The 51,065-nt window shown below is 67.7% G+C and carries 56 protein-coding genes, 1 tRNA gene and 2 pseudogenes; 51 read left to right on the forward strand and 8 right to left on the reverse strand.

Going from position 1 to position 51,065, the window contains the following annotated elements:
- Positions 1 to 62: 62 nt before the first annotated feature.
- Both ACWGKQ_RS40985 and ACWGKQ_RS40990 read left to right on the forward strand, forming a co-directional pair.
- On the forward strand, positions 63 to 1,118 hold the full coding sequence (locus ACWGKQ_RS40985) for a UDP-N-acetylmuramate dehydrogenase (RefSeq protein ID WP_453297179.1): 1,056 nt from the start codon (positions 63 to 65) through the stop codon (positions 1,116 to 1,118).
- 110 nt (positions 1,119 to 1,228) lie between these two features.
- Complete coding sequence (locus tag ACWGKQ_RS40990) at positions 1,229 to 1,903, forward strand: hypothetical protein (protein ID WP_453297158.1); 675 nt, start codon at positions 1,229 to 1,231, stop codon at positions 1,901 to 1,903.
- Here the strand turns inward: ACWGKQ_RS40990 and ACWGKQ_RS40995 are convergent.
- The gene (locus ACWGKQ_RS40995; RefSeq protein ID WP_453297159.1) at positions 1,884 to 2,924 is read right to left on the reverse strand and encodes an adenosine deaminase; all 1,041 of its coding nucleotides are present in this window, start codon (positions 2,922 to 2,924) and stop codon (positions 1,884 to 1,886) included. The genes ACWGKQ_RS40990 and ACWGKQ_RS40995 overlap by 20 nt on opposite strands.
- Before the next feature lie 186 nt (positions 2,925 to 3,110).
- The gene (locus ACWGKQ_RS41000) at positions 3,111 to 4,337 is read right to left on the reverse strand and encodes a pyridoxal phosphate-dependent aminotransferase (RefSeq protein ID WP_453297160.1); all 1,227 of its coding nucleotides are present in this window, start codon (positions 4,335 to 4,337) and stop codon (positions 3,111 to 3,113) included.
- A 261-nt stretch (positions 4,338 to 4,598) separates the two neighbouring features.
- On the opposite strand from ACWGKQ_RS41000, the gene ACWGKQ_RS41005 reads away from it, so the two are divergent.
- From ACWGKQ_RS41005 to ACWGKQ_RS41050, 10 genes are all read left to right on the forward strand, one after another.
- Positions 4,599 to 4,671 (forward strand) — tRNA-Trp (locus ACWGKQ_RS41005).
- Positions 4,672 to 4,780: 109 nt separating this feature from the next.
- A complete protein-coding gene (secE, locus tag ACWGKQ_RS41010) occupies positions 4,781 to 5,065 on the forward strand; it encodes a preprotein translocase subunit SecE (protein ID WP_089099479.1) in 285 nt (94 codons plus the stop codon).
- A gap of 80 nt (positions 5,066 to 5,145) precedes the next feature.
- On the forward strand, positions 5,146 to 6,012 hold the full coding sequence (gene nusG / locus ACWGKQ_RS41015) for a transcription termination/antitermination protein NusG (protein ID WP_453297161.1): 867 nt from the start codon (positions 5,146 to 5,148) through the stop codon (positions 6,010 to 6,012).
- Between the two features lie 237 nt (positions 6,013 to 6,249).
- Entirely contained in the window at positions 6,250 to 6,684 is a 435-nt protein-coding gene (rplK, locus tag ACWGKQ_RS41020; protein ID WP_037858373.1) for a 50S ribosomal protein L11, read from the forward strand.
- 81 nt (positions 6,685 to 6,765) lie between these two features.
- Positions 6,766 to 7,491 carry a 50S ribosomal protein L1 gene (rplA, locus tag ACWGKQ_RS41025; RefSeq protein ID WP_046731102.1) on the forward strand — a complete coding sequence of 242 codons (726 nt, stop codon included), beginning with the start codon at positions 6,766 to 6,768 and terminating at the stop codon, positions 7,489 to 7,491.
- 166 nt (positions 7,492 to 7,657) lie between these two features.
- On the forward strand, positions 7,658 to 8,587 hold the full coding sequence (locus ACWGKQ_RS41030) for a hypothetical protein (protein WP_453297162.1): 930 nt from the start codon (positions 7,658 to 7,660) through the stop codon (positions 8,585 to 8,587).
- A gap of 345 nt (positions 8,588 to 8,932) precedes the next feature.
- A complete protein-coding gene (gene rplJ, locus ACWGKQ_RS41035; protein ID WP_009330729.1) occupies positions 8,933 to 9,463 on the forward strand; it encodes a 50S ribosomal protein L10 in 531 nt (176 codons plus the stop codon).
- Between the two features lie 122 nt (positions 9,464 to 9,585).
- Positions 9,586 to 9,969, forward strand: coding sequence for a 50S ribosomal protein L7/L12 (gene rplL / locus ACWGKQ_RS41040; protein WP_403434237.1), 384 nt, complete (start codon positions 9,586 to 9,588; stop codon positions 9,967 to 9,969).
- Between the two features lie 557 nt (positions 9,970 to 10,526).
- A complete protein-coding gene (gene rpoB, locus ACWGKQ_RS41045) occupies positions 10,527 to 14,012 on the forward strand; it encodes a DNA-directed RNA polymerase subunit beta (protein WP_453297163.1) in 3,486 nt (1,161 codons plus the stop codon).
- Positions 14,013 to 14,109: 97 nt separating this feature from the next.
- Positions 14,110 to 18,009 (forward strand): DNA-directed RNA polymerase subunit beta', encoded by a 3,900-nt coding sequence (locus tag ACWGKQ_RS41050; RefSeq protein ID WP_362719895.1) that lies wholly within the window; start codon positions 14,110 to 14,112, stop codon positions 18,007 to 18,009.
- Positions 18,010 to 18,087: 78 nt separating this feature from the next.
- Here the strand turns inward: ACWGKQ_RS41050 and ACWGKQ_RS41055 are convergent, their stop codons facing one another.
- Positions 18,088 to 19,347, reverse strand: coding sequence for a hypothetical protein (locus tag ACWGKQ_RS41055; RefSeq protein WP_453297164.1), 1,260 nt, complete (start codon positions 19,345 to 19,347; stop codon positions 18,088 to 18,090).
- 493 nt (positions 19,348 to 19,840) lie between these two features.
- On the opposite strand from ACWGKQ_RS41055, the gene rpsL reads away from it, so the two are divergent.
- The 5 genes from rpsL (at position 19,841) to ACWGKQ_RS41080 (ending at position 27,441) form a co-directional block, all read left to right on the forward strand.
- Entirely contained in the window at positions 19,841 to 20,212 is a 372-nt protein-coding gene (gene rpsL / locus ACWGKQ_RS41060; RefSeq protein WP_003948652.1) for a 30S ribosomal protein S12, read from the forward strand.
- 2 nt (positions 20,213 to 20,214) lie between these two features.
- Positions 20,215 to 20,685 carry a 30S ribosomal protein S7 gene (rpsG, locus tag ACWGKQ_RS41065; RefSeq protein WP_005481264.1) on the forward strand — a complete coding sequence of 157 codons (471 nt, stop codon included), beginning with the start codon at positions 20,215 to 20,217 and terminating at the stop codon, positions 20,683 to 20,685.
- A 39-nt stretch (positions 20,686 to 20,724) separates the two neighbouring features.
- On the forward strand, positions 20,725 to 22,851 hold the full coding sequence (gene fusA, locus ACWGKQ_RS41070; protein ID WP_189268824.1) for an elongation factor G: 2,127 nt from the start codon (positions 20,725 to 20,727) through the stop codon (positions 22,849 to 22,851).
- A 170-nt stretch (positions 22,852 to 23,021) separates the two neighbouring features.
- Positions 23,022 to 24,215, forward strand: coding sequence for an elongation factor Tu (gene tuf / locus ACWGKQ_RS41075; protein WP_453297165.1), 1,194 nt, complete (start codon positions 23,022 to 23,024; stop codon positions 24,213 to 24,215).
- A 205-nt stretch (positions 24,216 to 24,420) separates the two neighbouring features.
- Entirely contained in the window at positions 24,421 to 27,441 is a 3,021-nt protein-coding gene (locus tag ACWGKQ_RS41080) for a glycosyl hydrolase 115 family protein (protein ID WP_453297166.1), read from the forward strand.
- Positions 27,442 to 27,454: 13 nt separating this feature from the next.
- On the opposite strand, the gene ACWGKQ_RS41085 is transcribed toward ACWGKQ_RS41080, so the two are convergent.
- From ACWGKQ_RS41085 to ACWGKQ_RS41100, 4 genes are all read right to left on the reverse strand, one after another.
- A complete protein-coding gene (locus ACWGKQ_RS41085) occupies positions 27,455 to 28,834 on the reverse strand; it encodes a S41 family peptidase (RefSeq protein ID WP_453297167.1) in 1,380 nt (459 codons plus the stop codon).
- Positions 28,835 to 28,958: 124 nt separating this feature from the next.
- Entirely contained in the window at positions 28,959 to 29,804 is an 846-nt protein-coding gene (locus ACWGKQ_RS41090) for an FkbM family methyltransferase (protein ID WP_453297168.1), read from the reverse strand.
- 160 nt (positions 29,805 to 29,964) lie between these two features.
- Positions 29,965 to 30,507 (reverse strand): isochorismatase family protein, encoded by a 543-nt coding sequence (locus ACWGKQ_RS41095; RefSeq protein ID WP_453297169.1) that lies wholly within the window; start codon positions 30,505 to 30,507, stop codon positions 29,965 to 29,967.
- 29 nt (positions 30,508 to 30,536) lie between these two features.
- A complete protein-coding gene (locus tag ACWGKQ_RS41100; RefSeq protein WP_453297170.1) occupies positions 30,537 to 30,887 on the reverse strand; it encodes a hypothetical protein in 351 nt (116 codons plus the stop codon).
- A gap of 85 nt (positions 30,888 to 30,972) precedes the next feature.
- On the opposite strand from ACWGKQ_RS41100, the gene ACWGKQ_RS41105 reads away from it, so the two are divergent.
- The 3 genes and pseudogenes from ACWGKQ_RS41105 to ACWGKQ_RS41115 form a co-directional block, all read left to right on the forward strand.
- On the forward strand, positions 30,973 to 31,620 hold the full coding sequence (locus tag ACWGKQ_RS41105) for a hypothetical protein (RefSeq protein WP_453297171.1): 648 nt from the start codon (positions 30,973 to 30,975) through the stop codon (positions 31,618 to 31,620).
- Positions 31,621 to 31,633: 13 nt separating this feature from the next.
- Complete coding sequence (locus tag ACWGKQ_RS41110) at positions 31,634 to 32,110, forward strand: hypothetical protein (protein ID WP_453297172.1); 477 nt, start codon at positions 31,634 to 31,636, stop codon at positions 32,108 to 32,110.
- A gap of 302 nt (positions 32,111 to 32,412) precedes the next feature.
- A pseudogene (locus ACWGKQ_RS41115) lies at positions 32,413 to 33,261 on the forward strand (putative T7SS-secreted protein); the annotation flags it as partial.
- A 225-nt stretch (positions 33,262 to 33,486) separates the two neighbouring features.
- On the opposite strand, the gene ACWGKQ_RS41120 reads toward ACWGKQ_RS41115, so the two are convergent.
- On the reverse strand, positions 33,487 to 33,690 hold the full coding sequence (locus tag ACWGKQ_RS41120) for a hypothetical protein (protein WP_453297173.1): 204 nt from the start codon (positions 33,688 to 33,690) through the stop codon (positions 33,487 to 33,489).
- Positions 33,691 to 34,133: 443 nt separating this feature from the next.
- Between ACWGKQ_RS41120 and rpsJ the strand changes: the two genes are divergently transcribed.
- The 31 genes and pseudogenes from rpsJ to ACWGKQ_RS41275 all read left to right on the forward strand — a co-directional run.
- Entirely contained in the window at positions 34,134 to 34,442 is a 309-nt protein-coding gene (gene rpsJ / locus ACWGKQ_RS41125) for a 30S ribosomal protein S10 (RefSeq protein ID WP_003948644.1), read from the forward strand.
- Between the two features lie 17 nt (positions 34,443 to 34,459).
- Positions 34,460 to 35,104, forward strand: coding sequence for a 50S ribosomal protein L3 (gene rplC, locus ACWGKQ_RS41130; protein WP_062706771.1), 645 nt, complete (start codon positions 34,460 to 34,462; stop codon positions 35,102 to 35,104).
- A gap of 8 nt (positions 35,105 to 35,112) precedes the next feature.
- Entirely contained in the window at positions 35,113 to 35,769 is a 657-nt protein-coding gene (gene rplD, locus ACWGKQ_RS41135) for a 50S ribosomal protein L4 (protein ID WP_123974799.1), read from the forward strand.
- The gene (gene rplW, locus ACWGKQ_RS41140) at positions 35,769 to 36,188 is read left to right on the forward strand and encodes a 50S ribosomal protein L23 (protein ID WP_383712990.1); all 420 of its coding nucleotides are present in this window, start codon (positions 35,769 to 35,771) and stop codon (positions 36,186 to 36,188) included. Before rplD ends, rplW begins: the two co-directional genes overlap by 1 nt.
- 38 nt (positions 36,189 to 36,226) lie before the next feature.
- Positions 36,227 to 37,063, forward strand: coding sequence for a 50S ribosomal protein L2 (rplB, locus tag ACWGKQ_RS41145; RefSeq protein ID WP_093499642.1), 837 nt, complete (start codon positions 36,227 to 36,229; stop codon positions 37,061 to 37,063).
- Between the two features lie 12 nt (positions 37,064 to 37,075).
- On the forward strand, positions 37,076 to 37,357 hold the full coding sequence (gene rpsS, locus ACWGKQ_RS41150) for a 30S ribosomal protein S19 (RefSeq protein WP_003992359.1): 282 nt from the start codon (positions 37,076 to 37,078) through the stop codon (positions 37,355 to 37,357).
- Between the two features lie 44 nt (positions 37,358 to 37,401).
- Positions 37,402 to 37,749 carry a 50S ribosomal protein L22 gene (gene rplV, locus ACWGKQ_RS41155; protein ID WP_003974262.1) on the forward strand — a complete coding sequence of 116 codons (348 nt, stop codon included), beginning with the start codon at positions 37,402 to 37,404 and terminating at the stop codon, positions 37,747 to 37,749.
- The gene (rpsC, locus tag ACWGKQ_RS41160; RefSeq protein WP_217549193.1) at positions 37,749 to 38,576 is read left to right on the forward strand and encodes a 30S ribosomal protein S3; all 828 of its coding nucleotides are present in this window, start codon (positions 37,749 to 37,751) and stop codon (positions 38,574 to 38,576) included. The genes rplV and rpsC overlap by 1 nt, the downstream gene beginning before the upstream one ends.
- A 5-nt stretch (positions 38,577 to 38,581) precedes the next feature.
- Positions 38,582 to 39,001 (forward strand): 50S ribosomal protein L16, encoded by a 420-nt coding sequence (gene rplP, locus ACWGKQ_RS41165; protein WP_189268842.1) that lies wholly within the window; start codon positions 38,582 to 38,584, stop codon positions 38,999 to 39,001.
- A complete protein-coding gene (gene rpmC, locus ACWGKQ_RS41170; protein ID WP_030174543.1) occupies positions 39,001 to 39,225 on the forward strand; it encodes a 50S ribosomal protein L29 in 225 nt (74 codons plus the stop codon). The genes rplP and rpmC overlap by 1 nt, the downstream gene beginning before the upstream one ends.
- Positions 39,225 to 39,512 carry a 30S ribosomal protein S17 gene (rpsQ, locus tag ACWGKQ_RS41175; protein WP_189268843.1) on the forward strand — a complete coding sequence of 96 codons (288 nt, stop codon included), beginning with the start codon at positions 39,225 to 39,227 and terminating at the stop codon, positions 39,510 to 39,512. Before rpmC ends, rpsQ begins: the two co-directional genes overlap by 1 nt.
- Positions 39,513 to 39,621: 109 nt before the next feature.
- The gene (rplN, locus tag ACWGKQ_RS41180; protein WP_003992364.1) at positions 39,622 to 39,990 is read left to right on the forward strand and encodes a 50S ribosomal protein L14; all 369 of its coding nucleotides are present in this window, start codon (positions 39,622 to 39,624) and stop codon (positions 39,988 to 39,990) included.
- Positions 39,991 to 39,992: 2 nt separating this feature from the next.
- Positions 39,993 to 40,316, forward strand: a complete 324-nt coding sequence (gene rplX / locus ACWGKQ_RS41185) for a 50S ribosomal protein L24 (protein WP_030967306.1) — start codon at positions 39,993 to 39,995, stop codon at positions 40,314 to 40,316.
- On the forward strand, positions 40,316 to 40,873 hold the full coding sequence (rplE, locus tag ACWGKQ_RS41190) for a 50S ribosomal protein L5 (protein ID WP_093499638.1): 558 nt from the start codon (positions 40,316 to 40,318) through the stop codon (positions 40,871 to 40,873). Before rplX ends, rplE begins: the two co-directional genes overlap by 1 nt.
- 5 nt (positions 40,874 to 40,878) lie before the next feature.
- Complete coding sequence (locus ACWGKQ_RS41195) at positions 40,879 to 41,064, forward strand: type Z 30S ribosomal protein S14 (protein WP_003948630.1); 186 nt, start codon at positions 40,879 to 40,881, stop codon at positions 41,062 to 41,064.
- Positions 41,065 to 41,278: 214 nt separating this feature from the next.
- A complete protein-coding gene (gene rpsH / locus ACWGKQ_RS41200) occupies positions 41,279 to 41,677 on the forward strand; it encodes a 30S ribosomal protein S8 (protein ID WP_089099428.1) in 399 nt (132 codons plus the stop codon).
- Between the two features lie 24 nt (positions 41,678 to 41,701).
- A complete protein-coding gene (gene rplF / locus ACWGKQ_RS41205; RefSeq protein WP_046732374.1) occupies positions 41,702 to 42,241 on the forward strand; it encodes a 50S ribosomal protein L6 in 540 nt (179 codons plus the stop codon).
- A 3-nt stretch (positions 42,242 to 42,244) separates the two neighbouring features.
- Positions 42,245 to 42,628 (forward strand): 50S ribosomal protein L18, encoded by a 384-nt coding sequence (gene rplR / locus ACWGKQ_RS41210; RefSeq protein WP_089099426.1) that lies wholly within the window; start codon positions 42,245 to 42,247, stop codon positions 42,626 to 42,628.
- 36 nt (positions 42,629 to 42,664) lie between these two features.
- Positions 42,665 to 43,270, forward strand: a complete 606-nt coding sequence (gene rpsE / locus ACWGKQ_RS41215; protein WP_009190144.1) for a 30S ribosomal protein S5 — start codon at positions 42,665 to 42,667, stop codon at positions 43,268 to 43,270.
- Positions 43,270 to 43,452, forward strand: coding sequence for a 50S ribosomal protein L30 (gene rpmD, locus ACWGKQ_RS41220; protein WP_006376032.1), 183 nt, complete (start codon positions 43,270 to 43,272; stop codon positions 43,450 to 43,452). Before rpsE ends, rpmD begins: the two co-directional genes overlap by 1 nt.
- Positions 43,453 to 43,454: 2 nt before the next feature.
- Positions 43,455 to 43,910, forward strand: coding sequence for a 50S ribosomal protein L15 (gene rplO / locus ACWGKQ_RS41225; RefSeq protein ID WP_007443991.1), 456 nt, complete (start codon positions 43,455 to 43,457; stop codon positions 43,908 to 43,910).
- Positions 43,911 to 44,098: 188 nt separating this feature from the next.
- A complete protein-coding gene (gene secY, locus ACWGKQ_RS41230; RefSeq protein WP_453297174.1) occupies positions 44,099 to 45,412 on the forward strand; it encodes a preprotein translocase subunit SecY in 1,314 nt (437 codons plus the stop codon).
- The gene (locus ACWGKQ_RS41235; RefSeq protein WP_453297175.1) at positions 45,412 to 46,077 is read left to right on the forward strand and encodes an adenylate kinase; all 666 of its coding nucleotides are present in this window, start codon (positions 45,412 to 45,414) and stop codon (positions 46,075 to 46,077) included. Before secY ends, ACWGKQ_RS41235 begins: the two co-directional genes overlap by 1 nt.
- Positions 46,078 to 46,329: 252 nt before the next feature.
- Positions 46,330 to 46,680 carry a hypothetical protein gene (locus ACWGKQ_RS41240; RefSeq protein ID WP_453297176.1) on the forward strand — a complete coding sequence of 117 codons (351 nt, stop codon included), beginning with the start codon at positions 46,330 to 46,332 and terminating at the stop codon, positions 46,678 to 46,680.
- Between the two features lie 197 nt (positions 46,681 to 46,877).
- Complete coding sequence (locus tag ACWGKQ_RS41245) at positions 46,878 to 48,092, forward strand: hypothetical protein (RefSeq protein WP_453297177.1); 1,215 nt, start codon at positions 46,878 to 46,880, stop codon at positions 48,090 to 48,092.
- 106 nt (positions 48,093 to 48,198) lie between these two features.
- Complete coding sequence (gene map / locus ACWGKQ_RS41250) at positions 48,199 to 49,035, forward strand: type I methionyl aminopeptidase (protein WP_453297178.1); 837 nt, start codon at positions 48,199 to 48,201, stop codon at positions 49,033 to 49,035.
- 266 nt (positions 49,036 to 49,301) lie between these two features.
- Positions 49,302 to 49,523: a translation initiation factor IF-1 gene (gene infA, locus ACWGKQ_RS41255; RefSeq protein WP_003948620.1), complete on the forward strand. Its 222-nt coding sequence runs from the start codon at positions 49,302 to 49,304 to the stop codon at positions 49,521 to 49,523.
- Between the two features lie 61 nt (positions 49,524 to 49,584).
- Complete coding sequence (rpmJ, locus tag ACWGKQ_RS41260; protein ID WP_003998809.1) at positions 49,585 to 49,698, forward strand: 50S ribosomal protein L36; 114 nt, start codon at positions 49,585 to 49,587, stop codon at positions 49,696 to 49,698.
- Between the two features lie 211 nt (positions 49,699 to 49,909).
- Positions 49,910 to 50,290, forward strand: coding sequence for a 30S ribosomal protein S13 (gene rpsM / locus ACWGKQ_RS41265; RefSeq protein WP_031167100.1), 381 nt, complete (start codon positions 49,910 to 49,912; stop codon positions 50,288 to 50,290).
- 70 nt (positions 50,291 to 50,360) lie between these two features.
- Positions 50,361 to 50,765, forward strand: a complete 405-nt coding sequence (gene rpsK, locus ACWGKQ_RS41270; protein ID WP_003956432.1) for a 30S ribosomal protein S11 — start codon at positions 50,361 to 50,363, stop codon at positions 50,763 to 50,765.
- Between the two features lie 142 nt (positions 50,766 to 50,907).
- Positions 50,908 to 51,065: pseudogene (locus ACWGKQ_RS41275) on the forward strand (DNA-directed RNA polymerase subunit alpha); the annotation flags it as partial.

Below are 51,065 nucleotides of genomic sequence, written 5' to 3' on the forward strand. Positions count from 1 at the left end.
CCCACGCGCGCGTGCGGCTCGTGGCGGCCGGGCTGTCGGTGGCGTCTCGTAGTCTTGGGCGCGTGCAGGAACTCCACGACGCTCCCCTCGCCCCCCTCACCACCTTCCGGCTCGGCGGCCCCGCCACCCGGCTGGTCACCGCGACCACCGACGCCGAGGTGATCGCCGCCGTCCGCGCGGCCGACGACAGCGGGACCCCGCTGCTGGTCATCGGCGGCGGATCGAACCTGGTCATCGGCGACAAGGGCTTCGACGGCACCGCCCTGCGCATCGCCACCACCGGCTTCGAACTGCGCGGCACGACACTGGAGCTGGCCGCCGGCGAGGTGTGGACCGACGCGGTCGCCCGCACCGTCGAGGCCGGCCTCGCGGGCATCGAGTGCCTCGCCGGGATCCCGGGGTCCGCGGGGGCCACGCCCATCCAGAACGTGGGGGCGTACGGGCAGGAGGTCTCCTCGACCGTCACCGAGGTCGTCGCCTACGACCGGCGGACCGGCGAGGCGGTGACGCTGACCAACGTGGAGTGCGCGTTCTCGTACCGGCACAGCCGCTTCAAGGACGACCCCGAGCGGTACGTCGTCCTGCGCGTCCGGTTCGGGCTGGAGGACGCCGGCGGGCTGTCGGCGCCGGTGCGGTACGCGGAGGCCGCGCGGGCGCTCGGGGTGGCGCCGGGGGACCGGGTGCCGCTCGCCGACGCCCGCGAGACCGTGCTCAAGCTGCGCGCCGGGAAGGGGATGGTGCTGGATCCCGAGGACCACGACACCTGGTCGGCGGGATCCTTCTTCACCAACCCGATCCTCACGGACGAGCAGTTCGCCGCCTTCCACGCGCGCGTGCGGGAGCGGCTGGGAGACGCGGCCGAGCCGCCCGCCTACCCGGCGGGGGACGGGCGCACCAAGACCTCGGCGGCCTGGCTGATCGACAAGGCCGGGTTCGCCAAGGGGTACGGCAGCGGGCCGGCCCGGATCTCCACGAAGCACACGCTGGCGCTGACCAACCGGGGCGGCGCCACGACGGAGGACTTGCTGGGGCTGGCACGGGAGGTCGTCGCCGGGGTCCGGGAGGCCTTCGGCGTGACCCTGGTCAACGAACCGGTGACCGTCGGCGTGAGCCTTTAGGGAACGCGAGCCTCCGGAGAACGCGAGCATCCCCAGAAACTTGGGCCTCCGGAATCTCCGTTGCCGAGGACCCCGCCCGCCCGCGACCCTGGTGCCATGAGGCATCCCGCATGCGGCTGAGGCTGCGCGAGTTCCGGCCCCGCACGGGCCCCCACGAACACCGGATCGTCCAGCCCTGGCAGCCGATGCGTCACACCTCACTGCGCGCACCCGCGCCGATCGGCACGCTCACCGGCGACCACGACGGGCTCAACCGGCTTGCCGGACTGCTCTCGTTCGCCGCCCACTCACGGCACACGATCGTCCATGTGCCGCTGCGCGACGGGGTGCCGCCCGACCAGGGGCAGGGACCCCTCGTCGACCTCGTCCTGGTCCATCACTCGCTCGGGCTGCGCGCCTCCCAGTGGCCCGGGCTGCGCCGGCGACTGCGCCAGGACGGCACGCCGCTCACCGTCCGCACCGACGAAGCGCGCACCGCGCGGGACGCCGCCGCCTGGCGCGCCCGACAGCAGCACCACGACCGCCGGGACGAGCTGCGGCACACCACCCACGCGGACACCTTCTTCCTCTTCGGCGGCACGCACGTCTTCGCCGAGGCGGCCATGTCCCTGGCCTACGCGGCCGGCTGGGGACCGCGTCAGAAGGGCGTGGCCGACGGGCACGCGTCACTCGTGTCCGGGCTGTACGGGCTCAGACAGCCGCCCGGCGGCGGGCACCCCGTGGAGGTGCTGGTCTGCTTCCAGGCGTACCCGCCCTACGCGCACTTCAGGAGACCGGGCGGGTGAGCCAGGCGTCGATGCCCGTCAGGAGCCCCTCCTTCATGTCCTCCGGCGCCGCCGAGCCGCGCACCGACTGGCGGGCCAGTTCCGCCAGTTCGGCGTCCGTGAAGGCGTGGTGCACGCGCGCGATGTCGTACTGCGCGGCCAGCCGGGAGCCGAACAGGAGCGGGTCGTCGGCGCCCAGGGCCATCGGGACGCCCGCCTCGAAGAGGGTGCGCAGCGGGACGTCCTCGGGCTTCTCGTAGACGCCCAGGGCCACGTTGGAGGCCGGGCACACCTCGCAGGTGATCTCCCGGTCCGCCAGGCGCTTGAGCAGCCTCGGGTCCTCCGCCGCCCGCACGCCGTGCCCGATCCGGGAGGCGTGCAGGTCGTCCAGGCAGTCCCGGACCGACGCCGGGCCGGTCAGCTCGCCGCCGTGCGGGGCCGCCAGCAGGCCGCCCTCGCGGGCGATGTGGAAGGCCCGGTCGAAGTCCCGCGCCATGCCCCGCCGCTCGTCGTTCGACAAACCGAAGCCGACCACACCCCGGTCCGCGTACCGGACGGCGAGCCGGGCCAGCGTGCGCGCGTCCAAGGGGTGCTTCATGCGGTTCGCGGCCACCAGGACGCGCATGCCGAGGCCGGTCTCCCTGGAGGTCGTCTCGACGGCGTCCAGGATGATCTCCAGGGCCGGGATCAGACCTCCGAGGCGCGGGGCGTACGACGTCGGGTCCACCTGGATCTCCAGCCAGCCCGAGCCGTCCTTCAGATCCTCCTCGGCGGCCTCCCTGACCAGCCGCTGGATGTCCTCGGGCTCTCTCAGGCAGGAGCGCGCGGCGTCGTACAGCCGCTGGAAGCGGAACCAGCCCCGTTCGTCGGTGGCCCGCAGTCTCGGTGGTTCGCCGCTGGTCAGGGCGTCGGTCAGCGCCTCGGGGAGGCGTACGCCGTACTTGTCGGCCAGTTCCAGGACGGTTCCCGGCCGCATCGAACCGGTGAAATGCAGATGCAGATGAGCTTTCGGCAGCTCAGAGACATCACGTACGTGCTCCATCCCAGGATCCTGCCGTACGCACCTGTCGTACCGGTAGCGGATTCCCCGTTAGTGGCCTTGCTCGCACACGAGAACGCCCACGGGAACGGACACGGGAACGGACGAGAACGGACACGAGAACGGGCCGCCTTCCCGGAGGGAGGCGGCCCGCACGCGCGCGTGGAGCGCGGTAAGGAGGAAGGGAGGTCAGTCCCTGGCCTCCGCCAGCAGCTTCTGCAGCCGGCTCACGCCCTCGGTGAGGTCCTCGTCACCGAGCGCGTACGACAGGCGCAGGTAGCCGGGCGTACCGAAGGCCTCGCCGGGGACGACCGCGACCTCGGCCTCCTCCAGGATCAGCTCGGCCAGCTCCACCGAGGAGGCCGGGCGCTTGCCGCGGATCTCCTTGCCGAGCAGCGCCTTGACGGACGGGTACGCGTAGAAGGCGCCCTCGGGCTCCGGGCAGAACACGCCGTCGATCTCGTTGAGCATCCGCACGATGGTCTGGCGGCGCCGGTCGAAGGCCTCGCGCATCTTCGCCACGGCCGCCAGGTCGCCGGAGACGGCGGCCAGGGCGGCGACCTGCGCCACGTTGGAGACGTTGGAGGTGGCGTGCGACTGGAGGTTCGTGGCCGCCTTGACGACGTCCTTGGGGCCGATGACCCAGCCCACCCGCCAGCCGGTCATGGCGTACGTCTTCGCCACGCCGTTGACCACGATGCACTTGTCGCGCAGCTCGGGCAGGATCGCCGGCAGCGAGGTGAACTTCGCGTCGCCGTAGACCAGGTGCTCGTAGATCTCGTCCGTGAGGACCCACAGGCCGTGCTCCACGGCCCAGCGGCCGATCGCCTCGGTGTCGGCCTCGCTGTAGACCGCGCCGGTCGGGTTGGACGGGGAGACGAAGAGCACGACCTTCGTCTTCTCGGTGCGGGCCGCCTCCAGCTGCTCCACGGAGACGCGGTAGCCGGTGGTCTCGTCCGCGACGACCTCGACCGGGACACCGCCGGCCAGGCGGATGGACTCCGGGTACGTCGTCCAGTACGGGGCGGGGACGATGACCTCGTCGCCCGGGTCGAGGATCGCGGCGAAGGCCTCGTAGATGGCCTGCTTGCCGCCGTTGGTGACGAGGACCTGGGAGGCGTCGACCTCGTAGCCGGAGTCGCGCAGCGTCTTGGCGGCGATCGCGGCCTTCAGCTCGGGCAGACCGCCGGCCGGGGTGTAGCGGTGGTACTTCGGGTTCTTGCAGGCCTCGATGGCGGCCTCGACGATGTAGTCCGGCGTCGGGAAGTCGGGCTCACCGGCGCCGAAGCCGATCACCGGGCGCCCGGCGGCCTTGAGGGCCTTGGCCTTGGCGTCCACGGCGAGGGTGGCGGACTCGGAGATCGCGCCGACTCGGGCGGAGACCCGGCGCTCGGTGGGAGGGGTTGCAGCGCTCATGGGGCCCATCGTTTCAGACCGGAAACCTGCCCGGCACGCCGGTTTCACAGACTGAACATCCACGGGTCGAACCATGAACAAGCGTGCGGATCCGGCCCCCGGCCAGGACGATCTTCCGTACGGTCCCCCGGGACTGCCACTTTCTGTTCGACGCGGCGCCGCGGACCACGTACACTCTCACCTCGTTGGCCTTCAACAGCCGTGCCTGAGCGGGTGCACACCGAGCACCCGGCCGGATGCGGTACGTTGGGGAGCACACAAAGGGTCGTAGCTCAATTGGTAGAGCACCGGTCTCCAAAACCGGCGGTTGGGGGTTCAAGTCCCTCCGGCCCTGCTACACACACCGCCAGGATGTGTGCGCATGTACGTACAAGTATTGCACCGCCGTGCGGCTCCAGAAACCGGGCGCGGCACGGCCATGACCCGGGACCAGGTGAGGACGAATGACGGACGCCGTGGGCTCCATCGACACGCCTGATGCCGACGAGGTGCAGGAGTCCAAGAAGAAGGGCCGCAAGGGCGGTAAGCGTGCCAAGAAGGGCCCGCTGAAGCGTCTCGGCACCTTCTACCGCCAGATCATCGCGGAACTCCGCAAGGTCGTCTGGCCGACTCGAAACCAGCTGACGTCGTACACCACCGTGGTGATCTTCTTCGTCGCCATCATGATCGCTCTGGTGACCGTGATTGACTATGGACTCAACCACGCGGCCAAGTACGTCTTCGGCTGAGCACAGAGCGAAGGGCGCCGTGGTACCGGCGCCCGTTTTCGCATGTTCCACCCCTATGTATCCAGGAAGAAGCAGCCATCGTGTCTGACCCGAACCTGAACGACGCCGTCGAGGCCGTCGAGCCCGAAGAGGCCGTCGAAGACGAGCTGGACATCGTCGAGGGCGCGGACGAGCAGGACGAGTTCGAGGCTGCCGAGGCCGAACTGGGGGAGCCGGCCGAGGAGACCGCGGTCCACGTCGAGGACGAAGACGAGGACTCCGAAGAGGGCGAAGACGCCGACGAGACCGACGAGGTCGAGGGGGCTGTCGAGGAAGAGCCCGCCGAGCCGGTCGACCCCGTCCAGGCCCTGCGCGAGGAGCTGCGCCTGCTACCCGGCGAGTGGTACGTCATCCACACCTACGCCGGCTACGAGAACCGCGTGAAGACCAACCTGGAGCAGCGCGCCGTCTCGCTGAACGTCGAGGACTACATCTTCCAGGCCGAGGTGCCGCAGGAAGAGGTCGTCCAGATCAAGAACGGCGACCGCAAGACCATCAAGCAGAACAAGCTGCCCGGTTATGTGCTCGTCCGTATGGACCTGACCAACGAGTCGTGGGGCGTCGTCCGCAACACCCCCGGCGTCACCGGCTTCGTCGGCAACGCGTACGACCCGTATCCGCTGACCCTGGACGAGATCGTCAAGATGCTCGCGCCGGAGGCCGAGGAGAAGGCGGCGCGCGAGGCGGCGGAGGCCGAGGGCAAGCCGGTGCCGCAGCGCAAGGTCGAGGTCCAGGTGCTGGACTTCGAGGTGGGCGACTCGGTGACGGTGACCGACGGTCCCTTCGCCACGCTGCAGGCGACGATCAACGAGATCAACCCGGACTCCAAGAAGGTCAAGGGTCTGGTGGAGATCTTCGGGCGTGAGACGCCTGTCGAGCTTTCGTTCGATCAGATTCAGAAGAACTGAGTCGCTGGTCGTTCGACTGCGGGTGCGTGGGGGCTGGTCGCGCCCACGCGGCGGTAGCTGCACATTGCTACAGCCCCGCGCCCCTGGGTAGGTCAGGTCAGGTCGGCCTCAAGCGGGCCACCTGACCTGCTTCGTTTTTGGCCGCGCATCTATACCCGTTATCGTTGTGCGGTATGCCTGCGTTCGGGTTGGTCCCCTCGCGCAGGCAGGACCCGAAATGAAAGGACCCGGAGAGCTATGCCTCCCAAGAAGAAGAAGGTCACGGGGCTCATCAAGCTCCAGATCAACGCCGGTGCGGCGAACCCGGCTCCGCCGGTCGGCCCCGCGCTCGGTCAGCACGGCGTCAACATCATGGAGTTCTGCAAGGCGTACAACGCGGCGACCGAGTCGCAGCGTGGCTGGGTCATCCCGGTGGAGATCACGGTCTACGAGGACCGTTCCTTCACCTTCGTCACCAAGACCCCGCCGGCCGCGAAGATGATCCTCAAGGCCGCTGGTGTCGAGAAGGGCTCCGGCGAGCCGCACAAGACCAAGGTCGCCAAGATCACCGAGGCGCAGGTCCGCGAGATCGCCCAGACCAAGCTTCCCGACCTGAACGCCAACGACCTGGACGCCGCGTCGAAGATCATCGCCGGCACCGCCCGCTCCATGGGCATCACGGTCGAGGGCTGAACCCCACCTTCGTAGAACCACCGTGGTAGGGCCTGCTCGGCCCGTACACCACGACTCCTTCAGAACACACAGGAGCAAGTTGTGAGCAAGCGCAGCAAGGCCCTTCGCGCTGCGGACGAGAAGATCGACCGGGAGAAGCTGTACGCCCCGCTCGAGGCCGTCCGTCTCGCCAAGGAGACCTCCACGACCAAGTTCGACGGCACCGTCGAGGTCGCCTTCCGCCTGGGTGTCGACCCGCGCAAGGCCGACCAGATGGTCCGTGGCACCGTGAACCTCCCGCACGGCACCGGCAAGACCGCCCGGGTCCTGGTCTTCGCGACCGGTGACCGTGCCGAGGCCGCGCGTGCCGCGGGCGCCGACATCGTCGGCGCCGACGAGCTGATCGACGAGGTGGCGAAGGGGCGTCTGGACTTCGACGCCGTCGTCGCCACCCCGGACCTCATGGGCAAGGTCGGCCGCCTCGGCCGCGTCCTCGGCCCCCGTGGTCTGATGCCGAACCCGAAGACCGGCACCGTGACCCCCGACACGGCCAAGGCCGTCACGGAGATCAAGGGCGGCAAGATCGAGTTCCGCGTCGACAAGCACTCGAACCTGCACTTCATCATCGGCAAGACGTCCTTCGAGGACGACAAGCTGGTGGAGAACTACGGCGCCGCTCTGGAGGAGATCCTCCGTCTGAAGCCGTCCGCCGCCAAGGGTCGTTACATCAAGAAGGCCGCCATCAGCACCACGATGGGCCCCGGCATTCCGGTCGACTCGAACCGCACCCGCAACCTCCTCGTCGAGGAGGACCCGGCCGCCGTCTGAGCCCCGCGCTCGCTCCGGTAGCCGCGTCAGGGACGCGACAGCACCAGGACGGGCCCCGCAACCGAAAGGGTTGCGGGGCCCGTCCTGCTGTTTGTGCGACTCTCGGGCGCGTTGTCGGTGCCCTGGGTTAGCGTCGGGGCACGGGACCTTCATGGGGGTGGGCGGGATGAAGAGCAGGCGGGTGCGTCGTACGGCCGTCTCGATCGCGGTGGCGGCCGCGCTGACCGGGGTGGCCGCCTGCAGCTCCGCGGGGGGCACGGGAGGCTCCGGGAGCTCGGGAGGCTCCGGCAAGGAGGACAGGGCCGGCGCCCGTGCCGCGACCCGGGTCAGCCCTGTCGCCGCGCTGCGCTCCGCGGAGAAGTCCACCGACGGCGCCGACTCCGCCCGGGTCCGCTCCACCACGACCATGGGCTCCCTGCTGTCCATGACGACGAACGGCGGCCTCGCCTGGGACGACGGCATATCCGGCACGGTCACCATCACCTACACCGGCGGCAGCACGGCCGAGCTGATGCGCCGGCTCGGTACCACGTCGATGGAGGCCCGCTATCTGCCCGACGCCTACTACGCGAAGATGAGCGACAGGTTCGCCGCGCAGACCGGCGGCAAGCACTGGATCCGGTACGGGTACGGCGACCTGGCCTCCGTCGCCGGCGGCTCGGGCGCACTGCTCAAGGACCAGATGCAGAACACCACGCCCAACAAGTCCGTGCAGATGCTGCTGGCCTCCGGCGACGTGCGCAAGGTCGGCGAGGAGAAGGTCGACGGCCAGGCGACCACCCACTACGCGGGCACGGTGAACGTGGCCGACCTGGCCGGGCGGAGCAGCAGCCTCACGGCGGGCCAGCTGGCCGGCCTGAAGAAGCAGCTCACCCAGGCCGGTGTCAGCACCGAGACCGTCGACATCTGGGTAAATGACCAGGACCTGCTGGTCAAGAAGACCGAGAAGGCCGACACGGCGACCGGCACGATGACCCAGACCGCGCACTACAGCGACTACGGCGTGAAGGTCAGCGCGCAGCGGCCTCCGGCCGGCGACACCGCGGACTTCAAGTCGCTGCTCAAGGCGCAGGGCGCGAGCGGGCTGACGTCCTGAGCCACCCCGGCTGACCTGCCGGGCCACCTGTGCCGATCCCTCCGGGGCGGCCGGTGACCGGGGCCGGCAGGGGCCGATTTGCTTCGCTGTGCACAGGTCCCGTACTCTCCTACAGAAGCCAAAGACCGCTGGTCGTTGCCGCGTGTTCGTAAGAGCGTGCGGCGGCCGAAGGATCCGCTGAACCGCGGACGACCCGCGCAGGTGACTGTGGAAGTGCTCCCGGGGACGCATGCCTAGTGTGTGTGATTTCGGTCGAGCTACGCCCCGTGCGCCTGCGCCGGGGCGTTTCGTTTTCCTCAGCCCCTTCTGAGCGGTCCTCATCACCCGGAAGGAGGCCGACGCTCTATGGCAAGGCCCGACAAGGCTGCCGCGGTAGCCGAGCTGACGGAGCAGTTCCGCAGCTCGAACGCCGCCGTGCTGACCGAGTACCGGGGTCTCACCGTGGCGCAGCTCAAGACGCTGCGCCGCTCGCTCGGTGAGAACGCCCAGTACGCCGTGGTGAAGAACACGCTGACCAAGATTGCGGCCAACGAGGCCGGGATCACGACGCTCGACGACCTGTTCAACGGTCCGACGGCGGTCGCCTTCGTCACCGGTGACCCGGTGGAGTCGGCGAAGGGTCTTCGTGACTTCGCCAAGGACAACCCGAACCTCGTCATCAAGGGCGGTGTCCTTGACGGCAAGGCGCTGTCCGCCGACGAGATCAAGAAGCTTGCGGACCTCGAGTCCCGCGAGGTTCTGCTCGCCAAGCTGGCGGGCGCTCTGAAGGGCAAGCAGACGCAGGCTGCTCAGGTCTTCCAGGCGCTCCCGTCGAAGCTCGTCCGCACCGTGGACGCGCTTCGTGCCAAGCAGGACGAGCAGGGCGGTGCCGAGTAACTCGGCTCGCGAAATGACCGCCGCCTGAGGCAGTCCGCCGACGGCAACGGTCGTAGCGGGCCGAACGTACGCCCGCCAGACATGTACATCACGGCACCAGCCGAATTAGTGGAAGGAAAGCCATCGTGGCTCTCACCCAGGACGAACTGCTCGCCGAGTTCGAGACGATGACCCTGATCCAGCTCTCCGAGTTCGTGAAGGCGTTCGAGGAGAAGTTCGACGTCACCGCCGCCGCCGCGGTTGCCGTCGCGGGCCCGGCCGGTCCGGCCGCCCCGGCCGAGGCCGCTGAGGAGCAGGACGAGTTCGACGTCATCCTCACCGGCGCCGGCGACAAGAAGATCCAGGTCATCAAGGTCGTGCGTGAGCTGACCTCCCTCGGCCTGAAGGAGGCCAAGGACCTCGTGGACGGCGCCCCGAAGCCCGTTCTCGAGAAGGTCGCCAAGGAGGCCGCGGAGAAGGCCGCCGAGTCCCTCAAGGGCGCCGGCGCCTCCGTCGAGGTCAAGTAAGGCCTCTGAGGTCGAGCAGACCTCTGTGCGCTGAAACACGTCCCTCGGGGCTGTAACGCGCGGACCGCGAAGAGCGATCATCCATCCGGGTGGTCGCTCTTCGGCGTTCCTGGAAGGCCGACCACGGTTGCCTTGCACCCGCCCCGGCGGGAGGTATGGTGATCTTCGTCGTGTCACCGGGCGCACCGGGTTTGCGCAGGGGGGCCTTGACGAACCGCACGCAGCGCGCAATTCTCAGGACGCGTCGCCAGAACGGTCCGAATCCGAGGCATGGATCGGCGACGAAGAGGGCAGTATCAACGTGCGTTGAAGGCAGGCATGTGACGCAGGCGTTGACGATGACGAGGGTCTCAGAAAATGGAGACTGGACATCAGTGTGCCAAGTGGCTACACTGACCCTTTGCGCTGCCTGTTAGCTGTCCCCTGCCCGTCACCAGGGGTCTGCCCTCACCCGAACGCCGACGACCGAACCTCCTCTGAACTGGGGTTTCTGTCTCTGTGTCCGGCAAGGGACCGGGGAGCGCGTAGTGAGTCCGAGCCCTCGGAAGGACCCCCTCTTGGCCGCCTCGCGCACTGCCTCGAACGCGAATATGAACAACGGCGCCAGCACCGCCCCGCTGCGCATCTCTTTTGCAAAGATCAAGGAGCCTCTCGAGGTTCCCAACCTGCTCGCGCTGCAGACCGAGAGCTTTGACTGGCTGCTCGGGAACACCGCCTGGCAGAGTCGGGTCGAGGAGGCTCTGGAGTCCGGTCAGGACGTCCCCACCAAGTCCGGTCTGGAGGAGATCTTCGAGGAGATCTCCCCGATCGAGGACTTCTCCGGGTCGATGTCGCTGACGTTCCGCGACCACCGCTTCGAGCCGCCGAAGAACAGCATCGACGAGTGCAAGGAGCGCGACTTCACGTACGCCGCCCCGCTCTTCGTCACGGCCGAGTTCACCAACAACGAGACCGGTGAGATCAAGTCCCAGACGGTCTTCATGGGCGACTTCCCGCTCATGACGAACAAGGGCACCTTCGTCATCAACGGCACCGAGCGTGTCGTGGTGTCGCAGCTGGTCCGTTCGCCCGGTGTCTACTTCGACTCCTCCATCGACAAGACGTCCGACAAGGACATCTTCTCCGCCAAGATCATCCCGTCCCGGGGTGCCTGGCTGGAGATGGAGATCGACAAGCGCGACATGGTCGGTGTCCGTATCGACCGCAAGCGCAAGCAGTCGGTCACCGTGCTGCTCAAGGCGCTCGGCTGGACCACCGAGCAGATCCTCGAGGAGTTCGGCGAGTACGAGTCCATGCGCGCCACCCTGGAGAAGGACCACACCCAGGGCCAGGACGACGCGCTGCTCGACATCTACCGCAAGCTGCGTCCGGGCGAGCCCCCCACGCGTGAGGCCGCGCAGACGCTGCTCGAGAACCTGTACTTCAACCCGAAGCGCTACGACCTCGCCAAGGTCGGCCGCTACAAGGTCAACAAGAAGCTGGGCGCGGACGCTCCGCTGGACGCCGGCATCCTGACCGTCGAGGACGTCATCTCGACGATCAAGTACCTGGTCAAGCTGCACGCCGGCGAGACCGAGACGACCGGTGACAGCGGTGGCACGATCGTCGTCGAGACCGACGACATCGACCACTTCGGCAACCGTCGTCTGCGCAGTGTCGGCGAGCTCATCCAGAACCAGGTCCGCACCGGTCTGGCCCGTATGGAGCGCGTCGTCCGTGAGCGCATGACGACCCAGGACGTCGAGGCGATCACGCCGCAGACCCTGATCAACATCCGGCCGGTCGTCGCCTCCATCAAGGAGTTCTTCGGCACCAGCCAGCTGTCCCAGTTCATGGACCAGAACAACCCGCTGTCGGGTCTCACCCACAAGCGCCGTCTGTCGGCCCTTGGCCCGGGTGGTCTCTCCCGTGAGCGGGCCGGCTTCGAGGTCCGTGACGTGCACCCCTCGCACTACGGCCGTATGTGCCCGATCGAGACGCCCGAAGGCCCGAACATCGGTCTGATCGGCTCGCTCGCCTCCTACGGTCGCGTCAACGCGTTCGGTTTCGTCGAGACCCCGTACCGCAAGGTCGTCGACGGCCAGGTCACCGACGAGGTGGACTACCTGACCGCCGACGAGGAGGACCGCTTCGTCATCGCGCAGGCCAACGCCGGCCTCACCGACGAGCTGCGCTTCTCCGAGGCCCGGGTGCTCGTCCGCCGTCGTGGCGGCGAGGTCGACTACGTCGCCGGTGACGACGTGGACTACATGGACGTCTCGCCGCGCCAGATGGTGTCGGTCGCGACCGCCATGATCCCGTTCCTGGAGCACGACGACGCCAACCGTGCCCTCATGGGCGCGAACATGATGCGGCAGGCCGTGCCGCTCATCAAGAGCGAGTCCCCGCTCGTCGGCACCGGCATGGAGTACCGCTCCGCGGTCGACGCCGGCGACGTGGTCAAGGCCGAGAAGGCCGGTGTGGTCCAGGAGGTCTCCGCCGACTACATCACCACCGCGAACGACGACGGCACGTACATCACGTACCGCCTGGCCAAGTTCGCCCGTTCCAACCAGGGCACCTCGGTCAACCAGAAGGTCATCGTCCTGGAGGGCGACCGGATCATCGAGGGCCAGGTCCTCGCCGACGGTCCCGCCACCCAGAACGGCGAGATGGCCCTGGGCAAGAACCTGCTCGTGGCGTTCATGCCGTGGGAGGGTCACAACTACGAGGACGCGATCATCCTGTCGCAGCGCCTCGTGCAGGACGACGTCCTCTCCTCGATCCACATCGAGGAGCACGAGGTCGACGCCCGTGACACCAAGCTCGGCCCCGAGGAGATCACCCGGGACATCCCGAACGTCTCCGAGGAGGTCCTCGCCGACCTCGACGAGCGCGGCATCATCCGCATCGGCGCCGAGGTCATCGCCGGTGACATCCTGGTCGGCAAGGTCACCCCGAAGGGTGAGACCGAGCTGACGCCGGAGGAGCGCCTGCTGCGCGCGATCTTCGGTGAGAAGGCCCGTGAGGTCCGTGACACCTCGCTGAAGGTGCCGCACGGCGAGACCGGCAAGGTCATCGGTGTGCGCGTCTTCGACCGCGAGGAGGGCGACGAGCTGCCGCCGGGCGTGAACCAGCTGGTCCGCGTCTACGTCGCGCAGAAGCGCAAGATCACCGACGGTGACAAGCTCGCCGGCCGGCACGGCAACAAGGGTGTCATCTCCAAGATCCTGCCGATCGAGGACATGCCGTTCCTGGAGGACGGCACCCCGGTCGACATCATCCTCAACCCGCTCGGTGTCCCGTCCCGAATGAACCCGGGGCAGGTCCTGGAGATCCACCTCGGCTGGCTCGCCAGCCGCGGCTGGGACGTCTCCGGCCTCGCCGACGAGTGGGCCCAGCGTCTCCAGGCCATCGGTGCCGACCAGGTCGCCCCGCGTACCAACGTCGCCACCCCGGTCTTCGACGGTGCCCGCGAGGACGAGCTGGCGGGTCTGCTCCAGCACACCATCCCGAACCGCGACGGCGACCGCCTGGTCCTCCCGTCCGGCAAGGCGCGGCTGTTCGACGGCCGCAGCGGTGAGCCGTTCCCGGACCCGATCTCGGTCGGCTACATGTACATCCTGAAGCTGCACCACCTGGTCGACGACAAGCTGCACGCCCGTTCGACCGGCCCGTACTCGATGATCACCCAGCAGCCGCTGGGTGGTAAGGCGCAGTTCGGTGGCCAGCGCTTCGGCGAGATGGAGGTGTGGGCCCTCGAGGCCTACGGCGCCGCCTACGCGCTCCAGGAGCTGCTCACCATCAAGTCCGACGACGTCACCGGCCGCGTGAAGGTCTACGAGGCCATCGTCAAGGGCGAGAACATCCCCGAGCCCGGCATCCCCGAGTCCTTCAAGGTGCTCATCAAGGAGATGCAGTCGCTCTGCCTGAACGTGGAGGTGCTGTCCAGCGACGGTATGTCCATCGAGATGCGTGACACCGACGAGGACGTCTTCCGCGCTGCGGAGGAGCTCGGCATCGACCTGTCCCGGCGCGAGCCGAGCAGCGTCGAAGAGGTCTGACGGGAGTCCGGCGGGCCCTGAGGAATCAGGGCTCCGCCGACCCCCAGGCCCCCGTTTCAGACCACAGACTTACAACCCTGAGAGGGATTGACGCATAGTGCTCGACGTCAACTTCTTCGACGAGCTCCGGATCGGCCTGGCCACCGCTGACGACATCCGTCAGTGGAGCCACGGCGAGGTCAAGAAGCCCGAGACGATCAACTACCGCACCCTCAAGCCGGAAAAGGACGGGCTCTTCTGCGAGAAGATCTTCGGCCCCACCCGGGACTGGGAGTGCTACTGCGGCAAGTACAAGCGCGTCCGCTTCAAGGGCATCATCTGTGAGCGCTGCGGCGTCGAGGTGACCCGCGCCAAGGTGCGCCGTGAGCGGATGGGCCACATCGAGCTGGCCGCGCCCGTCACGCACATCTGGTACTTCAAGGGTGTCCCGAGCCGGCTGGGCTACCTGCTCGACCTGGCTCCCAAGGACCTCGAGAAGGTCATCTACTTCGCGGCGTACATGATCACGTTCGTCGACGAGGAGCGCCGCACCCGCGACCTGCCCTCCCTGGAGGCGCATGTCTCCGTGGAGCGCCAGCAGGTCGAGAACCGCCGTGACTCCGACCTGGAGGCCCGCGCCAAGAAGCTGGAAAGCGACCTGGCCGAGCTGGAGGCCGAGGGTGCCAAGGCCGACGTGCGCCGCAAGGTGCGCGAGGGTGCCGAGCGCGAGATGAAGCAGCTGCGCGACCGTTCGCAGCGCGAGATCGACCGCCTCGACGAGGTGTGGACCCGTTTCAAGAACCTCAAGGTCCAGGACCTGGAGGGCGACGAGCTCCTCTACCGCGAGCTGCGGGACCGCTTCGGCACGTACTTCGACGGTTCGATGGGTGCCGCGGCGCTGCAGAAGCGCCTGGAGTCCTTCGACCTTGACGAGGAGGCCGAGAAGCTCCGCGAGATCATCCGTACCGGCAAGGGCCAGAAGAAGACCCGTGCGCTGAAGCGGCTCAAGGTCGTGTCTGCGTTCCTGCAGACCTCCAACAGCCCCAAGGGCATGGTCCTCGACTGCGTCCCGGTCATCCCGCCGGACCTCCGCCCGATGGTGCAGCTGGACGGTGGCCGCTTCGCGACCTCCGACCTGAACGACCTGTACCGCCGTGTGATCAACCGGAACAACCGACTGAAGCGCCTTCTCGACCTCGGTGCGCCCGAGATCATCGTGAACAACGAGAAGCGCATGCTCCAGGAGGCCGTCGACGCCCTGTTCGACAACGGTCGTCGTGGTCGTCCGGTCACCGGTCCCGGCAACCGCCCGCTGAAGTCCCTGAGCGACATGCTCAAGGGCAAGCAGGGTCGCTTCCGTCAGAACCTGCTCGGCAAGCGAGTCGACTACTCGGCGCGTTCCGTCATCGTCGTCGGCCCGCAGCTGAAGCTGCACCAGTGCGGTCTGCCCAAGGCCATGGCGCTGGAGCTCTTCAAGCCGTTCGTGATGAAGCGCCTGGTCGACCTGAACCACGCGCAGAACATCAAGTCCGCCAAGCGCATGGTGGAGCGCGGCCGCACCGTCGTGTACGACGTCCTCGAAGAGGTCATCGCCGAGCACCCGGTGCTGCTGAACCGTGCGCCCACCCTGCACCGCCTCGGCATCCAGGCCTTCGAGCCGCAGCTGGTCGAGGGCAAGGCCATCCAGATCCACCCGCTCGTCTGCACCGCGTTCAACGCGGACTTCGACGGTGACCAGATGGCCGTGCACCTGCCGCTGTCCGCGGAGGCGCAGGCCGAGGCCCGCATCCTGATGCTGTCCTCGAACAACATCCTCAAGCCCGCCGACGGCCGTCCGGTGACGATGCCGACCCAGGACATGGTCCTCGGTCTGTTCTTCCTCACCACCGACGGCGAGCTGCGCGACACCAAGGGCGAGGGCCGTGCGTTCGGCTCCACGGCCGAGGCGACCATGGCGTTCGACGCCGGCGAGCTCGCGCTCCAGTCGGCGATCGACATCCGCTTCCCGGTGGGCACCATCCCGCCGCGCGGCTGGACCCCGCCTGCCGTCGAGGAGGGCGAGCCGGAGTACCAGACCGGTGACACCTTCCGGCTGCGCACCACCCTGGGCCGTGCGCTCTTCAACGAGCTGCTGCCCGAGGACTACCCGTTCGTCGACTACTCGGTGGGCAAGAAGCAGCTCGGCGAGATCGTCAACGACCTGGCGGAGCGCTACCCCAAGGTCATCGTGGCGGCGACGCTCGACAACCTGAAGGCGGCCGGCTTCTACTGGGGCACCCGCTCCGGTGTCACCGTGGCCATCTCCGACGTCGTCGTCCCCGAGGCGAAGAAGGCGATCGTCGCGGGCTACGAGGCGCAGGACGAGAAGGTCCAGAAGCAGTACGAGCGCGGTCTGATCACCAAGGAAGAGCGCACGCAGGAGCTCATCGCGATCTGGACCAAGGCGACCAACGAGGTCGCCGAGGCGATGAACGCGAACTTCCCCAAGACGAACCCCATCTTCATGATGGTTGACTCGGGTGCCCGAGGAAACATGATGCAGATGCGGCAGATCGCCGGTATGCGTGGTCTGGTGTCGAACGCGAAGAACGAGACCATCCCGCGTCCGATCAAGGCCTCGTTCCGCGAGGGCCTCTCCGTCCTCGAGTACTTCATCTCCACGCACGGTGCCCGTAAGGGTCTCGCCGACACCGCCCTGCGTACCGCCGACTCGGGTTACCTGACCCGTCGTCTGGTGGACGTCTCGCAGGACGTCATCATCCGCGAGGAGGACTGCGGCACCGAGCGCGGCCTCAAGCTGCACATCGCGGAGGTCGGCGCGGACGGCGTGCTGCGCAAGGCGGAGAACGTCGAGACCAGCGTGTACGCCCGTGCGCTGGCCGAGGACATCGTCGTGGACGGCGTGGTGCTGGCCCCGGCCAACACCGACCTCGGTGACGTCCTCATCGAGGAGCTCGTGGCCCGTGGCGTCTCGGAGGTCAAGACCCGCTCGGTCCTGACCTGTGAGTCCGCCGTCGGCACCTGCGCCATGTGCTACGGCCGTTCGCTGGCCACCGGCAAGCTGGTCGACATCGGTGAGGCGGTCGGCATCATCGCCGCCCAGTCCATCGGTGAGCCCGGTACCCAGCTGACGATGCGTACCTTCCACACCGGTGGTGTGGCCGGTGACGACATCACCCAGGGTCTGCCGCGTGTCGTCGAGCTCTTCGAGGCCCGTACCCCGAAGGGTGTCGCCCCGATCTCCGAGGCCCAGGGCCGCGTGCGGATCGAGGAGACCGAGAAGACCAAGAAGATCGTCATCACGCCGGACGACGGCAGCGACGAGACGGCGTTCCCGATCTCGAAGCGCGCCCGACTCCTGGTCAGCGAGGGCGAGCACGTCGAGGTGGGCCAGAAGCTCACCGTGGGTGCCACCAACCCGCACGACGTGCTGCGCATCCTGGGCCAGCGTGCCGTCCAGGTCCACCTGGTCGGCGAGGTCCAGAAGGTCTACAACTCGCAGGGTGTGTCGATCCACGACAAGCACATCGAGATCATCATCCGGCAGATGCTGCGCCGCGTGACGATCATCGAGTCCGGCGACGCCGAGCTGCTGCCCGGCGAGCTGGTCGAGCGCTCGAAGTTCGAGCACGAGAACCGTCGTGTGGTCCAGGAGGGCGGTCACCCGGCTTCGGGTCGTCCGCAGCTCATGGGTATCACCAAGGCCTCGCTGGCGACGGAGTCCTGGCTGTCGGCCGCCTCCTTCCAGGAGACGACCCGAGTCCTGACGGACGCGGCGATCAACGCCAAGTCCGACAGCCTCATCGGCCTCAAGGAGAACGTCATCATCGGTAAGCTCATCCCGGCCGGTACGGGTCTGTCCCGCTACCGCAACATCCGGGTCGAGCCGACCGAGGAAGCGAAGGCCGCGATGTACTCGGCCGTCGGCTACGACGACATCGACTACTCGCCGTTCGGCACCGGCTCCGGCCAGGCCGTTCCGCTGGAGGACTACGACTACGGTCCGTACAACCAGTAGTAGTGGGTTCTGAAGGGCGGTCACCCCGGCACGGGGTGGCCGCCCTTCGGCCGTATCAGGGCGCCTGGGCGGCGCCCGCTACGGAATTCCCAGCTCGAAGATCACGTAGTGCGCGTACCAGCCCGAGGCCACCGCGGCCGTGGTGAAGAACACCGCCAGGCTCGGCCACTTCAGCCGCGCCAGCGCCGCCGCCGGGGCCAGGAGCAGCGGGAAGACGGGGAGCAGGTAGCGGGGGGTGTTCCCGAACATCTGCTGGGTGCCGAGGACCGTCACGATCGAGGCGAGGGTGTATGCCGTCAGCACCAGCGGCGGCCGCTTCCGCAGCATGAGCGCGACCAGGAACGGCAGCACCACCACCAGCTGCACGGCGATCAGGTCCGGGACGGAGTAGGCGAAGAGGTAGTCACTGTGCCCCACCGCCACGTTCCGCAGCACGTCCAGCGTGTACGCGCCGAAGTCGAAGTAGTGCGCCCAGGCCTCGCGCTGGAGCGTGAAATAGGCGCCGAGGCCGCCCATCGACCAGCCGACCCAGGCGATGTACGTGAGCAGCCCCAGAGGGGCGGCGACCGCCGCGTACAGCGGGGCGGCGACGCCCTGCTCGCGGCGGGTGTCCCGGCGCAGCAGCGTCACCAGGGCCGCCAGGCCGACCGCCCCGATCAGCACCGCCGCCGTCGGGCGGCTCAGGCCGGACAGGAAGGCGAGCAGGCCCGCCGTCACCCAGCGGCGCTTCATCACGGCGTGGCAGGCCCAGGCGGCGATCGCCACGAACAGGGACTCGGTGTAGACCGCCCACTCGACGCCGGCGGCGGGGGCCACGGCCCAGAGGCCGGCGGCGACGGTGCCGGCCCGGGTCCCCGCGAGCAGCGAGACGACCGCGTAGACGCCCGCCGCCGCCACGAAGGAGGAGAGGACCGAGACGAGGATCGCGGAGCCGTAGAGGCCGATACCGGTGGTCTCCGAGACCGCCCGGACGAGGCCGGGGTAGAGCGGGAAGAACGCGACCGAGTTCTGTTCGGCGGAGAACTGGCCGCCCGGCGCGAGGGGGCGGAGGGGGCCGGGGTGATAGCCCTTCTGCGCGACCTGGAGGTACCACCAGCCGTCCCAGGTGGACAGGACGTCCCACCAGTGGGCGCCGCCGCCGAAGCGGGGGTCCTTGTGGCGGTAGTCGCCGGCGTAGGTGAGGAGCCAGGCGAAGACCAGGAGGCCGGTGAGCTTGGCGGCGCCGTAGAGGGCGAGGGGCGGGAGGTAAGGGTGGGCGGCAGGGGGGAGACGCAGCGTCCGGGGGCGCCTCGGAGTGGGCTCGGTGGTCGTCGCGGTGTTGTTCTGAGCTGTGCTCATGACCGTGATGCCCCCTGAAATGCGCCGAATCAAGTGCCGCGTGTGGTCGTCGGGCGGCTGCTGGTTCACTGTGGCTGATCGCGCAGTTCCCCGCGCCCCCAAAAAAAGGGCGCCCCAGGGACTCGGCGATCAGCAGATCCGATCGGTCTTGCGCGGCCCCGGCACCCCGCGCCGTCTTCCGTTCGCGTGTCGTTGGCCTTCGTGGTATATCAGAGGGCCTCTCAAAACCGCAGCTCACGCCCCCCGCACCCGGCCCTCCTTCTTTTGTTTTGACCGGAGTGAATGCGCTAGGTACGCTCAGACCTTGTGCCTGGGGTGTGCCCTGACCCTCGTGCGTGCCTTGAAACCGCACCTGAGTGACTAAGTGGCCACCGTGATTCGCGCCCCCTTCTGCCTTCCGGCAGGAGTCCGCGGCATCCGACACACCCGACCGCGTGGGTCGGCGATGTTTCAGGTTAGCTTCACCATTCGGCACACAGAAACCGGAGAAGTAGTGCCTACGATCCAGCAGCTGGTCCGCAAGGGCCGGCAGGACAAGGTCGAGAAGAACAAGACGCCCGCACTCGAGGGTTCCCCTCAGCGTCGTGGCGTCTGCACGCGTGTGTTCACGACCACCCCGAAGAAGCCGAACTCGGCCCTGCGTAAGGTCGCGCGTGTGCGTCTGACCAGCGGGATCGAGGTCACCGCTTACATTCCGGGTGAGGGACACAACCTGCAGGAGCACTCCATCGTGCTCGTGCGCGGCGGCCGTGTGAAGGACCTGCCGGGTGTTCGCTACAAGATCATCCGCGGCTCGCTCGACACCCAGGGTGTCAAGAACCGCAAGCAGGCCCGCAGCCGCTACGGCGCCAAGAAGGAGAAGTAGAAATGCCTCGTAAGGGCCCCGCCCCGAAGCGCCCGGTCATCATCGACCCGGTTTACGGCTCCCCTCTGGTGACCTCCCTGATCAACAAGGTGCTGCTGAACGGCAAGCGCTCCACCGCCGAGCGCATCGTGTACGGCGCCATGGAGGGCCTGCGCGAGAAGACCAGCAACGACCCGGTCATCACGCTGAAGCGCGCGCTGGAGAACATCAAGCCGACCCTCGAGGTCAAGTCCCGCCGTGTCGGTGGTGCGACGTACCAGGTCCCGATCGAGGTCAAGCCCGGTCGCGCCAACACCCTCGCGCTGCGCTGGCTCGTCGGTTACTCCCGCGCCCGCCGCGAGAAGACCATGACCGAGCGTCTGCTCAACGAGCTTCTCGACGCTTCGAACGGCCTCGGTGCGGCCGTCAAGAAGCGCGAGGACACGCACAAGATGGCCGAGTCCAACAAGGCCTTCGCGCACTACCGCTGGTAGTCGCAGTCCACATCGAGACCGAGAGAAGACTGAAGCCTTATGGCTACCACTTCGCTTGACCTGGCCAAGGTCCGCAACATCGGGATCATGGCCCACATCGACGCGGGCAAGACGACCACCACCGAGCGCATCCTGTTCTACACCGGTGTGTCGTACAAGATCGGTGAGGTCCACGACGGTGCTGCCACCATGGACTGGATGGAGCAGGAGCAGGAGCGTGGCATCACGATCACCTCTGCTGCCACCACCTGTCACTGGCCGCTCGAAGACGTCGATCACACCATCAACATCATCGACACCCCGGGTCACGTCGACTTCACCGTCGAGGTGGAGCGTTCGCTCCGCGTCCTCGACGGTGCCGTGACGGTGTTCGACGGCGTTGCCGGTGTCGAGCCCCAGTCCGAGACGGTTTGGCGTCAGGCGGACCGCTACGGCGTGCCGCGTATCTGCTTCGTCAACAAGCTCGACCGGACCGGTGCCGAGTTCCACCGCTGTGTCGACATGATCAGCGACCGCCTGGGCGCGACGCCGATCGTCATGCAGCTCCCGATCGGTGCCGAGGCCGACTTCAAGGGTGTCGTCGACCTGGTCACGATGAAGGCGCTGGTGTGGTCCGCCGAGGCGGAGAAGGGCGAGATGTACGACGTCGTCGACATCCCGGCCACCCACACCGAGGCCGCCGAGGAGTACCGCGGCAAGCTCGTCGAGACCGTCGCCGAGAACGACGACGAGATCATGGAGCTGTACCTGGAGGGCCAGGAGCCTTCCGTGGAGCAGCTGTACGCCGCGATCCGCCGTATCACCATCGCGTCCGGCAAGTCCAAGGACGTCACGGTCACCCCGGTGTTCTGTGGCACCGCGTTCAAGAACAAGGGCGTTCAGCCCCTGCTCGACGCGGTCGTGCGCTACCTGCCCTCCCCCCTGGACGTCGAGGCCATCGAGGGCCACGACGTGAAGGACCCGGAGGTCGTGGTCAAGCGCAAGCCGTCCGACGACGAGCCGCTGTCCGCCCTCGCGTTCAAGATCATGAGCGACCCGCACCTGGGCAAGCTCACCTTCGTCCGGGTGTACTCGGGCCGCCTGGAGTCCGGCACGGCCGTGCTGAACTCCGTCAAGGGCCGCAAGGAGCGCATCGGCAAGATCTACCGCATGCACGCCAACAAGCGTGAGGAGATCGAGTCGGTGGGCGCCGGCGACATCATCGCCGTCATGGGTCTGAAGCAGACCACGACCGGTGAGACGCTGTGCGACGACAAGGCCCCGGTGATCCTGGAGTCCATGGACTTCCCGGCGCCGGTCATCCAGGTCGCCATCGAGCCCAAGTCGAAGGGCGACCAGGAGAAGCTGGGCATCGCGATCCAGCGCCTGGCCGAGGAGGACCCGTCCTTCCAGGTCCACTCGGACGAGGAGACCGGCCAGACCATCATCGGTGGTATGGGCGAGCTGCACCTCGAGGTGCTGGTCGACCGTATGCGCCGTGAGTTCAAGGTCGAGGCCAACGTCGGCAAGCCGCAGGTCGCGTACCGCGAGACGATCCGCAAGGCCGTCGAGCGCGTGGACTACACCCACAAGAAGCAGACCGGTGGTACCGGTCAGTTCGCCAAGGTGCAGATCGCGATCGAGCCCCTCGAGGGCGGCGACACGTCGTACGAGTTCGTGAACAAGGTGACCGGTGGCCGTATCCCGAAGGAGTACATCCCTTCGGTGGACGCCGGTGCGCAGGAGGCCATGCAGTTCGGCATCCTCGCCGGTTACGAGATGACCGGTGTCCGCGTGATCCTGCTCGACGGTGCCTACCACGAGGTCGACTCCTCCGAGCTCGCCTTCAAGATCGCCGGTTCGCAGGCCTTCAAGGAGGCCGCGCGCAAGGCGTCCCCCGTGCTCCTTGAGCCGATGATGGCCGTCGAGGTCACCACGCCCGAGGACTACATGGGTGAGGTCATCGGCGACATCAACTCCCGCCGTGGCCAGATCCAGGCCATGGAGGAGCGGGCCGGTGCCCGCGTCGTGAAGGGCCTCGTGCCCCTCTCGGAGATGTTCGGTTACGTCGGCGACCTGCGCAGCAAGACGTCCGGCCGGGCCAGCTACTCCATGCAGTTCGACTCCTACGCCGAGGTTCCGCGGAACGTCGCCGAGGAGATCATCGCGAAGGCCAAGGGCGAGTAGCGCACCGCGTTCCACGCACCGCGCACACACGCTTTAGGCTTGACCCCGGAGCCTCACGGGTCGTTCCTCCGCATTCGCGGCGGAATGACCCGGGGCCCGGGAACCAACAGCAAAGATCACCTGGCGCCGATCGAATCAAGGCGTACAGAACCACTCCCAGGAGGACCCCAGTGGCGAAGGCGAAGTTCGAGCGGACTAAGCCGCACGTCAACATCGGCACCATCGGTCACATCGACCACGGTAAGACGACCCTCACGGCCGCCATTACCAAGGTGCTGCACGACGCGTACCCGGACCTGAACGAGGCGACCGCGTTCGACAACATCGACAAGGCGCCCGAGGAGCGTCAGCGCGGTATCACCATCTCCATCGCGCACGTCGAGTACCAGACGGAGACGCGTCACTACGCGCACGTCGACTGCCCGGGTCACGCGGACTACATCAAGAACATGATCACCGGTGCCGCCCAGATGGACGGCGCGATCCTGGTCGTGGCCGCCACCGACGGCCCGATGCCGCAGACCAAGGAGCACGTGCTCCTGGCCCGCCAGGTCGGTGTTCCGTACATCGTCGTCGCCCTGAACAAGGCCGACATGGTGGACGACGAGGAGATCCTGGAGCTCGTCGAGCTCGAGGTCCGTGAGCTCCTCTCCGAGTACGAGTTCCCGGGCGACGACGTCCCGGTCGTCAAGGTCTCGGCGCTGAAGGCGCTCGAGGGTGACGCCCAGTGGACCCAGTCCGTCCTGGACCTGATGAACGCCGTCGACGAGGCCATCCCGCAGCCCGAGCGTGACGTCGACAAGCCGTTCCTGATGCCGATCGAGGACGTCTTCACGATCACCGGTCGTGGCACCGTCGTCACCGGTCGTATCGAGCGTGGTGTCCTCAAGGTCAACGAGACCGTCGACATCATCGGCATCAAGACCGAGAAGACCACCACCACGGTCACCGGTATCGAGATGTTCCGCAAGCTGCTCGACGAGGGCCAGGCCGGTGAGAACGTCGGTCTGCTGCTCCGCGGCATCAAGCGCGAGGACGTCGAGCGCGGCCAGGTCATCATCAAGCCGGGTTCGGTCACGCCGCACACCGACTTCGAGGCCCAGGCCTACATCCTGTCCAAGGACGAGGGTGGCCGCCACACGCCGTTCTTCAACAACTACCGTCCGCAGTTCTACTTCCGTACCACGGACGTGACCGGCGTCGTGACCCTCCCCGAGGGCACCGAGATGGTCATGCCGGGCGACAACACTGAGATGAAGGTCGAGCTCATCCAGCCCATCGCCATGGAAGAGGGCCTGAAGTTCGCCATCCGTGAGGGTGGCCGCACGGTCGGCGCCGGCCAGGTCATCAAGATCACGAAGTGATCCCGGCCCGCAAGGGCTGACCCGGCAGGACTCTGAGGGGGCTCGTACGACTCCGGTCGTACGGGCCCCTTCGGCATGTCCCCTGCGCCGGACGGGAGTTCGAAACTATTCGGCGCGCACGACCCCTGGTTCCCCCGGAGTCGCTCACCCACCATTTGTCATGCCGCTGAGCAAATTCGGGTGGAGTCGGACGGAGGGGTGAGCCATGTCTGTCAGCCGGAGGGCTGTGCTGGGCGCAGGTGCCGCCGCGGTGCCGGTGCTGTCGTCAGGGACCGCGTGGGCGGACGCGGGCGACGGGGAGCTGCGGGTGACGGACCCGGGCATCGGCGGGCTGCGGGTGACGGATCCGGGCGCGTACGTCTCCTTCACCGGTGGGGCGTTCTCGCTCGTCGGCGTCCCGGTCGTGGTGAGCGCCGACGACCACCCCGGCGTCGTACGGGTGGCGGGCGACCTCCGCGACGACATGGAGCGGGTGACGGGGGTACGGCCGGCCGCCGCGATCGCCCGCCGTGCGGTGCTGGTCGGCACGATCGGCCGCAGCCCGCTGATCGACGGCCTGGTGGCGTCCGGGAAGCTGGACGTGACGGGGATCCGGGGCCGCTGGGAGACCTCGCTGCAGACGGTGGTCGACCACCCCATGCCCGGCGTCGACCAGGCGTTCGTCATCGCGGGCAGCGACCCGCGCGGCACGGTCTTCGGGGCGTACGACGTCTCGTACGGCATCGGCGTCTCGCCCTGGTACTGGTGGGACGACGTGCCCCCGGTCCACCGCGACGAGGTCTGGGTGCTGCCGGGCCGCCATACCCAGGGCACCCCGGCGGTGAAGTACCGCGGCTTCTTCGTCAACGACGAGAACCCGGCGCTCGGCACCTGGGCCCCGGCCCACTTCGGTCCGGGCAAGGCCCCCGGCTATCCCGGCGGCTTCAACGCGGACTTCTACGCGAAGGTCTTCGAGGTCCTGCTGCGGCTGAAGGGCAACTACCTCTGGCCGGCCGTCTGGGGGCGGGCGTTCGCGGAGGACGACCCGGAGAACCACAGGCGGGCCGCCGACTACGGGGTTGTCATGGGCACGTCTCACGAGGCGCCGATGATGCGGGGCATCGAGGAGTGGAACCGCCACGCGACCGGCGGCACCGACCCCTACGGAGGCACCGGCGAATGGTCGTACCTCCGCAACGCCGAGGCGATCCGGGCCTACTGGCGGGCCGGCATCCAGCGCATGGTCGACCAGGGCTTCGAGGGCGTGGTCACCCTCGGCATGCGCGGCAACGGTGACACCGGCCTGCCCGACGGCGGCGGCATCGAACTGATGCAGGAGATCATCGCGGCGCAACGGCAGATCATCGAGGAGGTGACCGGAAAGCCGGCCGCCGAGACCCCGCAGGTCTGGACGCTCTACAAGGAGGTCCAGCGCTACTGGGACCGCGGCCTGCGCGCACCGGACGACGTGACCGTGGTCCTGACGGACGACAACTGGGGCAACATCCGCAAGCACCCCTCCCCGCAGGAGCCACGCGCCGGCGGATACGGCCTCTACTACCACTTCGACTACGTGGGAGCCGGCCGCAACTACAAGTGGGTCGACACCGCGAACCTCCGCAACGTCTGGGACCAGCTCCACCAGGCGCACGCCTACGGCAACCACGGCCTGTGGGTGGCCAACGTGGGCGACCTGAAGGGCAACGAACTCCCGACGGAGTTCTTCCTCGACTACGCATGGGACCCGACCCGCTGGACCTCCGACCGGCTGACCGACTGGGAGCGGAGCTACGCCCGCCAGAACTTCGGCGCGGCGGTGGCGGGCGAGACCGCCGAACTGCTCTCCCGCTACGGCCAGTTGCAGGCGCGGCGCAAACCGGAGCTGCTCAACCGCCGCATCACCCTCTCCGACACCGGCCAGGTGGTGTACGACGACCGGCAGACCCCCTTCTCCTTCGGCCACCGTGAGCTGGAACGGGTCACGGAGGAGTGGCGGGAGCTGGCCCGGCAGGCGGCACGCATCGCCCGCCGGCTGCCTGCCGCCGTCCAGGACGCGTGGTTCGAACTGGTCGGCTACGAGGTGACGGCGACCGCGAACCTGTACGCGCTGCGGGCGGCCGAGTTCACGAACCTGCTCTACGCCCGGCAGGGCAGGGCCGCCACGAACGACCTCGCCGCGCAGGCGGAACAGGCACTGGAGCAGGACTTCACCCTGGCCGACCGCTTCAACTCCCGGGTGGCGGGCGGCAAATGGCAGGGCTTCCAGACCCAGCCGCACATCGACTACGGGGACGTGGACCGGTACGGCCCCGACGCCCCCTGGCAGCAGCCGCAGAAGGACAACGTGGCCCTCCCGGACGTGCTCTTCCCGGCGGTACGGCGGATCGAGGTGCCGGAGGCGGCCGGGCTGGGGGTGTCGGTGGACCCCGACGGGGGGTCCATGACCCTGCCGCCGTTCAGCCCCTACCAGACCCGGCCGCAGCAGTACGTCGAAGTCTTCAACCGGGGCCGTACGCCCTTCCACTACCGGGTGTCGGTGTCGGCGCCGTGGCTGACGGTGGACCGCCCCCGGGGCCGGGTGACGGACCAGGTGCGACTGACGGTGCGGGTGGACTGGTCGCGGGCCCCGGCCGGCCGCGCGGAGGGAACCCTGACGGTGCGCGGGGCGGGGGAGTCGGTGACGGTGGCCTGCGTGGCGGAGCAGCCCTCGGCACGCGGTCTGCGGGGCTTCGTAGAGGCGGGCGGCTATGTGGCGATCGACGCGGAGCACTACGACCGTGCGGTCGGACAGTGGCGCCGGCTGGGCGGGATCGGCCGCACCGGGGCGGGGATGACGGCATGGCCGGTGACGGGCGGCTGGGGCGAGTCTCCCGACTCCTGGCCCCGGTTGGAGTACCAGGTGAGCCTGCTCTCGGCGGGAGAGGTGACGGCGTGGGCGTACCTGTCCCCCCGCAACCCGGCGCTGCCGACGGGCGCGGGTCTCCACTACGCCCTGTCCTTCGACGACGACGAGCCCCAGCGGGTCGACATCACCGCGGGCGCGGACGACGGCCTGCTGAACGCGGTCTGGGCGCGGAACACCTCCGACAACGTGAACCGGACGGCGACCCGCCACACGCTCGGACCGGGGGCCCACCGCCTCACGTTCTGGTCGGTGGACCCCACGGTGGTGGTGCAGCGACTGGTCCTCGACACCGGCGGCCTGACACCGACGTATCTGGGGCCGCTGGAGAGCCGGCGGCTGTAGCCCCGGCAGACGGTCACCGGGCGGACCGCAGCAGCGCCACCGCCCGGTCGAACGACGAGTCGCGGTTCTTCGCGAACTCCTCTTCCGTGAAGACCGGTTCGGTGATCCGGGGCGGGATCCCGGTGCCGTCGAAGGTGTGGCCGGTGCGGGTCAGGTACTCCTCGTTCGGGAGCCAGACGTTCATGCCGTTGGGGAGCTCGCGGACCATGACGTCCGAGAAGACGCCCTGGGTGGCCTGCCCGATCCGGACCGTACGCCCCGGGCGGTCGATCAGGGCCTGGGTGAACGTCTCGCCGGCGCTGACGGTGGAGCCGCCGGTGAGGAGGGCGATCGGGCCGGTGTAGCGGGGCTTGGGGGAGGGGTGGACGACGATCGGTTCGGGGCGGGTGTGCTTGGCCGCGTCGGCCGGGTCGTTGCGGGCGCGCTTGGAGTAGGCGGTGTACGGCGTGTCCGTGAGGCGTTCGGCGATGCGGATGCCGAGGGCGTCGGAGCCGCCGCCGTTGATGCGGAGGTCGATGACCAGGCCGCGGAGGGCGTGGGTGCGGGCGGGGGTGAGGATGGTGTCCAACGCCCGGTCAAGCTCGGCTAGTTGGGCGGTGTACGACGGGTCGTCCTGGTCGTATCCGTCGAAGCTCGCGATCCGGAGGTAGCCGAGGCCCTGCTGCTTCAGGTCGGCGTACGTGATGAGGCCGCCGGCGAAGTCCTGCCGGCCGGTCGCGCCCTGGAGATCGCGGGCGACGACGAACTTCTTGACCTTGTCGTCGAGTTCCCCGGTGGGGACGACGGTGCCGGGGCGTCCCACGCCGTAGTGGCGGTCGCCGTCCAGGACCAGGACGTGCGCGTCGTGCAGCGGGGTGATCATGCGGCTGAAGACGTCGAAGAGCTGCGCCCGGGTGGTGTCCTTGTGGACCAGCGGCCGGTAGTGGTCGCGTACGGTGTGCAAGTCGATGCCCTTGGTGGCGAAGAAGGGGTAGTTCTCCTCGAACGACTGCCAGAAGACGTCGAAGGCGGTGCGCGGGTCGGTCGAGGCCGGCCGGGTGCAGGCGGCGGGCAGGGAGCCGATCCGGCGCAGTTGCCGGTGCCCCACCGCGATGTCGGCGCCGAACCGGGCGTGTTCCCCGTCGGGAGCGGGCCGCACGGTGAGCACGGCGCCGTCGACGTCGTACGTCCCCGGTCGGGCGGCTGCCTTGGCGAAGTACCCCTTCAGGCAGCTGACCGCGGTCGTCTGGTACTCCTGCGCCCCGCGTGCGTCGATGGCGAGGACGGTCCCGTACCCGTCCATGCGCCACAGGCCGGTCGCGGTGGCGGTGCCGGTACCGGTGCTCGGAGCCGCCCCCACGGCCGGCACGGCGAGGGCGAGGAGAAGAGCTGCGGTCCCGACGGCGTTTCGCACGATGGCGTCCTTCCACCCACACACGACTGGCGTTTCCGCTCCTCACGGTGCCGGACGCCGAGGGGCCGCGACCATCCGGCAGACGGGTGGGCCGGGGGTGGGGAAAGCCCCAGGCCTGCGGCGCTCAGGCCTGAGGCGCGAAGAGGAGGTTGCGGGTGTGCGGCGGCCGGGGTTCCTTCCAGTGCACCAGCGAACCGTCGTGCTCGGCGATCCAGCGGACGTCGTAGCCGAGGGGTTCGAACTCGGCGATGAGGTCGCCGAGGTCGGCGTCGACCAGGGCCTCCATCACCAGCGTCGGCCGGTCGCGCCGCAGCACGCGGCGGGCCCCGCGCAGCACCGACATCTCGTGCCCCTCCACGTCGATCTTGACCAGGTCCAGCGGGGTCTCGGCGAACACCTCGTCCAGAGTGAGCAGCCGGATGCGCTTCTGCTGGGCGTCGGGGGCGGCGCCGCCCTCCAGGGTGGAGCCGGTGGACAGCAGGTTCCCGGAGAAACGGACGCTGATGTCGGCCCAGCCGGGCTCGCTCGACACGCCTGCCTGGTGCAGCCTGACGTTCTGGACGCCGTTGGAGCGGACGTTCACCGAGAGCCGGGCGTGGATCTGGTCGACCGGCTCGAAGGAATGCACCTTCGCCTTCGGGTTGGCGAGCGCGGCGATCATCGAGAAGTAGCCGACGTGGGCGCCGACGTCCGCGATGGTCGAGCTCTGCGCGGCCAGCCGGGACCAGGTGGCGAGGGTTCCGGGCTCGTAGCCGAACGCCCCGTTCCACAGGGTGTCCATGGCCACCGCATCGTCGTTCACGCAGAACATCACGAACGGCGGACAGTACGGCGAGTCGATCTCGACGAAGCCCCGGTACGGGAACTTCTTCCGGTGCACCCGGATGATGTCCCCGGTCGCAACGGGCCTGACCGATGGTGCGTGGGCCAGCATGCGGGCGTTGGCGGCTTCGACCTCGGAAATACGCATTGGGCGATGGTAAAGCCAAGGTCAGAGAATGTCACAGGGTTTGTAAATGATCAAAAAGGGCAGCCCGGAGGTTTTTGCGAGCGATATTTCGGCAGGTTGTTCATTCCGAATATCCTGGAATTAACCAGCCCTTTTTCTTGAACTGCTCGACCGTCCACGTTCAGTTCGTCACTGAGGCGTCGAAACGGACCTCCGCCGCCGGAGCAACCGTGACCGACCGCCCCGCGTACTGGATGACGGAGAAGATCCCGTTGTGGTGGGCGACGATCTGTGCGGCCGTCGGTTCGGCGCCGGCCGGGCGTTCCATCGTGGTGTGGCCGTCGGCGACGAGGACGACGTCGTAGCCGTGGGAGAGGGCGCTGCGGCCGGTGGAGTCGACGCAGTAGTCGGAGGCGTAGCCGGTGACGACGAGACGGTGTACGGCGAGCCCGGCCAGGACCTCGCCGAGTGCCGTGCCGAGGAACGAGTCCGCGCTCTCCTTGTCCAGGACCACGTCCCCGGGCCGGGGCGTCAGGGTCGGATGGACTTCGAGCCACTCCGGGGGCACCTGATCGAACTGCTGCCGCAGGTAGACGACCGGTACCCCCGCCGCGCGGGCCCGATCAGCAAGCTCGGCGACCCTTTCCATGCAGGCCTCGCCGTCATGGGCGTCCTTCAGCAGGGCGCGCTGCATGTCGATGATGAGCAGTGCGGTGTCCGGCATGCCGTGAGTCTGTCCCCGCGGGACGCGGACTACTCCGCCTTGTTCCCGCCGCCACCCTGTTGCTGCTGCTGGCCCTCCGGCCGTACCGCGTCCTTCGCCTTCTTCGCGAGGTCGTCGTCCAGTTTCTTGAACTCGCGGACCACGGTGTCGGACATGTCGGCGAGCGAATCGATCTGCTTGGTGATGTCCTCGCGGCCGTCGTGCCAGTTGGACTCGAAGTCGTCGAGGGCGTCGTAGACGGTGCCGCTGCCGACGTCGTCCTTGTACGACTCGAACATCTTCTTGGTGTGGTTGAGACGCTCCTTGATGGAGCGCAGCTGACGGCCGTAGTCCTCAAGCTCGCTCAGCGGCATGGCGAGGTCGCTCTTGCCGTTGCCCACGTGACCGTCCCCCGTTCGCGGATCTCGTAGTCTGGGCCGCACCGTACATCACACATCACATCATCGGACGGGGACGACGTACACCATGGCCCGCTATATGGAGACGCTCACCATCGAGCGCGGCGGATTCCGGATCAAGGTGCCCGAGTCGTGGTGGGAGTTCGACGTGCGGCCGGAGTCGCGGGACGACTCGATCCGGCGGATGGTGAACGAACGCGTCGCCCAGTACCCGGAGCTGGCGCAGTACCGGGACACCTACGTCGGCTTCCTGCGCAAGTCCGCGGCCGACGCGTGGAAGTCGGGCGCCATGTACTGCGGCTGCATGGCGGAGAGCTTCGGCGGCGACACCCCGATCACCGGCTCGGTCACGGTGTCGCTGGTCGGCGGCCGTACCCGTGAGGGCGCGCCGCTCTCCAACGACCCGGCCGCCATCGCCGCCCAGCTCGCCCCCAAGGAGGCCCACCGGGAGGGCGACTCCTGGCGCAAGGTGACGACCGTCGACATCCCCGGCGTCGGCCCCGCCGCCCGCACCTACGGCATCGAGGACATCCCGGTCCCCGAGGACAGCCTGGGCCGCACGATCCGCGCGGTCCTGATGCAGACGTTCATCCCGGTCCCCGGCCAGGAGGGCAAGGTCGCCCTGGTCGCCGGCAGCAGCCAGGTCCTCGACCTGGCCGACTCCTTCTTCGACATCTTCGACGCGATCACGTCGACGTTCCGCTTCGCGGACTGAGCGGGCACGCCTCTTGGACTGGGAGAGCGGCGAGGGGCTGCTGTCGCTTGACGACCCTGCCGAGTGGGACGCCGCGTTCGAGCGCGGCGAGTCCCGTCTCGGTACGGCGGCGATCGGCCTGGCACTCAACTGCCCGCTGGAGGAGGCATCCCCGCGGATCGTGAGGGCGCTGAATCTCCCGGACCAGGGTGAGCGGGGGTACGCCTGCACCGCGGCGGGCACCGCGGCCCGCCTCAACGGCCGACTGACCCCGGAGCTCTTTGCGGCGTTGCGGGCCGAGGGCCCGGGCGGCCTGGCCGCGGACGTGATCGGCGACACGCTGACCTTCGTGCCGTTCCGGGACCTGCCGCCCTGGTTCAAGCGCCGGTGGGTGTACGTGGCGGTGCGCGACAGGCTGGAGTGCTGGTGGCTGCGCGCTGTGGACGCGGTCGAAGACAGGATGGGGAACATGTCGCCGATCAAGATGAAGGGGCAACGCCGGAAGCGCTGACCAATTGGCCGCGTGCGTTCGGGATGACGCACTCGCGAACGTACGGCCAGGACTGAATACAGCGACTTCGCCGAACATGTCGGCTGAGCCGAGAGGATGCTCACGCGCCTGCGAAAACCCGTGACGAACTCATTCGGCTGGTCCAGCAGATCATGGACGCGCGCCTCCCGGAGCGGGAACACGACGCGTTGCTGGAGGGGCCAGGCCCGACCGGCTGGGCTTCACCTCGAACGGCCGTTCCTAGTAAGTTCGCGTGTGCACAGCTTTGTTGATGGGGCGTACGCGACGGGGGTTGCGGGGACATGGCGGGCTACCGACCGGCGGACTGGCATCCACTCGACCTCGACAGGGACCCCACCCCCGGCGACCCGCAACGCGTCCGCACCCTCGCCACCCAGCTGCACGGCTTCGCCGACGACGTCTCGGACGCGCTGCGGCTGGTGAAGGGCATGGCCGGCGAGGACACCCTCCTGCAGTGGGCGGGCAAGTCGGCGGAGGTGTTCAAGGAGCAGTTCAAGGACGTTCCGAAGAACCTGAAGAAGTCCTACGAGCTGTGCGGGGACGCGCTCGCCGATTACTGGCCGAAGCTGGAGCGCGCCCAGGCGCTCGCCGACAAGGCGCTCGCCAAGGCCAAGGACGCCCAGTCCGACCTGTCCTCCGCCAAGTCGCGCCTGTCCTCGGCCGATTCCTGGGTCACCCGTGCCTCCAAGGAAGCGGACAAGTACAAGGACGATCCCACCGGCAGCAAGTCGAGCGCGGACAAGCCGGACGAGGGCAAGGTGCGGGCGGCCACCCGGGACGTGCAGAGCGCCAAGTCCGCGCACACCCAGGCCCAGTCGGACGTCACCACTGCGCAGAGTGCGCTGGACGCGGCGAAGAAGATGGCCGAGGACGCCCGGAAGATGCGTGACGACGCGGCGGGTGAGGCGAAGCGGAAGATCGACGAGGCGTCGGATGCCGGTATTCCGAACCGGCACTGGTGGCAGGACGTCGGTCACTGGTTCGAGGACAACTGGGACACCATCGTCACGGTCTGCAAGGTCGTCGTGGCCGTCGTCGGGATCATCGCGATGATCATCGGTGGGCCGATCCTCGGTGCGATCGTGCTGGTGGCGGCGCTCGTGGTGCTCGCGGACACGCTCTACGAGCACGTTCTCCTACGACGCCGACGGCCGGCCCGACACGCTTCACGCATTCGGCCACGCTCTGCGCTTCGCACATGACCAGGCAGGCCGGCAGACGGAGGTGCGGCTCGACGGAGCATTCGCGGTGCAGCAGTCATGGGACGCCGTGCACCGGCTCCGGAGGCAGCGCATGGTCACCGCCCATGGCCGTCACGGTCAGGACGGGGCGCCGGCGGCCACGATCGACCGCACCTACGTCCACACGCCCACCGGCCTGACCGAGACGGTCGAAGCGGGCATCGGTGACACCGCGTACACGCTCAACGCGGCGGGACGGGTGACGGCGATCCGCGCCGACACCTGGACCGAGGCATACGCGTACGACTCCTGCGGAGGCCTCCTCTCCGCGCACCGCTCAAGGGCGGTGCGTGCCGACGAGCCTCCCCAGCGGTTCACGTACGCAGGGAACCGCCCGGCCGGGGTACGGGTGTTTGACTCGTGTCCCCCTGGGGGTATCCTCTCCGGCCCCCGATTGGCCAGCCCCCTGCCCCGTATGGCAGACTGTCGGAGTTGCTCGGTCGAGTGTTGATGCTGCGCGCCTCCCGCCGGGAGGACCGGAAGCGAGTCCCACAGTACTCGTCGCCCTAACTGCCTGCGGGCAGCACTGGGGCGGACGTACGGGAATCTTTCGGGAAGTGCGGTGCGGCACCGGCCAGGCACCCGGTGGGCCTTCCGCCCTCGGCTTGCGGTTCCGGAAGGGCCGTGCTTTCCCAGCAGGGATGTTCGAACAAGGGGCATCTGTGTCGGCGAGAGCGCGACACACCCGACCGCGTGGGTCGGAGAAGGAAAGCGGAACCGCCGGGTTCCAGAGCGTGCAAAGACAGGACTACTGAGTAGCCATGGCGGGACAGAAGATCCGCATCCGGCTCAAGGCCTACGACCACGAGGTCATCGACTCCTCGGCGAAGAAGATCGTCGAGACGGTGACCCGGACTGGTGCGTCGGTCGCGGGCCCGGTGCCGCTGCCCACTGAGAAGAACGTGTACTGCGTCATCAAGTCGCCGCACAAGTACAAGGACTCGCGCGAGCACTTCGAGATGCGCACCCACAAGCGCCTGATCGACATCCTCGACCCCACCCCCAAGACCGTTGACTCTCTGATGCGACTCGACCTCCCGGCCGGTGTCGACATCGAGATCAAGCTCTGAGGGTCGGTGAGCTGAGAATGGCTAAGCAGATCAAGGGCATCCTGGGCGAGAAGCTCGGCATGACGCAGGTGTGGGACGAGAACAACCGTGTTGTTCCGGTCACCGTCGTCAAGGCCGGCCCCAACGTCGTCACCCAGGTCCGTACCAACGACGTCGACGGCTACGAGTCGGTCCAGATCGCCTTCGGCGAGATCGACCCGCGCAAGGTGAACAAGCCCCTCAAGGGCCACTTCGCCAAGGCCGACGTCACCCCCCGCCGTCACCTCGTCGAGATCCGTACGGCCGACGCCTCCGAGTACACCCTCGGTCAGGAAGTCACCGCCGAGGTCTTCGAGGCCGGCGTGAAGGTCGACGTCACCGGCAAGAGCAAGGGCAAGGGCTTCGCCGGTGTCATGAAGCGTCACAACTTCAAGGGCCTCGGCGCCGGTCACGGCACCCAGCGCAAGCACCGCTCTCCCGGTTCCATCGGTGGCTGCGCCACCCCGGGCCGTGTGTTCAAGGGCCTCCGCATGGCGGGTCGTATGGGCAACGAGCGTGTCACCACCCAGAACCTGACCGTCCACGCCGTTGACGCGGAGAAGGGTCTGCTGCTCATCAAGGGCGCGGTTCCCGGTCCGAACGGCGGCCTCGTCCTGGTCCGCACCGCGGCCAAGGGGGCCTGAGGTAACCGATGAGCACTGTTGACATCCTTTCGCCTGCCGGCGAGAAGACCGGTAGCGTCGAGCTCCCCGCGGAGATCTTCGGCGTGGAGAAGGTCAGCATCCCGCTGATCCACCAGGTCGTCGTCGCGCAGAACGCGGCCGCCCGCCAGGGCACGCACAAGACGAAGACCCGTGGCGAGGTCCGTGGTGGCGGCAAGAAGCCGTACCGCCAGAAGGGCACCGGCCGCGCCCGTCAGGGCTCGACCCGCGCGCCGCAGTTCGCCGGCGGTGGCGTCGTCCACGGCCCGCAGCCGCGTGACTACTCGCAGCGCACCCCGAAGAAGATGAAGGCTGCCGCTCTGCGTCACGCCCTCACCGACCGGGCGCGTCACAACCGCATCCACGTCGTCACCGGCGTGATCGAGGGCGAGACCCCCAGCACCAAGGCCGCTCGCACGCTGTTCGGCAAGATCTCGGAGCGCAAGAACCTGCTCCTGGTCGTCGACCGCGCCGACGAGGCCGCGTGGCTGTCCGCCCGCAACCTGCCCCAGGTCCACATCCTGGAGCCGGGCCAGCTGAACACGTACGACGTGATCGTCTCGGACGACGTGGTCTTCACCCAGGCCGCTCTCGAGTCCTTCGTCGCCGGCCCGAAGGCCAACGACACCGAAGGGACCGAGGTCTGATGGCTACCCGTCACCCGAGCATCGCCTCGAAGGCCGCCAAGGCCGCCAAGGCCGCACGCGTCGCCAAGGCGCGCCGCCACGAGGCCGAGGGCAAGAACACCGTCGAGACCCCGCTCAGCAAGTCGTTCACGGACCCCCGTGACGTGCTGCTGAAGCCGGTCGTCTCGGAGAAGAGCTACGCGCTCCTGGACGAGAACAAGTACACGTTCGTCGTCGCCCCGGGCGCCAACAAGACCCAGATCAAGCAGGCCGTCCAGGCGGTCTTCTCGGTCAAGGTCACCGGGGTCAACACCCTCAACCGCCAGGGCAAGCGCAAGCGCACCAAGACCGGTTTCGGTCAGCGCGCGGGCTCCAAGCGCGCGATCGTGACCCTCGCCGAGGGCGACCGTATCGACATCTTCGGCGGTCCGACCGCGTAAGCGGGTCGGATCGTCCGATATCGGACGAGGACTGAGAAATGGGAATCCGCAAGTACAAGCCGACTACGCCGGGCCGTCGTGGCGCCAGCGTCGCCGACTTCGTCGAGGTCACGCGGTCCACGCCGGAGAAGTCGCTGGTCCGCCCGCTGCACAGCAAGGGCGGCCGTAACAACGCCGGTCGTGTGACCGTTCGCCACCAGGGTGGCGGACACAAGCGCGCCTACCGAGTGATCGACTTCCGTCGTCACGACAAGGACGGCGTGCCGGCGAAGGTCGCGCACATCGAGTACGACCCCAACCGCACCGCGCGCATCGCGCTGCTGCACTACGCGGACGGCGAGAAGCGCTACATCCTCGCCCCGCGCAACCTGCAGCAGGGCGACACCGTGGAGAACGGTCCCGGGGCCGACATCAAGCCGGGCAACAACCTGGCCCTCCGCAACATCCCGGTCGGTACCACGGTCCACGCGATCGAGCTCCGTCCCGGCGGTGGCGCCAAGTTCGCCCGCTCCGCGGGTGCCTCGGTGCAGCTGCTCGCCCGTGAGGGCGCCATGGCGACCCTCCGTATGCCGTCCGGCGAGATCCGCATGGTGGACGCGCGCTGCCGCGCCACCGTCGGTGAGGTCGGCAACGCCGAGCAGTCGAACATCAACTGGGGCAAGGCCGGCCGCAAGCGGTGGCTGGGCGTTCGCCCGACCGTCCGTGGTGTCGTCATGAACCCGGTCGACCACCCGCACGGTGGTGGTGAGGGCCGGACGTCCGGTGGTCGTCACCCCGTCTCCCCGTGGGGCAAGAAGGAAGGTCGTACTCGTTCGCCCAAGAAGGCGTCGAACAAGTACATCGTCCGCCGCCGCAAGACGAACAAGAAGCGTTAAGGACTGGTTGAGATGCCTCGTAGCTTGAAGAAGGGGCCCTTCGTCGACGACCACCTGATCAAGAAGGTGGACGCCCAGAACGAAGCCGGCACCAAGAACGTCATCAAGACCTGGTCCCGCCGCTCGATGATCGTCCCGGCCATGCTGGGTCACACCCTCGCGGTGCACAACGGCAAGACCCACATCCCGGTGTTCGTCACCGAGTCGATGGTCGGCCACAAGCTCGGCGAGTTCTCGCCGACCCGCACCTTCCGGGGCCACGTCAAGGACGACCGGAAGTCGAAGCGCCGCTAGCAGCGGATCGCATTCAGACACGTAAGTAACTGAGAGGGACAACCATGGAAGCCAGGGCCCAGGCGCGGTACATCCGCGTTACGCCCATGAAGGCCCGCCGCGTGGTGGACCTTATCCGTGGCATGGACGCCACGGAGGCTCAGGCTGTTCTGCGATTCGCTCCGCAGGCAGCCTCCGTGCCGGTCGGCAAGGTGCTGGACAGCGCCATCGCCAACGCCGCGCACAACTACGACCACACCGACGCCGACAGCCTCTTCATCTCCGAGGCGTACGTCGACGAGGGCCCGACCCTGAAGCGGTTCCGGCCGCGCGCCCAGGGCCGTGCCTACCGGATCCGCAAGCGGACCAGCCACATCACCGTGGTCGTCAGCAGCAAGGAAGGAACCCGGTAATGGGCCAGAAGGTTAACCCGCATGGGTTCCGGCTCGGCATCACCACGGACTTCAAGTCCCGGTGGTACGCCGACAAGCTGTACAAGGACTACGTCAAGGAAGACGTCGCCATCCGTCGGATGATGACGTCCGGCATGGAGCGCGCCGGTATCTCGAAGGTTGAGATCGAGCGCACCCGTGACCGCGTGCGGGTGGACATCCACACCGCACGTCCGGGCATCGTCATCGGCCGCCGTGGCGCCGAGGCCGACCGCATCCGCGGCGACCTCGAGAAGCTCACGGGCAAGCAGGTCCAGCTGAACATCCTCGAGGTCAAGAACCCCGAGACGGACGCTCAGCTGGTTGCTCAGGCCGTTGCCGAGCAGCTCTCCTCCCGCGTCTCCTTCCGCCGCGCCATGCGTAAGAGCATGCAGTCGGCGATGAAGGCCGGCGCCAAGGGCATCAAGATCCAGTGCGGTGGCCGCCTCGGCGGCGCCGAGATGTCCCGCTCGGAGTTCTACCGCGAGGGCCGTGTGCCCCTGCACACGCTCCGCGCGAACGTGGACTACGGCTTCTTCGAGGCCAAGACGACCTTCGGCCGCATCGGCGTGAAGGTCTGGATCTACAAGGGCGACGTCAAGAACATCGCCGAGGTCCGCGCCGAGAACGCCGCTGCCCGCGCCGGCAACCGCCCGGCCCGTGGTGGTGGCGCTGGTGACCGCCCGGCCCGTGGTGGCCGTGGTGGCGAGCGGCGCGGCCGCAAGCCGCAGCAGGCTCCCGCTGCCGAGGCCCCCCAGGCCGAGGCCGCTGCCGCTCCGGCTGCTGAGAGCACCGGAACGGAGGCCTGACCGACATGCTGATCCCCCGTAGGGTCAAGCACCGCAAGCAGCACCACCCGAGGCGTCGCGGTGAGGCCAAGGGCGGTACGACGGTCGCGTTCGGCGAGTACGGCATTCAGGCCCTCACGCCGGCGTACGTGACCAACCGCCAGATCGAGGCGGCCCGTATCGCGATGACCCGCCACATCAAGCGTGGCGGCAAGGTCTGGATCAACATCTACCCGGACCGCCCGCTGACGAAGAAGCCTGCCGAGACCCGCATGGGTTCCGGTAAGGGTTCTCCGGAGTGGTGGATCGCGAACGTGCACCCGGGCCGGGTCATGTTCGAGCTGTCCTACCCCAACGAGAAGATCGCCCGTGAGGCCCTGACTCGCGCAGCCCACAAGCTGCCGATGAAGTGCCGGATCGTCAAGCGCGAGGCAGGTGAAGCGTGATGTCGGCCGGTACCAAGGCGTCCGAGCTGCGCGAGCTGGGCAACGAGGAGCTTCTCGGCAAGCTCCGCGAGGCCAAGGAAGAGCTGTTCAACCTCCGCTTCCAGGCGGCGACGGGTCAGCTCGAGAACCACGGTCGGCTCAAGGCCGTCCGTAAGGACATCGCGCGGATCTACACCCTGATGCGTGAGCGCGAGCTGGGCATCGAGACGGTGGAGAGCGCCTGATGAGCGAGAGCAACGTGACTGAGAACACTGAGGCGCGCGGCAGCTTCCGCAAGACCCGTGAGGGTCTCGTCGTCAGCGACAAGATGGACAAGACCGTCGTCGTCGCCGTCGAGGACCGCGTCAAGCACGCGCTGTACGGCAAGGTCATCCGCCGTACGAACAAGCTCAAGGCGCACGACGAGCAGAACGCCGCGGGCGTCGGCGACCGTGTCCTCCTGATGGAGACCCGGCCGCTGTCCGCGACGAAGCGCTGGCGCGTCGTCGAGATCCTCGAGAAGGCCAAGTAATTCCTGCGGGGCAAACCCCGCAGGACAGTTCCGCCAGGCTCGGGTCGGGTGAGTTGGTTACTTACCTACTCACCCGCCCCGGGAACCGGCAGACAAACAGGAGATAGACGTGATCCAGCAGGAGTCGCGACTGCGTGTCGCCGACAACACTGGTGCGAAGGAGATCCTTTGCATCCGTGTGCTCGGTGGCTCCGGTCGCCGCTACGCGGGCATCGGTGACGTCATCGTCGCCACCGTCAAGGACGCGATCCCCGGCGGCAACGTGAAGAAGGGTGACGTCATCAAGGCCGTCATCGTTCGCACCGTCAAGGAGCGCCGCCGTCCGGACGGCTCGTACATCCGCTTCGACGAGAACGCCGCTGTCATTCTCAAGAACGACGGCGACCCTCGTGGCACCCGTATCTTCGGCCCGGTCGGCCGTGAGCTGCGCGAGAAGAAGTTCATGAAGATCATCTCGCTGGCTCCGGAGGTGCTGTAAGCATGAAGATCAAGAAGGGCGACCTGGTCCAGGTCATCACCGGTAAGGACAAGGGCAAGCAGGGCAAGGTCATCGCGGCCTACCCCCGCGAGGACCGGGTCCTGGTCGAGGGTGTCAACCGGGTCAAGAAGCACACCAAGGCCGGCCCGACCGCTCGCGGTTCGCAGGCCGGCGGCATCGTCACGACCGAGGCGCCCGTCCACGTCTCCAACGTCCAGCTGGTCGTTGAGAAGGACGGCAACAAGGTCGTCACGCGTGTCGGTTACCGCTTCGACGACGAAGGCAACAAGATCCGCGTTGCCAAGCGGACGGGTGAGGACATCTGATGGCTACCACCACTGCTCCGCGTCTGAAGCTGAAGTACCGCGAGGAGATCGCGGGCAAGCTGCGTGACGAGTTCAAGTACGAGAACGTCATGCAGATCCCCGGCCTCGTCAAGATCGTGGTCAACATGGGTGTCGGCGACGCCGCCCGTGACTCGAAGCTGATCGAGGGCGCGATCCGCGACCTCACCACGATCACCGGTCAGAAGCCGGCCGTCACCAAGGCCCGCAAGTCCATCGCGCAGTTCAAGCTGCGCGAGGGTCAGCCGATCGGTGCCCACGTCACGCTCCGTGGCGACCGCATGTGGGAGTTCCTGGACCGCACCCTGTCGCTCGCGCTCCCGCGCATCCGCGACTTCCGTGGTCTGTCCCCCAAGCAGTTCGACGGCCGTGGCAACTACACCTTCGGTCTCACGGAGCAGGTCATGTTCCACGAGATCGACCAGGACAAGATCGACCGTACCCGGGGTATGGACATCACCGTGGTGACCACGGCGACCAACGACGCTGAGGGCCGCGCGCTCCTTCGTCACCTCGGCTTCCCGTTCAAGGAGGCGTGAGCGAGATGGCGAAGAAGGCTCTGATTGCCAAGGCTGCTCGCAAGCCCAAGTTCGGTGTGCGTGGCTACACGCGCTGCCAGCGCTGCGGCCGTCCGCACTCCGTGTACCGCAAGTTCGGCCTGTGCCGCGTGTGCCTTCGTGAGATGGCTCACCGTGGCGAGCTGCCGGGCGTGACCAAGAGCTCCTGGTAGTCCCCGCTTTCTAGGGATTCCCGAAGCTCTCGGTAAGCAATGGGCGTGTCAGGCGCCCACCCCTTCATGGCTTAGGCTTGGAGGGTTGGGCGCCTGACGGTCGCCTTTACGACTTACTACGCCGTAGGTCCACCGCACCGCACCCGCCTCGTCTCGGATCGAGGAGAGGGATGGGCACCTGGAAACCCCGGCGAGAGAGGCCGAAGGCCAATTCATGACCATGACTGATCCGATCGCAGACATGCTTACGCGTCTGCGGAACGCGAACTCGGCATACCACGACTCCGTGACGATGCCGGCGTCCAAGATCAAGTCTCACATCGCGGAGATCCTCCAGCAGGAGGGCTTCATCACGGGCTGGAAGGTCGAGGACGCCGAGGTCGGCAAGAACCTCGTCCTGGACCTGAAGTTCGGTCCCAACCGTGAGCGCTCCATCGCGGGCATCAAGCGGATCTCCAAGCCCGGTCTCCGGGTGTACGCGAAGTCCACCTCCCTGCCGAAGGTGCTGGGCGGCCTCGGCGTGGCGATCATCTCCACGTCGCACGGGCTCCTCACCGACAAGCAGGCCGGCAAGAAGGGCGTAGGCGGAGAAGTCCTCGCCTACGTCTGGTAGCAGAAGGGAACGGAGGAAACAGCTATGTCGCGCATCGGCAAGCTCCCCATCGCGGTTCCCGCCGGCGTGGACGTCACCATCGACGGCCGCACGGTGAAGGTCAAGGGCCCCAAGGGCGAGCTGACCCACACCGTCGTGGCTCCGATCGACATCGCCAAGGGCGAGGACGGCACTCTCGCGGTGACCCGCCCCAACGACGAGCGTCAGAGCAAGGCCCTGCACGGCCTGTCCCGCACGCTGGTGGCGAACATGATCACCGGCGTGACCCAGGGTTACGTGAAGAAGCTCGAAATCAGCGGTGTCGGTTACCGCGTGACCGCCAAGGGCTCGAACCTCGAGTTCGCGCTCGGTTACAGCCACCCGATCCTGGTCGAGGCCCCCGAGGGCATCACCTTCAAGGTCGAGGCTCCGACCCGTTTCTCGGTCGAGGGCATCGACAAGCAGAAGGTCGGCGAGGTCGCGGCCAACATCCGCAAGCTGCGCAAGCCCGACCCGTACAAGGCCAAGGGCGTCAAGTACGAGGGCGAAGTCATCCGCCGCAAGGTCGGAAAGGCGGGTAAGTAAGCCATGGCATACGGACAGAAGATCCTCAAGGGCGACGCCTACAAGCGCGCCGCGATCAAGCGCCGTCACATCCGGATCCGTAAGAACATTTCCGGTACGGCGGAGCGTCCCCGTCTGGTCGTTACCCGCTCGAACCGCCACATCGTGGCCCAGGTGATCGACGACATCAAGGGTCACACCCTGGCGTCGGCGTCCACGCTGGACACCTCGGTGCGTGGTGGCGAGGGTGACAAGTCCGCGCAGGCCAAGCAGGTCGGCGCCCTGGTCGCCGAGCGTGCCAAGGCCGCCGGTGTCGAGGCCGTGGTGTTCGACCGTGGTGGTAACCAGTACGCCGGGCGCATCGCCGCCCTGGCGGACGCCGCCCGCGAGGCCGGGCTCAAGTTCTGAGCCGCTTGTAGCTAGCGGAAAGAGAGAGGTAATCCAATGGCTGGACCCCAGCGCCGCGGTGGCGGTGCCGGTGGCGGCGAGCGGCGGGACCGGAAGGGCCGTGACGGCGGCGCTGCTGCCGCCGAGAAGACCGCGTACGTTGAGCGCGTTGTCGCGATCAACCGCGTCGCCAAGGTTGTGAAGGGTGGTCGTCGCTTCAGCTTCACCGCGCTGGTCGTGGTGGGCGACGGTGACGGCACCGTGGGTGTCGGTTACGGCAAGGCCAAGGAGGTGCCGGCCGCCATCGCCAAGGGCGTTGAGGAGGCCAAGAAGCACTTCTTCAAGGTCCCGCGTATCCAGGGCACCATCCCGCACCCGATCCAGGGTGAGAAGGCTGCCGGCGTCGTTCTGCTCAAGCCGGCTTCGCCGGGTACCGGTGTTATCGCCGGTGGTCCCGTGCGTGCCGTCCTGGAGTGCGCCGGTATCCACGACGTGCTGTCGAAGTCGCTCGGCTCCGACAACGCGATCAACATCGTGCACGCGACCGTGGAGGCCCTGAAGGGTCTGCAGCGTCCCGAGGAGATCGCGGCCCGCCGTGGTCTGCCCCTCGAGGACGTCGCCCCCGCGGCTCTGCTTCGTGCGCGTGCGGGAGCGGGTGCGTAATGGCTCGCCTCAAGGTCACGCAGACGAAGTCGTACATCGGCAGCAAGCAGAACCACCGTGACACTCTGCGGTCGCTTGGTCTCAAGGGGATCAACACCGTGGTCGTCAAGGAGGACCGCCCCGAGTTCCGCGGCATGGTGCACACCGTCCGCCACCTCGTGACGGTCGAGGAGGTCGACTGATCATGGCGGAGAACAACCCGCTCAAGATCCACAACCTCCGTCCGGCCCCCGGCGCCAAGACCGCCAAGACCCGTGTCGGTCGTGGTGAGGCGTCGAAGGGTAAGACGGCCGGTCGTGGTACCAAGGGCACGAAGGCCCGTTACCAGGTTCCGGAGCGCTTCGAGGGTGGCCAGATGCCCCTCCACATGCGTCTTCCGAAGCTGAAGGGCTTCAAGAACCCGTTCAAGACCGAGTTCCAGGTCGTGAACCTCGACAAGCTGGCCGCGCTGTACCCGGAGGGTGGCGAGGTCACCGTCGAGGGTCTCGTCGCCAAGGGTGCCGTTCGCAAGAACAGCCTCGTCAAGGTCCTCGGCCAGGGTGAGGTCTCCGTGGCGCTCCAGGTGACGGTCGACGCCGTCTCCGGCTCCGCCAAGGAGAAGATCACCGCCGCCGGCGGCACCGTCACCGAGCTCGTCTGAGTATTTCGGACGTCTCGATGACGTAAGCGATTCCCGACCGGGGATACCTCACAATGGGGTATCCCCGGTTGGTCGTTCCTAGGGGGGCAGTGCGGCCGGTAAGGTGGCCAGCACTGTTCTTTTTCCCATTCGTCGAAACTCAAGACCGTCACCCTTGACGCAGTTGCGCGGGGGTCGCAGGAGGCACCGTGCTCACCGCGTTCGCCCGGGCGTTCAGGACGCCCGACCTGCGCAAGAAGCTGCTCTTCACGCTCGGCATCATCGTGGTGTACCGGGTCGGCACCCACATCCCGATCCCCGGCGTCAACTACAAAGCCGTCCAGACGTGTGTGAACGAGGCGTCCGGCAACCAGGGCCTGTTCGGTCTCGTCAACATGTTCAGCGGCGGTGCGCTGCTCCAGATCACGATCTTCGCGCTCGGCATCATGCCGTACATCACGGCCAGCATCATCCTTCAGCTGCTGACCGTGGTCATCCCGCGCCTGGAAGCCCTGAAGAAGGAGGGCCAGGCGGGCACGGCGAAGATCACGCAGTACACCCGGTACCTGACGGTGGCGCTCGCGATCCTGCAGGGCACCGGCCTGGTGGCCACCGCCCGCAGCGGCGCCCTGTTCTCCGGCTGCTCGACCGCGACCAGCATCGTGCCGGACCAGGCGATCTTCACCACCATCACCATGGTCATCTGCATGACCGCCGGTACGGCCGTCGTCATGTGGCTCGGTGAGCTGATCACCGACCGCGGCATCGGCAACGGCATGTCGATCCTGATGTTCATCTCGATCGCCGCGACCTTCCCGTCCAACCTGTGGGCGATCAAGAAGCAGGGCACCCTGGCCGACGGCTGGATCGAGTTCGGCTCGGTTATCGCGGTGGGTCTGGTCATGGTCGCGCTGGTGGTCTTCGTGGAGCAGGCCCAGCGCCGCATTCCGGTGCAGTACGCGAAGCGCATGATCGGCCGCCGGTCCTATGGCGGTACGTCTACGTACATCCCGCTCAAGGTGAACCAGGCCGGTGTGATTCCGGTCATCTTCGCTTCCTCGCTGCTCTACATTCCGGCGCTTGTGGCGCAGTTCGCCGGCGGGAACTCGAGCTGGAAGACGTGGATCGAGGCCAACCTGACCAAGGGCACTCACCCGCTTTACATCAGCTTGTACTTTTTGCTGATCGTGTTCTTCGCGTTCTTCTACGTCGCCATCTCCTTCAACCCCGAAGAAGTAGCCGACAACATGAAGAAGTATGGTGGCTTCATCCCGGGCATCCGGGCTGGTCGGCCGACCGCTGAGTACCTGTCGTACGTGCTCAACCGGATCACCTGGCCGGGTTCGCTGTATCTGGGTCTGATCGCTCTCGTGCCGACGATGGCGTTGATCGGGTTCAACGCCTCGAACAACTTCCCGTTCGGTGGTACCAGCATCCTGATCATCGTGGGTGTGGGCCTGGAGACGGTGAAGCAGATCGAGAGCCAGCTTCAGCAGCGCAATTACGAAGGGTTCCTCCGCTGATGCGAATCGTCCTCGTCGGGCCGCCTGGCGCCGGTAAGGGAACGCAAGCCGTTCGCCTTGCCAAGGAGCTGCAGATCCCGCACATCTCCACGGGTGACCTGTTCCGCGCCAACATCAGCCAGAAGACGGAGCTCGGGAAACTCGCGAAGTCCTACATGGACGCCGGCAACCTGGTCCCCGACGAGGTCACCATCGCCATGGCCAAGGACCGCATGGAGCAGGAGGACGCCGTGAACGGCTTCCTGCTGGACGGTTTCCCGCGCAACGTCTCGCAGGCCGAGGCGCTCGACGAACTGCTGACGGCCGAGAAGATCAAGCTGGACGCCGTGCTTGACCTGGAGGTCTCGGAGGACGAGGTCGTCAAGCGGATCGCGGGCCGCCGCATCTGCCGCAACGACTCGTCGCACGTCTTCCACGTGACGTACACCCCGCCGAAGACCGAGGGCGTCTGTGACGTCTGCGGCGGCGAGCTGTACCAGCGCGACGACGACTCCGAGGACACCGTCCGGACGCGGCTGGAGGTCTACCACACGCAGACCGAGCCCATCATCGACTACTACAAGGCTCAGGGTCTGGTCGTGACGATCTCCTCCCTGGGTCCGGTGGACGAGATCACGCAGCGGGCGCTCGAAGCGCTCAGGCGCGAAAAGGCCGAGAACAAGTAGAAGATCGCTGCCCGACCGGCCGCGGTGCCCCCCCAGGGGCGCCGCGGCCGTCGTGTTTGTGCGCGCGGTCCGGCGGATGAGGCTGTCAAGAGGCTCGGACGGGTTCTTGTCATATTCACGTCGAACTCTTAATTGATGTGGACATGCGATCCGTGATCCACATAGTGTTCACAGGGAACTCACTGGTAACACAGGTGACGCACAACCTAGTTGGGGGAAACAGTGATCAACTCGAAGCTTGCCCGTGCAGCCATGGTGGTCGGTGCGTCCGCCGCCCTGGTGGTCGGGCTGAGTGCTTCGGCTCAGGCCGACAGCGACAAGCAGATCAACCTTCCGTCGGGCCGTGGCTACATGCACTTCCACGACGACGGCGATGTGTTCTCGGTCTGCGACACCAAGGCCGACGGGTACGGGGTGACCGGCGCTCTGTGGGTCCGGAACTCCGCCGGCATCGAGTCGCGACTGTGGACGCTCGACGACGGCGGCGACTCCGGCTGCGACAAGAAGGGCGAGAACATCGGCCAGCTCTCCGTCTACAAGATGCAGGTCTGGTGGAACGGCGGCGGTGCGGCTGTCTGGTCGCCGGACTGGTTCAACGAGTAAGCCGCGGATGAGCGCGCTCTCGACCCATGCGCCGTGATGTGTCACCTGCGCGTGGGCTGAGATCGACTGCAGAGGGGCTGCTCCGGTGTTGCGGGAGCAGCCCCTTCGGCGTCCCCTTCGCCGTCCTCTTCGCCGTCCTCTTTCGCACCAACCGGCCGGATCCCCGTCCCAGTCGTCGTTTCTATGGAGGTACGAGCATGGCTCCCGACCCACATGCCCGCGCCGCGTTCAAACCGTCCTCTCCGGCGGCGCGACCGGCCGCGGAGTCCGCCGGGCGGACACAACCGCCGCCGCGCCGTCGCAAGGTCCGACGCCTCGGGGTGGCTGCCGCCGTCGCGGTGGCCGTCGCCGTCGGGCTCGCGGTGCCGCTCGCCCTGCGCGGCGGTGATGCGCATGAGCGGCTCGCGAGCGTGCCGGATGCCGAGGACGTGGCGGCACACCCGGATCAGTCGCCGCCCCGGGAGCTGATCGCGGCGGGGCGGACGGCCGTCTCGGCGTACTACACGGCGAAGCTCGTGAAGCAGCCGAACGGGAACGCGATCGGCACCTACGAGTGGCGGTTGCTCGACACGGCCACCGGGCGGTACGAGCAGACCGACTGGGCCTGGCTGGACGTCGCCCCCGGCATGCGCACCGCGGCGGTGCTCGAACGTGATCTGCCCGCCGACCGGATAGGGCTGCTGAACCTGGCCACGGGCAAGGTGCGGCGCTGGATCAAGGTCGACAGGAGCGTCGGCGGTGTGCGGTTCTCACCGGACGGCAAACGCCTGCTGGCGACGGCGTACCGCCTCAACCCGGACGGTCTGTTCAAGGACGCGCCCTACCGCGTGAACGGCGAGACCGTGCCAGGACCGAAGCAGAGCCGCACCGGCTTCTACGTGATCGACGTCGCCTCCGGCAGGGCGGATTTCGCCGAGCGGCCGGCCGAGCAGCAGAGCGGGGGCCCCGTCGGCGGACGTCAGGACCTCTCCTGGAGCCGTGACGGCGAGCTGGTGTGGGAGGCCGGCAGCGGCAACGCCGGAAGGATCTACTATGACGTGACCGGCAAGAGGAGGCCCGCCCCGGATCAGGAGGCGGACGCGTCCTACCCCGAGGGGATCCGGTCCCCTGACGGAACCCTGGTGACCGGCGCCTTCGTGGGGGAGGGCGACGACATCGTCTCCGAGATCCGGGATGCGAAGACCGGCGAGCGGGCCGTGGTGGTTCCGGGCCAGCAGCTGCTCGCGTGGGCCGACGACAGCCACCTCATCGCGTGGCGGTGCGATCCCGAGCGCTGCAGCCCCGGCGAGGGCGAGTTCCGCAACCGGCTGCTGCTGGTCGGCCTGGACGGCAAGGTCACCCCGCTCTCCGGCTTCCGGACGGCGACGTTGCAGGACGAGGGCCGCTGGACCCCGCTGCTCACCCGGCGCTGACCGGGGTGCGGCCGCGATCGGCGCGACCGCGTGTTGCCGTGTTGTAGGGGGGCCGTACTGTTGCGGTGTACAGAACCGGACCCGCACCCGTGAGAAAGCAGAGCTGATGGTGCAGATCAAGACCCCCGAGCAGATCGCCAAGATGCGTGAGGCGGGGCTGGTCGTCGCCGCCATTCACGCGGCGACGCGTGAGGCAGCGGTGCCCGGGGCCACGACCAAGGATCTGGACCAGGTCGCGCGCAAGGTGCTCGCGGAGCACAACGCCAAGCCGAACTTCCTCGGCTACGGCGGCTTTCCCGCCACCATCTGCACCTCCGTCAACGACGTGGTCGTCCACGGCATCCCCTCCGAGGACGTCGTCCTCAAGGACGGCGACATCATCTCCATCGACTGCGGCGCGATTGTCGACGGCTGGCACGGCGACGCCGCCTACACCGCGTTCGTGGGCTCCGGCCACGCTCCGGAGCTGATCGAGCTCTCCCGGGTGACCGAGGAGTCGATGTGGGCCGGCATCGCGGCGATGAAGCAGGGCAACCGGCTGGTGGACGTGTCGAAGGCGATCGAGACGTACATCCGCCGGCAGCCGAAGCCCGGCGGCGGCAAGTACGGGATCATCGAGGACTACGGCGGCCACGGCATCGGCACCGAGATGCACATGGACCCGCACCTGCTGAACTACGTCGACCGGCGGCGGGGCAAGGGGCCGAAGCTGGTGACCGGGTTCTGCCTGGCCATCGAGCCGATGGTGTCGCTGGGGACGCCCCGTACGGAGGTCCTGTCGGACGACTGGACCGTGATCACCACGGACGGGACGTGGTCGTCGCACTGGGAGCACAGTGTTGCGCTGACCGAGGAGGGTCCGCTGGTGCTGACGTCTCCCGACGGGGGCAAGGCCAAGCTGGCCGAGCTGGGGATCACGGCTGCGCCGGATCCGCTCGGCTGAGCACGGTTCGAAGCCCGCGGGCCGGTGGGGCCTGGCCGCGCAGTTCCCCGCGCCCCTGTCGGGGCGCTGCAGACGGGGCGCCTCAGATAGGGCGCTCGAAATGCTGGGCGCTTAATGATCTGTCTTCTGGGGCAGGCTTTCCCGATTCGTCTTTCCGGGTGCGCTGACGTAGACTGACTCGTCGGCTCTCGTGCACCCGCATGTCCGCATGCGCCCGCAAGGGAAGCGTGGGAGTCGATCAAGGTAGTCGATTCGAAGGGCGAAGCGTGGCCAAGAAGCAAGGTGCCATCGAGATCGAGGGCACTGTCGTCGAGTCTCTTCCGAACGCCATGTTCAAGGTCGAGCTCCAGAACGGCCACCAGGTCCTGGCACACATCAGCGGCAAGATGCGTATGCACTACATCCGCATCCTCCCTGACGACCGGGTCGTGGTGGAGTTGTCTCCGTACGACCTGACGCGTGGCCGGATCGTCTACCGCTACAAGTAGATCTTGCCCACGTCCCGCGCGAGCGGGGCTGCCGGCAACTGACCCGGAGAACCTCAATCCCATGAAGGTCAAGCCGAGCGTCAAGAAGATCTGCGACAAGTGCAGGGTGATCCGCCGTCACGGTCGGGTCATGGTCATTTGCGAGAACCCGCGGCACAAGCAGCGCCAGGGCTGACGCAGGACCAATCCCTCTGCATCGACATCGCAGAGATTCGCGCGACGCGAGCTGAACATGTTCATACGCAGGACCCAGGCGCCGCAGGTGCCTGACACCCCCGGTTCGGAGGCCGGGGACCCAGTTCGTACCTAATCTTTGAAATAGAAGAGGCCGGCGGCTGGGAACCGGTTCTGCGGAAGACCTCCGAAGATCACCAGGAGCCATTGAAGTGGCACGCGTTTCCGGTGTTGACATCCCGCGCGAAAAGCGCGTGGAGGTCGCCCTCACCTACGTGTTCGGCATCGGCCGGACACTCTCGCAGCAGACGCTGGCCGAGACCGGCATCGACCCGAACACCCGCGTTCGCGACCTGACCGAAGAGCAGCTGGTCGCCATCCGCGAGTACGTCGACAACAACATCAAGACCGAGGGTGACCTCCGTCGCGAGATCCAGGCCGACATCCGCCGCAAGGTCGAGATCGGCTGCTACCAGGGTCTCCGTCACCGTCGCGGCCTGCCCGTCCGCGGTCAGCGCACCAGCACCAACGCCCGCACCCGCAAGGGTCCGCGTCGCGCCATCGCCGGCAAGAAGAAGCCGGGCAAGAAGTAGTCCGCAGCGGACAACGCTTCATCAGCGGTCTTCGCTGTAGGACCGACCACCTCCCCGTAGGAGTTACTAGATGCCCCCCAAGGGTCGTCAGGGCGCTGCCAAGAAGGTGCGCCGCAAGGAAAAGAAGAACGTCGCTCACGGCCACGCGCACATCAAGAGCACGTTCAACAACACGATCGTCTCCATCACGGACCCGTCCGGCAACGTGATCTCCTGGGCCTCCGCCGGCCACGTCGGCTTCAAGGGCTCCCGGAAGTCCACGCCGTTCGCCGCGCAGATGGCCGCCGAGTCGGCTGCCCGCCGCGCCCAGGAGCACGGCATGCGCAAGGTCGACGTGTTCGTGAAGGGCCCGGGTTCCGGTCGTGAGACCGCGATCCGTTCCCTGCAGGCCACGGGCCTCGAGGTCGGCTCCATCCAGGACGTCACCCCGACCCCGCACAACGGCTGCCGTCCGCCGAAGCGTCGTCGCGTCTGACCTCGCTTCCGCAGGGCTGCTCGGGCGGTACGGCTCCGTAAGGGTCGTGCCGCCCGTACCCTTGCAGTACCCGCACTCTCACGGGTGCGGTCCGTCGGGCGTCAAATAGCGGGCGTCCACGAAAGAAGGATCTGATCCACACATGCTGATCGCTCAGCGTCCCTCGTTGACCGAAGAGGTCGTCGACGAGTTCCGTTCCCGGTTTGTGATCGAGCCGCTGGAGCCGGGCTTCGGCTACACCCTCGGCAACTCCCTGCGCCGTACCCTCCTGTCCTCGATCCCCGGCGCGGCTGTCACGTC

This window comes from Streptomyces sp. NPDC054770, from assembly GCF_053611985.1.

Bases quoted from the DNA above. Each gene is read 5' to 3' on its own strand.
- ACWGKQ_RS40990 (WP_453297158.1), top strand. From the start codon at position 1,229: ATGCGGCTGAGGCTGCGCGAGTTCCGGCCCCGCACGGGCCCCCACGAA.
- ACWGKQ_RS40995 (WP_453297159.1), bottom strand. From the start codon at position 2,924: ATGGAGCACGTACGTGATGTCTCTGAGCTGCCGAAAGCTCATCTGCAT.
- ACWGKQ_RS41000 (WP_453297160.1), bottom strand. From the start codon at position 4,337: ATGAGCGCTGCAACCCCTCCCACCGAGCGCCGGGTCTCCGCCCGAGTC.
- secE (WP_089099479.1), top strand. From the start codon at position 4,781: ATGACGGACGCCGTGGGCTCCATCGACACGCCTGATGCCGACGAGGTG.
- rplK (WP_037858373.1), top strand. From the start codon at position 6,250: ATGCCTCCCAAGAAGAAGAAGGTCACGGGGCTCATCAAGCTCCAGATC.
- ACWGKQ_RS41030 (WP_453297162.1), top strand. From the start codon at position 7,658: ATGAAGAGCAGGCGGGTGCGTCGTACGGCCGTCTCGATCGCGGTGGCG.
- rplJ (WP_009330729.1), top strand. From the start codon at position 8,933: ATGGCAAGGCCCGACAAGGCTGCCGCGGTAGCCGAGCTGACGGAGCAG.
- ACWGKQ_RS41055 (WP_453297164.1), bottom strand. From the start codon at position 19,347: ATGAGCACAGCTCAGAACAACACCGCGACGACCACCGAGCCCACTCCG.
- rpsG (WP_005481264.1), top strand. From the start codon at position 20,215: ATGCCTCGTAAGGGCCCCGCCCCGAAGCGCCCGGTCATCATCGACCCG.
- fusA (WP_189268824.1), top strand. From the start codon at position 20,725: ATGGCTACCACTTCGCTTGACCTGGCCAAGGTCCGCAACATCGGGATC.
- ACWGKQ_RS41080 (WP_453297166.1), top strand. From the start codon at position 24,421: ATGTCTGTCAGCCGGAGGGCTGTGCTGGGCGCAGGTGCCGCCGCGGTG.
- ACWGKQ_RS41090 (WP_453297168.1), bottom strand. From the start codon at position 29,804: ATGCGTATTTCCGAGGTCGAAGCCGCCAACGCCCGCATGCTGGCCCAC.
- ACWGKQ_RS41095 (WP_453297169.1), bottom strand. From the start codon at position 30,507: ATGCCGGACACCGCACTGCTCATCATCGACATGCAGCGCGCCCTGCTG.
- ACWGKQ_RS41105 (WP_453297171.1), top strand. From the start codon at position 30,973: ATGGCCCGCTATATGGAGACGCTCACCATCGAGCGCGGCGGATTCCGG.
- rpsJ (WP_003948644.1), top strand. From the start codon at position 34,134: ATGGCGGGACAGAAGATCCGCATCCGGCTCAAGGCCTACGACCACGAG.
- rplC (WP_062706771.1), top strand. From the start codon at position 34,460: ATGGCTAAGCAGATCAAGGGCATCCTGGGCGAGAAGCTCGGCATGACG.
- rplD (WP_123974799.1), top strand. From the start codon at position 35,113: ATGAGCACTGTTGACATCCTTTCGCCTGCCGGCGAGAAGACCGGTAGC.
- rplW (WP_383712990.1), top strand. From the start codon at position 35,769: ATGGCTACCCGTCACCCGAGCATCGCCTCGAAGGCCGCCAAGGCCGCC.
- rplB (WP_093499642.1), top strand. From the start codon at position 36,227: ATGGGAATCCGCAAGTACAAGCCGACTACGCCGGGCCGTCGTGGCGCC.
- rpsS (WP_003992359.1), top strand. From the start codon at position 37,076: ATGCCTCGTAGCTTGAAGAAGGGGCCCTTCGTCGACGACCACCTGATC.
- rplV (WP_003974262.1), top strand. From the start codon at position 37,402: ATGGAAGCCAGGGCCCAGGCGCGGTACATCCGCGTTACGCCCATGAAG.
- rpsC (WP_217549193.1), top strand. From the start codon at position 37,749: ATGGGCCAGAAGGTTAACCCGCATGGGTTCCGGCTCGGCATCACCACG.
- rplP (WP_189268842.1), top strand. From the start codon at position 38,582: ATGCTGATCCCCCGTAGGGTCAAGCACCGCAAGCAGCACCACCCGAGG.
- rpmC (WP_030174543.1), top strand. From the start codon at position 39,001: ATGTCGGCCGGTACCAAGGCGTCCGAGCTGCGCGAGCTGGGCAACGAG.
- rpsQ (WP_189268843.1), top strand. From the start codon at position 39,225: ATGAGCGAGAGCAACGTGACTGAGAACACTGAGGCGCGCGGCAGCTTC.
- rplX (WP_030967306.1), top strand. From the start codon at position 39,993: ATGAAGATCAAGAAGGGCGACCTGGTCCAGGTCATCACCGGTAAGGAC.
- rplE (WP_093499638.1), top strand. From the start codon at position 40,316: ATGGCTACCACCACTGCTCCGCGTCTGAAGCTGAAGTACCGCGAGGAG.
- ACWGKQ_RS41195 (WP_003948630.1), top strand. From the start codon at position 40,879: ATGGCGAAGAAGGCTCTGATTGCCAAGGCTGCTCGCAAGCCCAAGTTC.
- rpsH (WP_089099428.1), top strand. From the start codon at position 41,279: ATGACCATGACTGATCCGATCGCAGACATGCTTACGCGTCTGCGGAAC.
- rplF (WP_046732374.1), top strand. From the start codon at position 41,702: ATGTCGCGCATCGGCAAGCTCCCCATCGCGGTTCCCGCCGGCGTGGAC.
- rplR (WP_089099426.1), top strand. From the start codon at position 42,245: ATGGCATACGGACAGAAGATCCTCAAGGGCGACGCCTACAAGCGCGCC.
- rpsE (WP_009190144.1), top strand. From the start codon at position 42,665: ATGGCTGGACCCCAGCGCCGCGGTGGCGGTGCCGGTGGCGGCGAGCGG.
- rpmD (WP_006376032.1), top strand. From the start codon at position 43,270: ATGGCTCGCCTCAAGGTCACGCAGACGAAGTCGTACATCGGCAGCAAG.
- rplO (WP_007443991.1), top strand. From the start codon at position 43,455: ATGGCGGAGAACAACCCGCTCAAGATCCACAACCTCCGTCCGGCCCCC.
- ACWGKQ_RS41235 (WP_453297175.1), top strand. From the start codon at position 45,412: ATGCGAATCGTCCTCGTCGGGCCGCCTGGCGCCGGTAAGGGAACGCAA.
- ACWGKQ_RS41240 (WP_453297176.1), top strand. From the start codon at position 46,330: ATGGTGGTCGGTGCGTCCGCCGCCCTGGTGGTCGGGCTGAGTGCTTCG.
- ACWGKQ_RS41245 (WP_453297177.1), top strand. From the start codon at position 46,878: ATGGCTCCCGACCCACATGCCCGCGCCGCGTTCAAACCGTCCTCTCCG.
- map (WP_453297178.1), top strand. From the start codon at position 48,199: ATGGTGCAGATCAAGACCCCCGAGCAGATCGCCAAGATGCGTGAGGCG.
- rpmJ (WP_003998809.1), top strand. From the start codon at position 49,585: ATGAAGGTCAAGCCGAGCGTCAAGAAGATCTGCGACAAGTGCAGGGTG.
- rpsK (WP_003956432.1), top strand. From the start codon at position 50,361: ATGCCCCCCAAGGGTCGTCAGGGCGCTGCCAAGAAGGTGCGCCGCAAG.